We start from the raw sequence: 46,681 nt of genomic DNA on the forward strand, positions 1-46,681 counted from the left end.
TACATTGCGGATTCTGCTGTGACCATAGATCTCTCCGGAAACCCGGACATCGTAAAAGCCGCCGAAGCTGCCCTTGCTGCAGCAATCGACCATGTCAGGCCCGGGGTCAGCACAGGAGAGATAGGAGCTGCAATCGAGGACAGCATCAGGGGCTACGGCCTGAGCCCGATTATGAACCTGACAGGACACGGGCTTTCCGAATACGTGGCCCATGACGAGCCTTCAGTCCCTAACAGGCATGTGGAGGGTGGAGCCATCCTTAAAGTAGGAGACGTGCTTGCAATCGAGCCTTTCGCAACGGACGGGGAAGGCATGATCCACGACGGCCCCTGGACAGAGATATACAGCCTGATAAGGAAAAAGCCGGTCCGCATGCCTGCAGTCCGGAATGTCCTGAAACAGGTAGAAGAATACAGGGGGCTTCCTTTCGCAAAACGCTGGCTTGAATCCGACAAACTGGAATTTGTAATGCTCCAGCTTGAAAAGGCAGGAATCCTCCACGGCTATCCCGTGCTCCTGGAAAGTGCGGGCGGGCTGGTTGCCCAGGCTGAGCACACTGTAGTCGTAACCGAAGACGGCTGCGAGATCACAACAAAATGAGACGGCAAAGGCAGGAAAATAAATAAAGGTTAAAGGTTGAGAGATAAACAAAAGAAAAGAGTTGAACACCTTTGAAATTGCAGCACCTCCTTTCAGCCTGCTCCCTAGCGGCCCTCATGATACTGGTTCTTATTCCGGGGCCCTGTACAGCTGCCTTCATACCTGGCAACAATATCACACTGGAAAACAGGGGAATGGCCTGGGATTACGAAGAACACATAACGGGCCGGGAGGCGATCTTTTTCAGGGAGGTTGCGGACCGGGAAGCAGGCAACAATGACAGCTTCGTCAATGCCTGGGAACTCCTTAACATGGAGCTGCAGCTTCAGAAAAAGCTGGGAGAATCCATAGAAAGAAAACCCGATGTAAAACTCAACGGGTCTTCAAACGCAGTAAAAGTGCAGGATGTTGAGTTCTGGCTCTCGGAAGAGGCCCTGGGGAGGGTCCTTAAGATCTCGCCCCTCACAAACACCGCCAGGGTCAAGTACAGCTTCGAAAAAGAAGCCGGGCAGGACACAAGCCTCTGGTTCCTGGGAACGCCGAAATCGGAAGTTACCATTACCCTCCCCGAAGGGTTTGATTCAAACAAAACAGAAGGGCTGGAGAACAAAAGCACGATGTATGAAGATAACCGCATGGTGCTGAAAGGCCGCTTCGACTCCGGCGGAGAAATCACCCTCTGGCTTTCGGAAAATGACAGCTTTAAAGCAGCATACCTTATGGAAGCGGTAAATGAAATCGAAGCCGCAGAAAACGAGACCATTCCAGCTGAACCCGAGCAGGAAGAAACCGAAACCTCCGGGTTTTTCAAGATATTCCTCAGGCAGCTTTGCCTGAGCCCAAAAGCTTAATCTGGCTTGAAGCTCATTTTGAAAAACATGCTCATCGAACAGATTCGGCTTGAAAACGGATGCGCCCTCGGGCTCCGTTTTGAAATGCAGAAATACCCCCTGCTGCTGATAAGGGCAGAGAAAGGGTTCCTTATGTGCGGGTACCTGGACGTAAAGGCCGCAGAGGCTCTTGGGGATGCTGCGGCAAAGGTAAAAGGTGTGCAGAACTTTGAAGACGTGCTTGAAGCCAGGATTGTAGAAGCAACGCCTGCTGCCAGGGAACTAGGGGTTGAGCCCGGGATGACCGGCAGGGAAGCCCTGGAGAAAATGTTTTAAATAAAGGGATTTCTGCAAATCCGCTTATTTTTCGGGAATTTTAATCAGCCTATATTTATCAACCTATTCCGGATCATCGATGTTATACGCTTTTGAACTCTCTGGAGAACATGAAGAACTGCCTGTGGCCGAAGTCCTGGCCTGCCTCAAGATAGAGGGGCTGGACTGTCGGCCCCGAATACGGGTCGACCAGTGCCTGGTACTGGAAGTTGCAGGCAACGAAGAAGATGTGGAAAGAGCCCTGAAAGGCCGGGTAACGGAAAGGCTTGCAATGACCCACCACATCCTGAAAGTCGTAGGGACTTCCGAAAACACCCCTGAAGCTGTCATGGAGCTTGCCGAAACCTTTGAGCCTGAAGGTTTTATCCGGGAAGGACAGAGTTTTGTGGTCAGGGCAAAAAGGATTAAACATCACGTAGACTTTCCCGGCGAACTCCTTGAACGGAAAATAGGAGGCTGCATCTACAGGAAGGGCTTCCGGGCAAACCTCAAAAGCCCTGACGTGGAATTCCGGCTGATCCTGAGCGAGAAAGCCGTGCTTGGGACCCTGATCTCATCCGTGGACAGGAGCACATACGAAGCCAGGACCCCCCAGAACAAGCCCTTTTTCCATCCAGGCGTCCTCATGCCCAGGATAGCCCGCACCCTTGTAAATCTCTCGGGAATAAAAGAGGGAGAACTTTTCCTGGACCCCTTCTGCGGCACTGCCGGCATCCTTGTGGAAGCAGGGCTTATCGGAGCCCGGGTCATGGGAATTGACGCCCAGGAAAAACTTGTCCTGGGAGCCCGCATGAACCTTGAAGCCTTCGGAGTTAACTACGCCCTGATGGAAGGAGACGCCTGCAGGATCCCCTTAAAAGAGGCATCTGTAGATGCGGTCGTCACGGACCCCCCCTACGGGAGGTCGGCAGCCATCCTGGCAGAGTCCCTTGAAACTCTCTATGCCGGAGCCCTGGAAGAGACCTTCAGAGTCCTGAAGCCGGGAGGAATTGCCATCGTGGTCTCGGACAAGGCGGCGTTAGAATATGGAGAAAAGGCAGGTTTCAAGGTGCTTGATATCTATGTCCAGAGAGTGCACCGGAGCCTTACCCGGACAATCACGATATTTCAGAAAAATCAGACTGCCTGAAAAATGACTTTTGAAAAAGAGCTTCTGTAAAAAAGAATTTCTGATTAACTTCTTAAAAAGATTTTTGAAAGGAGCTCCTAAAAAATACTTTCTGGAGAGCGACTGTTTAAAATAACCAGAAGGATGAAGAATGCCCTTAAGAGGGCAGTTCTCATTTCAGGGAAATTCCTGATTCCCTGAAATTTTTCAGTCCTTGAAAATAAGTTCCTCAAGCACTTCGGCCATAACCCTTTGCCTGAGAATGTGTTTGTAGTTCTGCTCCCCGGCTCTCCGAACGGAATAGCTGTCTACGGTCCATTCAATGGCATCCGGATACTTGACTTCCATCAGGGTCAGCCCGTAAGCCGGAGCAGGTTCGATGCCTTCTTCATAGATTTCGGGATTGAGCATCTGGAGCAGCCAGTCCTCGTCCCGGACCCCATTTCCTATCATGGTAAGAGCAGTTACGATTTTCCTTACCATGTTCCAGAGGAAACTGTTGCCCACTACATCGATTTTGGTAAACTCGCCGTCCACCCGGACATCGATCCTCTCGAGGGTACGGACCGTGCCTTTATCCCCGTCAGCTTTGGAAAAGTTGGCAAAGTCGTGGGTCCCGAGCAGCAGTTTTGAAGCTTCCCGGATCTTCGAGATGTCGTAGTCTTCCCCGCTCATTACATAGCGGTAGTGCCGGGAAACCGCATCACGCCGGGCATCAAAATCTGAGGGGACTTCCGCATGGGCCCAGGCCCAGATTGTAGGGGGAAGTTCGGAGTTGATGACCCGGGGGATTGCCAGGTTCGGTTTGTCAGTGTCAAAAGCTATGACCTGTTCAAGGGCATGCACCCCTGCATCAGTCCGGCCTGCACAGGTGTAATTGGCAGATTTGGGGCTTTCTATGATCCCGAGTTTACGGAGGGCCTTGAAGAGCTCCCCTTCAACGGTCTCGACGTTGGGCTGGATCTGGGAGCCGTGAAATTCGGTACCAATATATGCAATCTTTAAAGCGACTCTCATACCAATCCCTGATTACTTGGTCTTTTTCTTATAATAGACTTCTCTTATGACTAGAAGAAATATGACAAAGATGCACCCAAAAAGGAACCAGACTCCCGGATGTGCCGAAAAGACATCATAAAGCCCGTGGGTCCCGGTAAACCCGGTAAACCCTTCGGCAGGGACCGGAGGAATCCCCTGCACCACATCCGAGGGCTCAAACCCTTCCATGGGAGCATCAGGAGTGTCGGTTATAGTATCCGTTTCCATGACAGATCGTTCAGGCATGGGTTCTTCAGATACAGCTTCTTCCATCGGGACTTCTTCCATTGAAGGCTCTTCCATTATGGTTTCTTCCATTGGAGCCTCTTCGACAGAGTACTCTTCGGGTAAGGCCTCTTCCGTTGGAATCTCTTCCGTTGGAATCTCTTCCGCTGGAACCGCTTCATCAGCCTCTTCTCCCGCATAGGTCCCGGGATCTGGATTTACTGCTTCATTCTCCTGCATCTCCTCATCATAAGCAGGTACAGAGTCCGACATTTTGGGGTCGGGATTATCACTTTCATTTCCTCCTGCCATCATGGATTCCGGATAGGGGTACTCCATAACCCCCATCCTCATAGGTGCCGTAGCGTCAAAGATTCTTTTTGCCTTCAGGTACGCAGAGAGGTATTCTATCCCTGCGGCTGCAAAGACTGCGGCTGCAATTACCCCTATGTACTGCTGCAGCAGGTTCATGATGGAGATTTTATCAACAGGGCTCCGGGAAGGGACCAGGACGATCAGCTTTTCCAATGCCTCGTAGACCTTAACCTCCCGGCCCTTGCGGCTCCATTTTATCTGCTTGACCTTAATCAGGTCAGAGTCCACCAGAGAGTCAAGGTTGTACTTGACGGTGGTAAGGGGGATTTTCAGCTCCTCTGCAATACCGGTTGCAGACATGCTCTTTTTCCCGAGAAGTTCAAGGATCTTAAGTGATGTTTCATTGGAAAGCGTCTGGGTGATCTTTCGTGAGTCTTCATTTACGGGGAGCACCAGCACCCTGTCCTGGTCCCGCAGTCCGGGACCCTCGGGGAGCTTTTCATCACCTGGAAACCCGTCTTTATCTTCAAGCCCGTTCATAGATACATCCTGAGTAAAATCGTTTGGTAATTGTGATAACTCTCTTATAGTTGTGATCTTAGTGTGACCCTGGTTGATCTTAATTGTGGTCTTAAGTCCCGACTTTTCTGCGCCGAACTCTATACTCTACTTTGAACCGATCTTTATTTATAAGTTTTAGTTTTCACTTTTTATTATACTTTCACTACTATATTTATATATAGAATCCAGCCCTTAATCTTAAATATAACATTGTATATTCTAATCTAAATTTTCCGTTGGTAGCCATCATGATAACAAAACAGCAGGTTCTTGAAATTCTTCAGAACTATGATTTAGATAATATCACTATTGCAACTGTCTGTTCTCATTCAAGCCTTCAGATCTTTGACGGGGCCAGAAAAGAAGGTTTCAAGACCCTGGGGATCTGCGTAGGCAAACCTCCAAAATTTTACGAAGCGTTTCCCAAGGCGAAACCGGATGAGTACATGATTGTCGAAAGCTATGCGGACATCATGAACAAAGTAGAAGAGCTCAGAGAGAAAAACGTCATTATCATCCCCCACGGCTCTTTTGTTGCTTACCTTGGTACGGATAATTTTGCAGAAATGGCTGTTCCGACCTTTGGGAACCGGGCCGTGCTCGAATGGGAATCGGACCGCGACAAAGAACGGGAATGGCTACTTGGGGCAAACATCCACATGCCCGGGAAAATCGATGACCCTCATGACATCAACGGGCCTGTAATGGTCAAGTACCACGGAGCAAAAGGAGGCAAAGGGTTCTTCGTTGCAAAAACCTACGAAGAATTCGACGGGCTTATAGACAGGACCCAGAAGTACACCATCCAGGAATTTATCACCGGGACCCGCTACTACCTGCACTACTTCTACTCCCCCATCCGGAACGAAGGGTACACCCTGAGCAAAGGCAGCCTTGAACTCCTGAGCATGGACCGGAGGGTAGAGTCCAACGCCGACGAGATCTTCAGGCTCGGCTCTCCCCGGGAACTCATAGAAGCAGGCATCCGCCCGACATACGTGGTTACCGGAAACGTCCCCCTCGTCGCCAGGGAATCCCTCCTGCCGCTGATCTTTTCCCTCGGGGAAAGGGTCGTGGAAGAATCCCTCGGCCTCTTCGGCGGGATGATAGGGGCTTTCTGCCTGGAAACCGTTTTCACGGACGAGCTGGAGATCAAGGTCTTTGAAATCTCAGCCCGGATTGTGGCAGGGACAAACCTTTACATTTCGGGTTCCCCTTATGCGGACCTGATTCAGGAAGGCCTGTCCACGGGAAGAAGAATTGCCCAGGAAATCAAAATTGCAGCTAAGGAAGGAAAACTGGAAGAAATTATCTCCTGAGAATTCAGTTCCTTTATCCTGAAAACTCAGGCCCCTGAATTCACTATTTATTTGAGGTTGAAAGCTTTCCGGCTTCAACCTCCAGCCCCTTTCAAAAACCCGGTAATTCCCTCTATTTCTTAAATTCCTCCGGATGATGTCCTCTATTTTTTAATTCCTCCAGGTGATATCCTCTATTTCTTTAATTCCTCTAGATTCTCACCTGTTACTTCCCTGGACTGGTCCAGGAGATGCAGGAACATTTCTTTTCCCCATTCGATTGCCTTCTCCTCAAAGCTCAAAAGAAGCCTCTGGTCAAGTTTTCCTCTTTTATCGGGGAGGAGCAGCGCCATGAACCTCTCGGTAACGGTGAGGGAGGCAAGGGTCGTGCTCCCGTTAAAAATGAATAGTTTCGAATTTTCAGGCCGCAGGAATTTATCAAGTTCTTCCGGGTGATCACTTACCACCCTTTCGAAGAAGCCGCTGGTAACGATAAGGGAAACAGCAGCCTTGTTCCGGATGACTATATCATGAATGCTTTTGAAAGAAGGCTGGAAGTAAGAGGTAAACCGCATTACCTCCCCGGATTTAAGGAGGTTGTCTACAAATTCCTCGGGAGGTTCAAAGATCCGGGAAAGCTTGGGCTCGATCAACCTGCAGGACCCGATTTTTCCGAGATTCACGCGCAGGGAAGGAGGAATCCCGGTTAAGTCCCTCTCTGTCCAGTAATCAAAGTGGTCCTCAAAAACCTCAAGGGTCCCAACCAGAGGCTGCATTTTTTCAGTTACAATCAACCCTATTTTGGAAAGTTTGTAAGTTTTTCCATCCTGCAAGACCAGCCCATTCTCTTTAAGCTTTTTGACCTGGGGAAGGACCGAAGTTGCAGGGGCGTCAAGTACCTCTGTGATTTCATCAATTCGTTTCGGACCTTCTGTTAACAAAAGCAGCAACTTCTTTCTTTTGTCAGATCTTAAAAGCAGATCTACTAAGGAGGATTTAGGGGGTTGATCCACGGATATTCACCATAAAAAACTATAAAGCCACTTGAGGATTTGTCTGGTTGGGATCTGTACAATTTCATGGGTTCAAGAGATTCCTTATCTCCCGGTTTTCAACCAGGTAAGGAGTGCTTCAGCAGACCCGTCAGCATACCGCAGGTATAAACACATAGAAAGTTTAAAGCCCATGCAAAAAGAGCATATGTGAGCATCAGAGTATACATTTTCACATCTAAATAAACATTTCGCTTATAAGAAAAAAGATTTTACTTAAATTCACGTTCTTAAAAGAGTGGGTCGGACACTGACCCCAAAATATTCTTTCCCGGCCTTTAGATGCCTAAATTCTGCTTTTACTTCCCATGAGGCCATGTAAATTATCTTAAATAGTAATCCCTCGATATTATTAAAAGATGTCAAAAGGGGAGAATGAAACCTTAAGGCCTGCTTTCGGAGGGAAAACTTCCGGAAAATGCCGTGTGCTCGGAAATGAGGAGAACCCCGGAGAAGGGCTCCTCTTCCTTGGAAACTATCTGGCGCTTGACCGCTCAAAAGGAGCCGCCGTCTACCTGGACGCCCTGAAACCCCATGCAGTGCTTATCTGCGGGAAACGGGGGTACGGGAAGTCCTATACCATGGGCTGCATACTGGAAGAACTTGCCCTGCTTCCTCCTGCCCTCAGGGAAAAACTTGCAGCTTTTGTCATTGACACCATGGGAATTTTCTGGACAACAACCCAACCCAACACACTCGAAGCCGGGAAACTCAAAAGCTGGAACCTTGCACCTGCAGGCCTAGATGTCGAAGTTTTTGTGCCTGCAGGGAGAGTTGAGGCTTACAGAAAAAGAAACATCAGGGCCAACCCATTCTCAATCTCAATCCGGGAACTTTCCGGGAGCCAGTGGTGCAGGGTCTTCGGGACCGAAGAGATATCCCCGCTGGGAGTCCTGGTGGTAAGGACTATTGAGACCCTGAGAAAGGAAAAGGAAAAATATTCCTTTGAGGACATCGTAAGCGGAGTGCTCCGGGATGAGCGCTCGGACCAGGCTTCGAAAGGGGCCGCAGAAAATTATTTCAGGGCTGTGGATGCCTGGGGAGTGTTTTCGGAAGAGGGGACCCCCCTTTCGGAACTCGTATCCGGGGGAAAGACCTCGGTCCTTGACGTAAGCACCCTTGAAAACGAAAACGTCTGTGCCGCCGTGGTATCCATCATGGCAGGCAGGCTTTATGCAGAGCGGCTTGAGGCCAGGCGGGCGTATGAGAAGAAGCTTATGGGAGAAAAACAGGAGGGAAAAGAGTTCCCTATGGTCTGGCTCTTTATAGACGAAGCCCACCTCTTCGTGCCCGCAGGGGGTGAGAGCCTTGCCTCGGAGGTGCTGATCAACAGGTGCCTCAGGCAGGGCAGGCAGCCGGGCCTGTCCCTTGTCCTGGCAACCCAGAGGCCCTCAGGCCTGCACACGGACGTGGTCTCCCAGAGTGACCTCCTGATCTGCCATCGCCTCACCGCAAGCGACGACATCCTGGCGCTTGAGGCTTCCCGCCCCCTTTACATGCAGGAAGGCATCCAGGCATATATCAAAAAAATGGGAAGCGAAAGGGGAGCTGCCCTGATAGTGGACGACCACTCCGAATCCGTCCACCTGGTCCGCATCCGCCCCAGGAGGAGCTGGCATGGGGGAGGAGACCCGGGAGCTTTTGTGCCCGGAAAAGAGGGAAAACAAAGAGAAACAGCACCAATCGAACCATAAGTATTTATTTTAAAGAGTTTAGAGGCATAAACCCCGGGGGAAATGAGTGGGATTGTCAACCAATTTTTATAGCCTGCCAGAAAATAATTTAAATATTACCTGCAATACTTCAACCCTGTGAGTACAGGCTGGGTTACAGGCTGTAAATTTCCAAGAACAGCTTTTAATTACAGCAAACCAAAAGTGGTGATGCCATGAAAGGAAGAGCCTGGAAATTCGGAGATGACGTGGACACGGATGCGGTTATTCCCGGAAGGTATTTGATTTTCAATACCCCCGGAGAACTTGCAAAGTACACCTTTGAAGGCGTCCGCCCAGATTTTGCAAAAAACGTTCATGAAAACGATATCGTGGTCGCAGGCAGCAACTTCGGCTGCGGATCCTCACGCGAACACGCGCCCCTGGCCCTGAAAGGGTCAAAGGTAGCCTGCGTGATCGCAAAGTCCTTTGCCCGGATCTTTTTCAGGAACGCAATCAACATAGGAGTCCCGGTCCTGGAATGCCCTGACACGGACAGGATCGACGACGGAGACGAGCTTGAAGTTGACCTCGCAAGCGGGGTCATTGAAAACAAAACGAAAGGTGAGACCTACCAGGCAACGCCCCTCCCTGACTTTGTCCGCGAGATCGTGGATGAGGGCGGGCTGATCGAGTATGCCAGAAAACTGGTCTCCGAGCGCTGAATAGCGGAAAACCTGTTGAAAAACGGGCTGTTCACGTTCGACATCTCTCAAACAAAAAAGGCAGTTTTGCAAGGCAAGTTGCCTGTAAATTCGAAAGGAGAACAAACATGACGCAGTATAAGATTCCGGTCCTTCCCGGTGACGGGATAGGCCCAGAAATCATCGCAGAAGGCCGAAAAGTTATAGACGCCGCAGGCGAGAAATTCGGCTTTGACGTGGAATGGATAGAGTACCCTCACGGGGCAGACCATTACCTGGAAACGGGGGAACTGATTTCGGAAGAGACCTTAAAGGAATTATCCGGCTACCCTGCCATTTACCTTGGCTCCATCGGGGACCCGAGGATTGCCCCCGGCATTCTTGAGAAAGGGATCTTATTAACTGCGCGCTTCTACTTCGACCAGTACATCAACCTGCGCCCGATAAAACTCCTGGAAGGAGTCTGGACTCCCATCAAGGACAAGACCTCAAAGGATATCGATTTCACCGTGGTCAGGGAAAACACCGAGGACTTCTACATAGGAATCGGCGGCAGGGCAAAGAAAGGAGTGAGCAAGGACCTCCTTGAAGTCAAAAGGACACTCTACTCCGCAAAGTTCGGGCTGGACATCGAGACCGACAGCGAGGAAATTGGGTACCAGATCGGCCTGATCTCCAAGGAAGGGACAAAGCGCGTGATAGAGTACGCTTTCGACCTTGCAGAAAAGAGCAAGAAACACGTCTCTTCGGTGGACAAGGCAAACGTCCTCTCCGACATCTACGGTTTCTGGAGAGAAGAGTTCAACGCAGTCGCCGCATCCCACCCGGACGTTAGCACGGACTTCAACTTCGTTGACGCCATCACCATGTGGTTTGTTAAAAACCCCGAATGGTTCGACGTGGTCGTAACCCCGAACATGTTCGGAGACATCATAACCGACCTCGGCGCCATGATCCAGGGCGGCCTCGGCCTTGCCCCGGGCGGGAACATAAACCCGAACGGCACAAGCATGTTCGAGCCAATCCACGGCTCAGCCCCGAAATACAAGGGCTTGAACAAGGTAAACCCGATTGCCACAATCTGGGCAGGGGCCATGCTCATCGAACAGCTTGGAGAAAAGGAAGCAGCAGACACCATCGTAGGCGCAATCCAGAAAAACATTCTGGATGCAAAAGTCAGGACCTACGACATGGACGGATCCAGCGGCACCTCCGACGTCGGGGACGACATCGCAAGGCTCGTAAAGGAAGCATAAGCGAAAATGCCCTTTCGGGCATACTTTTTTTAAAAATTCCTTAAATTGCAGGCCCTGGAAAGATTCTTTTTCCGGGGATTTTTCCTTTTGCAGGTTTTTCCTGCTTACCATATTTCTTTTCGATTAATCCTTCCTGCGGGTTTTTTCTACGAGTTCACTTCTTTCCCTGATCACTGGTTTTTTCGTTTTCGGACTTATTCATTCTGCCGGATTTAAACCTCAGGCATTCTTTCAGGTTCTCATCGTTGTACATTAAAAAAATCGCCACCCCCAGCAAGAAGTAAAGCGCAGAAGCGAGATACCTGAACCACAGGCTGCCAATAAGGGCAAAACTGCCTGCACCGAAATCGGAGGATAAAATCCCGTATACACACAGAAGATAGATACAGAAAACGCAGAAAGTGGAAACCAGTTCCGTGAAAGCGTACACAGCACACCTTTTAGGGCTTTTTAGAAGCCATCTTTCCCAGCCCAGTTCGGGGTATTCCTTGATGAAAGAAGATTCCAGTTCACGGATATATTCCCCGGCATTAATTATGGAAAGCCGCTCCCAGTGGTAGAGGCTCATGAAAGAAAGGATAATAAGAGGCAGGATCAGGAAGAGGGGATACAGGCTGTATTGAAAGGCAAGCCCGAGCAAAGTACCCGTGCCTGTGACTTCGAGAGCCAGGATCTTATATTGCTTATCCATCTTACCCAGTTCTTCTGCCCGCAGGGACCTGAACTCCTCAAGGATAAGGTCATGCTCAAAACTCTTTTCCTTATCTCCCCTCTCATCCTTTTCATCTGCTCCCCACCCTTTCGGAATTTCCTCTTCTGGGATGTTCCACCCCCCCTTTCGCTGGAATAATCAGGGAGTATTTTCTGTCTTTGAAGATAGATTATTTCTATCCATAAAAATCAAGACACTTATATTTTCTACACAGATTGTAATCAATATCATAGCATTTTGGCTCTGAAAACAATCCACGAGTTTTCAGAATCGGCTTTCCATCTTTGACCTCAAGGTAAAACACTGTATTGGCAAACCATAGAAGATATTCTTCGAAAAACTTATTTTGTAGGGTATTGAGTCGAAGAATATAAAGCGAAGATACTTTGTTTTTTTCCTCCCAAAACATATTATGCCTGAGATACTGGATGGCTATCTTTTCATCTGTAAAGCACAAAAAATCTGACAATGCGTCATAGACTACACAAATACTTTCACATCTTTTGTTCTTGAGGAACAGGAGTGATTTTTCGTAGAATTCGTTTAAAAGATGAGGGTTTCTTGGATCAGCGACTAAATAACCTTTATCAATTGTGCCCCCCCTCAACCGATTTGTAGAAAAAATAGAATTGATAAAACTTTTTAATGAGCCGGGGTTTTCGGAGCTTTTTAGTGACAGAGGGGTAAAGCAGTCAATAATGACTACATTATTGAGCGGAAGAGAACTGGCTACAAAATTGGGATTCTTCTGCTTAATTTTATTTATTATCTGATCACTTATATGCTCATGCGGCCTGGTGAATGTGAAATATATTACACCGGTGCGTCCATTATTAAGAATAGCGTTTGCAACGAATTTTTGTGCGATGCTCCACGGCCTCCAACATTCATCGGCTGCCAGGATTAACGGATACAGGCCCTTCTTCTTTCCTGGCTGTTTATTATGGGTTGCCCCAGGCCACCCTTTTTCAGACTCATCATTTGCTTCATTGATTGCAGCGTCAATGCAGTCTGACCCAAAAGAATCCTTGATAAAATCGTGGAATTCAAGCCCATCCCTTTTGGAGAATTGAATGAGTTCAAGATTTAGTACATTGTAAAATATTCTTACAACAACAAAAAACACAATCACCCATGTAATCAGCCCAATTATAAAGAAAATAGCTGCTACATCCAAATTAAGTATAAGCTTCAAGTGGATGAGAATAGAGGAAAACCACAAAAAAATCAAACAGGTGGATAAATCTTTTCTCCATCTCACAAATGCCTGCCTGCCCAGTACAAATGCAATTAAAAGCGTCAAAATAGAGGTGATAAGTTCCACCAGGTCTGTAAGAGCTTCATAATTAATATCCAGAGCTTGTAAAGTTTCGATGACTGATATCATTGAATTTTCACTTCTATTTTCCCTTCTGTCTTACATGCACCAGCTTCACTAGGACATGCTGAGATGGCAACTGTGCAATTTTTGAGGACGTAAAAGCTTACCGAATCACCTTCCTTTACCCTTGATGTTCTGGTCTTGAACGAAAAGTCCTTGCAATCAAGCTCGAAATCCATGAACAGGTTTATTGTGCTGGGAAGATTTGGGAAAGGAACCCCGAGAGCAGAGGCTAAAAGATCCCTGCAACCATTCTTATCTTTTCCAAATTTTTCAGCATACAATTTTCTTCTGCAACCTGGATACAGAATATTTGTGTCAGCATCAGAATTTATTGACGTGACCCGAAGAACCCCTTCCTCGTTTGAATCGAACAATTCATCCCCGCACTTCAGAACGAACCTGCGTAGCCTGTCAAGGGTTATACCCTGGTGATAACCAAGAAAAACCAAATCAGCTAACTGCCCCGCACCAATACAAGAAATTGATATGTTCTGGCCCTTTAATACTACAACTGCCCTTGCTTCTCCTTTATCTAAAGTGAACTCCAACTTTCCAACCTCAAGGCATTTATTAGCATTTTTATTAGAAGATATAACAATAAAGTTACTTATACTGACGCGCCGATTTTAAATCTGACATTTCTGGTCTTCAAAAAAATACAGACTCAATCCTAAGCACTTGAGAATGGATCGTGAGTTATATATATGAGTATATATAAAAACCATTTAAAAATAGTTTTTGTAACAGTGTTTCTAAAGACAAATCCTGATAAACACTATCATTGAATTCAAATATATTTATCAAAACAAGGATGAAACACCGTTGGTGATAGGAGAGCTTCTGGCTCGCCCGGGAGAAGCATGAGCAGAATCTGGAGGGGCACTGCCTCAGTTCAGAGACTGCAATAATCTTTAATTATATATCTCGTGAATTTAAATATAGAAAAATACAATTTTCAAGTAACCGTCAATTAGTGTGGGGGAGAAAATGCCTTTTGAAACCTGTGTAGTTGAGACTATCCAGAGAACGCCTGATATAAAGAGTATAAGATTTGAAAAGCCTCAGGGGTTTCGTTACCTTGCAGGCCAATACATATTCATAACTCTGGGCGGCGGTCCTGAAAAGATGACAAAACATTTTACGTTATCCAGCAGCCCTACTGAAGGCTTCCTTGAGATAACCAAGAGGCTGACAGGCCATCCCTTTTCAGATGCTCTGGCAGGCCTGAATTCAGGTGATAAGGTTTCCATAAGGGGACCTTATGGCGAGTTCACCTTCCAGGGTGAGTATGATAAGGTAGGAATGCTTTCGGGAGGCATAGGCATAACTCCACTGCGAAGCATGATCAAATATTCGATCGATAAGGAGCTAGGTACCAGCATAATCCTGCTTTACTCAAACAGCCGCGAGAGTGATATAGCCTTCATGGATGAGCTGGAAGGTATGCAGAGGGAAAAACCTGACATAAAAGTAATTGAAACAGTCACCCGACCCGGACAGGAATGGAAGGGAGTGACCGGGAGAATCAATGCCGAAATGGTAAAAAAATATATGCCGGATTACATAGAACGCACATTCTATACCTGCGGCCCACCGAAGATGGTAGAGGCAATGGTTTCTCTTATGAGGGAGCTGGGAGTGCCGGAGGAGCAGATAAAGCAGGAAAATTTTTACGGCTATGATTGATTCCTTAGCAATGTCCTGAACAATATCCACCAAAACAGGATTGAAATTCTTTTTTTTAAGACGCAGAAATCCTGAGATATCCGCGAGCAATATCCACTAAAACAAGGTTTGGAACTCGGGAAGTCATACAACCCTCCTTTTCAGTTGCCTTTAAATCCCATAAACCTCCTACTATTTCCCAGATCGACGTGGCACGGAAAAAGCAATTTGAAAAGCCCCTTCATGGGGATAAGGAAAGCCTGCGCTTTGCGACCCCCGAACCGATTGCCCGCTACAGGGCACAGCGCCTGAGATGCAGGGCCCTGGCGGACATCAGCTGCGGGATAGGAGGGCAGACGGTTTTTTTTGCACAGCAGTGCGAGTTTGTGTATGCAGTGGAAATCGACCCTGAGAGGATCGAGTATGCAAAGCAGAACTGCGAGATGTACGGGCTCGACAACGTGAAGTTCATATGCGGGGATGCCCTTGACCCGAAAGTCATCGAGCAGATCCCGGCAGTCGATGTGGTTTTTTCGGACCCCTTCCGCCCTCCGGAGGAAGATGAAAGGCAGGTCTCATGCCTGGAACCCGGGATCCCGAACGTGCTTTCGGCTTACGGGGAGAAGACGAAAAACTTTGCCTTCGAAGCCCCGCCCCAGATGCCTCCCGAGAGGATTCCCTTTGACTGCGAAAAAGAATACATCTCCTTGGACGGGCAGCTCAACCGCCTTACCCTCTACTTCGGCGGGCTCAAACAGTATGAACGGCTGGCTGTGGCCCTCCCCGCAGGCGAGGGGCTCATATCAAAGGCCCTCCCGCTTCCACCCGTGAGGGAAAGCGAAAAGATGAAACTCTACGCCTACGAGCCCGAGCCTTCTGTTATGGCGGCAGGGCTGCTTCCGGAACTTGCAGACTCCATGATTGAAACCGTGGGGCCCTTTGCCGGGGGCTTCGAACTCTTCAGGGTGGATAAAAAAAGGCTTCTATTTACCTCGGACGCCCTGGTCAAGCAGCCCATGATCAAGCACCACTACCTTGTCCTGAAGGTATGTCCTTTTGAACCCGGGGAAATTAACCGGTTTTTGAGAGACAGGAACGTGGGGAGCGTTGTGCTGAGGGCCGGAGTGAAACCCGAGGACTACTGGGAAGTCCGAAAAGAGGTAGAAAAAGGCCTTGAAGGGAAAAAGACAGTGCACCTCTTTGTAAAGGAAGGCAGGGCAATTCTCTGCGAAGTGATCTTTCAGGATTGAAATGTTTCAGAATTGAAATGTTTCAGAATTGAAATGTTTCAGAATTGAAATGTTTCAGAATTGAAATGTTTCAGAATTGAAATGTTTCAGAATTGAAATGTTTCAGAATTGAAATGTTTCAGAATTGAAAATAGAAAAAAGAACCGGGCCTTAGACCCGGTGTCTGTTTTATTGTCCACTTTTAGTTATATTCTTATATTTTTGACTGAATCAGCCGATTATTCAGGTCGATTCATTCAAGCCGAATTAATTCAAGCCTTCTTCCCGCATGCCTCTTTCACGAGTTCAAGCCCGCGGGCAAGGGCGTCTTCGATCCTGGTAGGATCGGTCCCGCCGCCCATGGCAAGGTCCGGCTTTCCTCCACCGCCTCCACCGACGACTTTTGACATTTCCCGGACAAGGGACCCAGCATTAATTCCGCACTCGAGGGCTTTCTTGCCGGCAGATGCCACGATCTTGACTCCCCCGGCCTCGCTTATGAGGAGGGTGACAACATCCTCGTTTTTAAGGAATTCAGTGGCGATCTTCTGAAGTTCCAGGGCATCGGCGCCAGGTACGGACTCGGCAATAACCCTGAGGCCCGAAAGTTCTGCGGCGTTTCCGAGCATCCGGTAGACCCTGGCACGGGCGAGTTCTTCCTTGAGCCGCTCGTTTTCTTTCTTGAGGTCCTTCCATTCCCCGAAGAAGCGCTCGACACTTCCGGGGAGGTGATCGGGGGGTACGCTCAGGGTCTTAGAGGAATCGACCAGAAGGGACTCCATCTTCTGCATGGCCCTGACAGCAGCGGTTCCGGCTGCAAACTCGACTCTTTCCACCCCGTCCTGGATCCTCTCGGTCTTCAGGATCTTGATAGGGCCTATTATGCCCGTACTCAGGCAGTGGGTCCCTCCGCAGGCTTCCACGTCATCGCCCACTTTTACGACCCTGATCTTCTCTCCGGGGGGCACTCCGCCCTGGTAAAGCCCGAACCCATATTCCTGCTCGGCTTCGGTCCTGGGCATCCATTCAGTGACCACGCGCTTGTTTTCCATCACGGTCCTGTTTGCCAGGAGTTCGATCTGCTTCAGTTCTTCAGGGGAGATGTGCTTGTAGTGAGAAAGGTCAAGCCTGGAATGGTCCTCAAACTTCTGGGCACCGGCCTGCCAGATGTGCTTCCCGAGGACTTTCCTTGCGGCATCGTTTACGATGTGGGTTGCGGTGTGGTGCCGGGCAAGGGTCATTCTCCGCTCTTCGTCCACATTTCCTACGATGATGTCGCCTTTACCGATCTCCGGTTCCCCTTCGGGACTTTCCAGGGTATGGACTATGACCCCGTTGTAGACCTGGACGTCCACCACTTTATACACAGTATAACCGGCAGTGATTGTCCCGAGGTCAGCAGGCTGGCCGCCGCCTTCCGCATAGAAGAAGGTGCTGTCCAGCACGACGTGCCTGTCAAAGACATCCAGGACAACCGCTTCGAACTCCAGGCGTGTAGGCTCGTCATAGAAGCGGCGCTTGGTTTTGGGGAGGTGGCTGAGCCGCTCGGCAAAGGGGATTTCTTCAGCTGCCTTTTCCTCTGCCTTGTTGTGCAACTCGCCGATGATTGAATAGAAGTTGTCCGGGAACTCTACTCCCACCCCTAGTTCGGATGCAACGTCCTTTGCCATCTCGGGCGGGATGCCGTGAGAATCGTAAAGTTCGGTTAACTGGGACAGGGGAATCTTTTCCCCGCTCTTCTTGAAATGGGATGCCGACTTCTGGATAATCCTGCGGCCCCTCTCCATGGTGCTGTTGAACTTTTCTTCTTCAGACTCCAGAATGTCCTGGATGACCGGGAAGTTTTCCCTGAACTCGGGATATTCGGGCATGTTCCTGATGTGCATGTCCACGATTTCGGAGAGCGGGAGCCTGATATCCAGGTCATTCATCATGCGCAGAGTCCTTCTAAGGACCAGGCGAGCCAGGTAGCCGCCCTTGACGTTTGAGGGGATGACGCCGTCGCCCAGCATGAAAGTCAGGCAGCGGCTGTGGTCCGTGATCGCATAGACCTTTTCTACGGGTTCCATGATGGCCGAGAGCTTGTCCACGGTCATCCCTATGTTTGATGCCACCTGTTTCCGAAGTTCCAGCAGGTTTGCCTTTTCGCTTACGTCCATGAGCCCTGCAAGCCTTGCGTTCTGGGCCAGGATGTTTGCATATTCGGAGTCGTTCAGTTCGTGTTCGATCCCCGCAAGCCCCATGAGTTCGTTTACGATGCCCGGGAAAAGCGCATCATAGATGGTGGGGGAACCCTTTGAAGCCCAGACAAAACGCTCGAGCCCGTACCCGGTATCCACGATATAGTTGTCCATTTTGGAGTAGGTCTCACCCTTGATCGGGATGTCCCCGTTCTTATCAACCCGCAGGTTCATGAACACAAGGGTTGCAAGCTCGAGCCCGTGTACGATAACTTCCACACAGGGTCCGGCATTGCCGCCGCCTGCCCAGGGCTCTTCCTTGTAGGTTACGGCGAAGGGATCGACCTTAAGCGAGTTTAAAAGCTCGTCGCAGAGTTCAAGGGTATGTTCCTTCCAGTAGATCTCGTTGTCCTTCTTGTTGAAGGCGTGGTGCGCCATCATTTCAAAGGTTGTCAGGTGGCGCCCACTCCTGCCCACAGAGTCCAGGTCGTTTAAGCGGATGCAGGGCTGGGAAATTGTGAGGGGGTTTGCCGGGGGAGGGACCTGCCCTGAGGTAACGAAAGGCTGGAAGTCTGCAATGGAAGCTATGGTCAGGTAAATATCGTCCCTCCAGCGGGCAATAACGGGATAGCGATCGATCCGGGTGTGCCCACGGGCCTCAAAGAAGGAAAGGTAATACTCGCGCATCTCTGAGATATTGAATTCCCGGGAAAAAGCAGAATTCCCGATAAAGGAATAGGGGTCGCAGGGCGCATCTCCGCATGTCTCTCGGTCAAGGTCTCGCGTCCAGAAGAACGTTCCACATTTGGAGCACTGCTTCCGAACGAACCCATTATTTTTGAAAAAGTCAAGTTGATACTCATCTTCAAGCATAATAATCTCTCCGGATGCGTGGGGGTACCGTTCTGCCCCATTATACGTGAAAATAAAAGGAAAGCAGAAAAACCCCGCTCAACCGTTTCAAGGGATTTCCAAGCGCTTTAGTGTGCTTATCCGGTCATGTCATCCGATCATTAATCAGACTATTCAATCGATTATCCTGATCAGATCATCTGAACCCGATCATTCATTGGGTACGATCGCTCACTAAATACGATCATCCGTTAATCCGATGTCAGTTTACGGGAATTTACATGGACTCCGGAATGTTAACGGGTTATGTGTAAATAATTTGTATAGTTCAAATCGCTCTTGCAGCACAAATAACTTACACAACATTGGATAAATTATATAATAATTTGCATAAAGATAGCCCCATATTTACGGGCTCTAACCTATAAAAGTCAATTCTACAGAAAAACCTTATTCTTTTTTTTAAAGATAAGAAGTTTTTTTTAGCGGATGAGCGGGACCTCTATCCGCACTTTCCCCGGAAAACGGGATTCAAGGGTATGGCATCCTTACTGCCAGAACCCATTTACCTGTACAGCACCACGGTCCTTCCACGCACCTCTATCAGGGTGGACTGGGTGGCTTCTGCCAGTTCTTCAGCTATGGTTTTCAGGTCTTTTCCGGCTTCGGCGCTTTTGAGCACCTTTACCTTTACAAGCCTGTTAGCCTTTATCTGCTTCTTCAATTCTTCGATCACAGAGTCACTTACACCGAACTTCCCTATATTGAGAATCGGGGAGAGTTTGTTTGCTTCAGCTTTCAACTGGTATAGTTTGTCTTTGTCCATTGCCCTTCCTCATATCTGAATCAAGATGAAAATAACGGCCTCTCTTCGAAGCTATTTTGGAAATTATTTTGGAAATTATTTTGGAAACAATTTACCCTGGGTCATGGGCTTTCCCCTTCTCTCATCTCAACCCCTATATCAATATTTCCCGGTCAACCACCCCCTACTTAAAGTAGAATGCTCCCCCCATCTCCCAGCTACCTGAGCCGTGTGCCATAAAATGGCTGACAACAGCCCTAAAATAACGCGGCTTCCGGCCTGCTTTCTCGTGAACAAACTCTAATTAAAAAAAATTCGAAATCTTTATCATAGTTAGGTATCCACATACTACTTAGAATATAAACTCCCGTTTTAGAGCATAATCTAGAGTATAAAAACCCCATTCCGAAAAATTCTGGCTGGCGAAGGCAAATGAACCCCGGCTTAATTGACCTGATCTTGTTTTCTGAAAAGAGAAAAGCGTTTCTCTTATTCCTGAGAGAGGGACCAAAAAGCAGCAAAGAAATCCTCGACCAGCTCCAGGTCCCCCGTACTTCCATTCTCCCCCAGATAAAGAAACTAAAAGAACAGAACCTGGTAATCCACGAAGATGGAATGTACCGCCTCACCCAGATAGGAGAAATTATTGTAGAAAAAATGAAGCCCCTTCTGGAAACCCTCGATGTGTTCGAGAAGGACGAGGAGTTCTGGATTGACAGGAAACTCTCTTCGATCCCTCCCCATTTGATAAAAAGGATTAACGAGCTGGAAGACTATAACCTCATAGAACCTGACCTGAGCCATGCCTTTGACCTGAATCCCGAATTCATAAAGTACGTCTCAGACTCAAGCCGGATCCATATGCTCCTCTCCTACTTTCACCCGCAGCTCCCGATTTTGTTCCTGGAGCTCGCCGGGAAGGGCATTGAAATTTCCCTTGTCTTAAGCGAATCCGTATACTCAAGGTTTGCAGAAGATTTCGGAAAAGAAGGGGAAGAATTCCTTAAAATGAACCACACCGGCCTCTTTGTTCTGGATAAAAAAGCAACAGAAATCCCTGCAGTCATCGTGGCCTCAGACAACATAATGATCCTCGGGTTGTTCAATGAAAACGGGAGATTCGACCGCCAGTACTTAACAAGCTTTGAGCCCGATGCCATAAAATGGGGAGAAGAGCTGTTCGAGTACTATATGGGAATGGCCAGGGAAACACAAGCATGCAGGAGAAATCAAAGGTTAAGTGAATAGGAAGGTACCAGTGAATAGGGAGGTACCGGAAAATTTCAGGAAATCTGCGGGCTGGCTGCAAACAGCTGAGAGGGGCAGCAGGGCGGACCCAGCAGGGAAAGGGTTTCGAATGGACTTTTTTCAGACTTATCCTTGAGTTTTCAAACAACATTCTGAATTTTTATGAGGCTTCCATGGCACCCATACTTATAGAGATTCACAGTTAACAGCGTGAATGAGGAAGAGTGGGGCTAAACCAAAGGAGTGAAGTTGGATGAACATCAGGGCGTGATCTTTAAATATTAGGTATACCTAAATACGAACAAAAAAGTTAGGTTGCCCTAAAAAAGAGAAAGGAACATGAAATTGCCGTTCATTTATCCCGGAGCAGAGTGCTCCTGCAGGAAAAAGGGATGCAAACAGGAAAGCCGGATGCCGAAAATAGTACTTGTGGGGAACCCCAACGTAGGCAAAAGCAGCCTCTTCAACTCCCTCTCCGGGAGTTACACAGTGGTCTCCAACTACCCGGGGACCTCCGTAGAGATCAGCAGGGGAAAAGGCAGGACAGGAGAAAAGGAATACGAGATAATCGATACCCCCGGGATGTATTCCCTGCTTCCTGTAAGCGAAGAGGAGAGGGTTTCCCAGCGCCTGCTCTTTGAGGAAACACCTTTTGTCTGCCTGCACGTGGTGGACGCCAGAAACCTCAGGCGTATGCTTTCCCTTACACTGCAGCTTCTTGAGGCGGAGCTCCCCCTTATCCTCGTGCTGAACATGATGGACGAAGCAGAGGAAAGGGGAGTTGAAATAGACAGCCGAAAACTAAGCCAGCTCCTCGGGGTCCCGGTTGTTGGCACGGTCTCGAACGAAGGTAAAGGCATAAAGGAACTTAAAGCTGCAATTGAAGAGTTCAGCCCCTCAAAAACCGTGAAAAAAATCGAGTATGGTGCAGAGATCGAGCCATATCTTGCGGAAATTGGGAACCTGCCGGAAACGGGAGGAGAATCCCGCATCTCTACAAGAGCGCTGGGGGCCCTGCTGCTCCAGGAAGACAAAACAGCCCTCGAATGGGTTTGCAGGGACGAAAAATTAACCAAAGAGGCCGGATGCCCGGAAAAAAGTTTTTCCAGGCTGCAGCAGCTCACGGAAGAGGCTTCAAGAAAGGCAGGAGCCCCCCTCCACTACCTGATAGCCCTTAAGCGCCAGGAATATGTGAATGAGATCGTGGAGCAGGTGATGACCTTTTCAGGAACCAAGAATGAGACAGGAAAGGAAAAAGAAGAGGAAGAAGAGGAAATTTACGGCCCCCTTACCGGAAAAGCAAAACACGGGGCTAAAAAACTCATGCTTGCGGAGAAGGTAGACAGCATACTCACCCACCCCGTGCTCGGGATCCCGGTGCTGCTCCTGGTCCTGTACTTCGGGCTCTACCGCTTCGTAGGGGTCTTTGCAGCCGGGACGGTAGTGGATTTCCTGGAAAATACGGTTTTCGGGGAACACATTAACCCGTGGATAACCTCCCGGTTCACAGCCCTTGTGCCTTTCCCCCTGCTGCAGGACCTCTTTGTCGGGGAATATGGGATCATTACCCAGGCCGCAACCTATGCAATAGCGCTTATCCTCCCTATCGTGGGAGCGTTTTTCCTGGTGTTTTCCATTATCGAAGACACAGGATACCTCCCCAGGCTCGGCCTGCTCGTGGACGGCATGTTCAAAAAAATAGGGCTTAGCGGAAGGGCAGTAATCCCCATGGTCCTGGGCTTTGGCTGTTCCACCATGGCAACGATGGTTACCCGGACCCTTGAGACAAAGCGGGAGCGGCTCATCGCAAACCTCCTGCTCGCCCTTGCAATCCCCTGTTCGGCCCAGCTGGGAATCATCCTTTCCGTCCTTTCGGGAAGCCCGAGGGCGCTTCTGGCCTGGGCAGGCGTGATCTGCCTTGAGTTTGTCCTCATAGGATACCTGGCTTCAAAGGTCCTGCCCGGCAGGAACCCCACTTTCATCCTCGAACTTCCCCCTCTCAGGTGGCCGAAGCTTTCGAACATAGCCGTAAAGACCTACTCAAGGATGCACTGGTACTTCCTGGAAGTCCTGCCCCTCTTCGTCCTGGCCAGCGTCCTGATCTGGATCGGAAGGCTCACGGGCCTCTTTGCCCTGGCCCTGAAAGTGATGGAATACCCGACCCTCTGGATAGGCCTGCCCCCTGATGCGGCAGTGGTCTTTCTCTTCGGGTTTTTCAGGAGAGACTTCGGGGCAGCCGGGCTCTACGGGATGTATGATTCCGGAGCCCTGACGGCAGTCCAGCTCCTGGTTGCCGCAGTCACCCTGACCCTGTTCATGCCCTGCATCGCCCAGTTCATGATGACGGTAAAAGAAAGGGGGCTGAAAACCGCCCTTGCAATCTCTGCCTTCATTTTCCCCTTCGCCTTCCTCTCAGGCTATATGGTCAGCACCCTGCTGGCTGCCCTGGGGGTGAGCATGTGATCTGCCTCCTCTGCGGACACGAATTCGAGAAAGCGGATGAAACGAAATGTACCGGCTGTGGGAAATTCAGGAACTGCAGTAAGCAGTGCTGCCCCTCCTGCGGGTACGAAGTTGTAAAAGAAGCAAAGGTAATACGACTCATAAGGAGCCTGTTCAAATAATACGACTCATAAGGAGACAATCAAATGAAAATTCAAACAAAAATTGAAAACACACCTCTTTCCCCGGAGGCTACCAGGCTTTCCTCAATGGAAACGAAAAGAAGAGGAAAAATCTCCGCCCTGGAAACGAAAAACCCGGGGATCCTGCAAAAACTGATGGCAATGGGCGTCCTCCCCGGAATGCCCGTTACCCTCCTGCGAAGGGTGCCTTCCTACATCTTTGAGGTGGACCAGACCCGCTATGCAGTAGACAGGGAAATAGCAGACCACATTTACGTCAGCTACTGAACCCTGCCGGGAAAAGAAGAAAAAAGATTTATGTTTTAGCCTAAAACATAAATTTTTTGATAAAACGTGGAGGCAGAAGTTTTTGGGCAGATTTTCTCAGTGAATGTTTTGTTTTTTAAGGTTCTTGTTTCTGGGGCCCTATCCGGGTTTTGCTTTTGTGCACTTCAACTCCATCTTCGTCTTCGATCAGGACTTCGATTTCATAGCTGGTATCTGGCTTTTTCGGGACCCTCATTATAATCGGGGTATGGGTTGAAACTTCTTCGTAATAGATTTTCTCAGCACTTTCCAGAGTGGTTCCGTTTTCTTTTATTTCGAAGCTAAAGTAGTAATTGGCGGTCGCATTGGAGGCTTTAGGAATAAATAAGAAGGCAAAATGGTCGTCATACGCCCAGACCTCTTCCAGAAACACATCCCCAATCAGGCTTCTTTCCTCGAATTCTGTATATATCTCTGATGAATAATCGGATGGATAAGTGACGATAAAACTTCCCCCACCAGTGACAAAAATACCTCCGACAATTATTATCAGAAGTAAAAGAAAAGTCAACACTAATTTCAATTTTTCCATAAACCTTTCTCCCTCACATTGACTCTATATTGCTCAGGATTAATAAATATAGGACTTACGCACTTGAGGTGTGAAATAAAGCACATGAGGCCTTATCACGATTATTGTGATTATACAGTTAAGTGTTTTCCGCTTTTGTTTTTTAGTTCAACTGCGTAAGTCCTGAAATATATAACCTCAAGTATTTCTGTTCCCAATCCATTGGTCATGGTTAAGGAATTTTCCTGCCTGAAAGCTAGCTATTTTGCACTGGAAGCCTGCCTTATATTTTGCTCTCTTTACATGAAATCGAGATCTTGATCCAGTCCACAATACATTGAAAATTTAGATAACTGTTGTGGAAATGAGAGCAACTTGTCACGAATCCTCACTTAACCGAAGACGCATGAGAAGCATTCAAAAAACGCACATGATATCTTTGAATAACAGGCACAAAGAAATGAAAGTACTTAAAAGTACTTTCATGCCAAAGAGAATAATTCAAGGAAATAATTCAAGGAAATAATTTGAGGGAATTATTCCCCCACATGCCTGACAATATGTCCCGCTTCCGGGATGATGATACTGGAGAGGGCAAGCTTCACCGCGTTCGGGGACCCCGGCAGGCAGAACACGGCTTTTCCTTTTATGACGCCTGCAGCCGCCCTGGTCAGGATTACCGCGGTCCCGATCTCTTCAAGGCTCATGTACCTGAAAAGTTCCCCGAATCCAGGGATTTCCTTCTCAAAGAGGGGGGAAAGGGACTCCAGAGTCAGGTCTTTTGGGGCAAGGCCTGTGCCTCCGGTGGTAAGCACAAGGGCCGAGGGGCCGGAAAGGGCGGCGGAAACGGCTTCGACAATTGCATTTCTTTCGTCGGGGACGAGCCTGTAAAAAGGCACGGTGTGCCCGCCTGCTTCCAGGAGGTCCTTCATGGCTTTTCCGGAGAGGTCTTCCGCCTCTTCAGGAGAGGAGGCATTTCCGTATTTTTCATGCCTTGAGCTTGAAATCGTAATTACCGCAAAGGGATAGGACTTTTTGGCGTCCTTTTTGTGGATTTCGGGTGTGGATTCTTTCATACCCCCTGCTTATGAGCCCATACATTAATACTTTATCAGCTCCATGCCCAGAGTATGCGCATACTTGCAGCGGACATCGGGACAGGCACACAGGACATCCTGCTTTTTGATTCGGGAAAAGAAATGGAAAACAGCCTGGTAATGGTCATGCCTTCTCCTACACAGGTCATTGCGGAAAAGGTGAGGAAGGCAACGAGAGAAGGAAAGGATATCGTGCTTACCGGGACCATCATGGGGGGAGGGCCTTCGGGGTGGGCTATAAGGGCTCACATGGAGGCGGGCTTTTCTGTATATGCAACGGAGAAAGCCGCCCTTACAATCCACGACAACCTTGAGAGAGTAAAATCCTTCGGGGTTCGGATAGTCTCCGAAGAGGAGGCAAAAAAACTCGCCGCCTCCGGGAGTGCTGTAGAAATCGTTATGCAGGACTTCGACCCCGGGACGGTTTCAAAAGCCCTTTCAGGCTTTGAGGTCTCAATGCCCGGAAACTTTGCAGTTGCGGTGCAGGACCACGGAAACGCCCCCGACAAAAGCAACAGGGTATTCCGCTTCGAGCTTTTCAGGGAGTTCATAGAGAAAGGAGGGGAACTTGGACGTTTCGTCTATAGGCCTGAGGAAATCCCGGCAGCCTTCACCCGCATGAAAGCCCAGGCTGACTCCCTCCTGAAAACAACCCTGAGAACAGAGGATGCCACGGAGCCCCGGGCGGTATTCATGGACACCGGGCCTGCCGCAATCTTCGGGGCGCTCACGGACCCTGCGGCCCTTCAGCCCGCGCTTGTGGTGAACATAGGAAACGGGCACACTCTCGGGGCGCTTGTGATTGAAAACAGGGTAACTGCCCTCTTTGAGCACCACAGTTCCCTCATGGACCCGGAAAAACTGCAGGACTACATAATCAGGCTTGCTGACGGAAAACTAGGGTTTGACGAGGTCTTTGAGGACGGAGGACACGGGGCGTATGTAAAGGAAGCCCCGGGCTTTGAACAAGTGCGCTCGGTAATGGTAACCGGCCCGAAAAGGGGGATGCTTGAGAAACTTTCCGGACAGGAAATCCGGCCCGAGATTTCAAAGAAACTGCATTTTGCCGCACCTTTCGGGAGCATGATGCTTTCGGGCTGTTTCGGGCTTCTTGCAGGATTTTTTGAGAAATACCCGGATACATCAATAAAACTTATAAACCACTAAGTAGTAGGGAGTAAGTCACCTAAGCCCGGGATATATAAAAATTCATAGACTGCAAAGGGTTCAGGCCCGGAAACCCCCTCCGGAGGAACTCGATAATGCGGGAGGTCCCTGCCCGCCCGGGGTTACAGATAAATGTAAATATAGGCAGGTATCTTTATATGCACATATCTCCATGCTAAACGGTTTGCCAAGCAGTTTTTTGCTAATGTCGTGCAAACACTTCCAGCCGGAAACAGTTCTATTATAAGAAATTACAATCAAAATCATCACTTTCAGGAGAATCAAGCTAATGGTACGAAAGCCAGCAAGTATGTACAGGAACGTGAAGCAGCGCTCCTTTACCAGAAGAAAGTACATGGGCGGTGTCCCCGGAAGCCAGGTCATTCACTACGACATGGGAGACAAGTCAAACACAACTTTCCCGGTCAAGATTTCCCTGCTTGCAGAGGAGAGATGCCAGATCAGGCACACTGCCCTTGAAGCAGCCCGTATTACTGCAAACAGGCACCTGATTGCGGACACCGGAAGGCAGGGCTACTACATGAAGCTCCGTGTCTACCCCCACGAAGTCCTCAGGGAAAACAAGCAGGCAACCGGCGCCGGTGCAGACCGTGTGTCCAGTGGAATGCGCGGGGCCTTCGGCAAGAACGTCGGGACCGCAGCAAGAGTGGATTCCATGCAGAAGATCTTCACCGTGGCAGTGCCAAAGGAAAACTTCGCAGCCGCAAAGAAGGCACTCTGGCATGCCGGGCAGAAACTGCCAACACCTTGCAGAATCGTTATCGACGAAGGGGCCGAACTGGTACTCTAAACCGGTTCGGAGCTGTAAAGCTCCCCTAACCGAAACGGCAACAATGAGAATTACAGAGCAGCCAGAACTGCCACAAAGAGGAATTACCGATGTATGATTACGAAGAGCTTTTGGACCGTGCAATGACCAAAATGCCGGAGACCGAAACTACTGATGCTCGATTCGTAATCCCCGAACCCAGACTGTTTTCCGAAGGAAAAACCACTATCCTGGACAACTTTGGAAACATTGCAGACATCCTTAACCGGGACCCTGACCACCTGATGAAATACCTTACCAGGGAACTTGGGACTGCAGGGAAGATAGAAGGCACACGTGCAGTCTTTCAGGGGAGGTTTACACGAGCTCAGATTGCGGACAACATCCAGGCCTACGTAGACGAGTACGTCATGTGCTCGGAATGCGAGCGTCCCGATACCCAGCTTGTCCGGGTGGACAGGGTGCTGATCCTGAAGTGTTCCGCATGCGGTGCCCACAGGCCCGTCAAAAAGAGAAAGGCAACTAACGTAGTCGTAAGAGAAGCCATTGAAGAGGGCGGAATCTACGAACTCCGGATTGATGCCGTGGGCTCCAAAGGTGATGGGATAGCAAAGATGGACAAGTACACGGTTTTCGTACCCGGAGCCGCAAAGGGCGACGTGGTCAAAGTAAAGATAAAGAAAATTAGCGGAAACCTCGCCTTCTCAGAGAGGGTCTGAGGTCCAACCTTTTTCTTTACACACTTTTTCAAGAGAAGTTGCCCGGGCCGGTTACATCTGCACTTTATACCCTCACCCGGACAGCTCCCAACCTTACTTTTTCAGCTTTCCTGCTTTTTTGGACCTGATATGTATTTCAGGATGCAACGGATACGGTTGTTCAGGCCTTTTTTCAAATTCGGACCTTTCTTGAGCTGTACATCCAAACAAAACTTACGGCCGGTTTAAATAGGAGCCGGTCAAATCAGGAACCTGTGAGGAAAAATGACTCCTGAGAAAAACAATCTACAGGAAATGCCTTCAGCCGGGAAAAAAATCGAACTCCTCTCTGTCCCCGGCCTGTCGGTGAACCTTCAGCATTCAGGGAAAGCCCTGGAACTTGCAGCCAGCGGCACCTTGAAAGCCGCATGCAGCCCCATCCTCAAAAAGATGAACGCACGGCTGCGCGAGGAAAAACCTGCCCTTGTGCAGGGAGACAGGGTCATTGCCTCGGCCTGGCTGCCCCCGATCCCGGGCCCGGCTTTCAAGCGGCTGCTCTTTGCAGAAATGCAGATCGCCCTTGGAAAATACGTTCCTGAAACCGTCTCCATCGAGCTTACCCGCCAGAACAGCGCAAGATACCCCCCGGGCACGGTTGCAGACGAACTGGACGTCAAGACTTTAAAGAGGGTCATTGACGAAGCCCTGGACCTTGGCGCCTTCATCATCACGTTTACGGAAAATGACCCCCTGCTCCGGGACGAAGTTTTCGAGCTTATAGAGTACGTGGACAAAACCCGGGCAATTGTGAACTGCTCCACGTGGGGTACGGACTTTTCAAAAGAAACCGCTCTCCGCCTGAAAGAGGCCGGGCTCCATGCCCTGATGGCAGGCATCTACTCAACAGACCCGGAAGAGCACGACACAGCAAGGAAATCCGCAGGAGCATACGAAAAGGCTGTCTCGGCCATTAAACTGGGGCTTGACGCCGGACTCATGGTCGCAATGACAACACATGCCTCTCCCTCGAACATGCAGGAACTTCCGGCCCTCTACGCCCTTGCAGCAGAACTCGGGGTGCAAGAGTTTTCGGTCTGGGAAGCCATGCCGAAAACCAGGGACGAGCCTGCAGTCACGGACGAAGACCGGAAAACTATCCTTGAGATGTACCACAGGATAAATTCGGACCCGAAAGGCCCCCGGATGTTTGCAAACACCTATTTTGAAGGGCAGATGCTGGGCGCCATGGCAGGCCGGCGCTGGATGCATGTCACAGCGGAAGGGGACGTAAAGCCCAGCCCATATCCGCCTTTCAGTTTCGGGAATGTAAAAGAAGAAACCTTAAAAGACATCTGGCAGAGGATCAGAAACTGCCCTTATTTCCAGAGGCAGAAGAGCCTGAGCCCCATGCACGACCCGGAATTCCTGAAGTTTGTGGACAGGATACCACCGGGGGCAAAACTGCCCTATCCTTTTGAAGAGGTCTGCCGGAATTAAGCGTTTGAATTGAGCGTTTCTTTTAAAATTAATTTCGACCCATCCGGCATTACGGCTTTTTCCGGCCGGCTCGAAGGTATCTCTTTTTAATGGTCATTCCCGGCCCGGGTGTCTTAAGATAAACATTTACATATTAGCAGGTATTTTTAAAGAGCAGTTCAGTTGAGACTGAAACTTACATCCGAATTCAAATATCCGAATTCAAATTCAGTAAAAAGCTGCCTTTCTGTGGCTCTTCCCCGGGAAACGGCAGCCAATGAGGGACTTTATGGATACGAAACTTGACCCCTGGAGTTCAAACGACATTACCGACTACTCCAAGTTATTCGAAGAATTCGGGATTTCCCCCTTTGAAAACGTGCTTCCGGAAATCCCCTCCCCGCACAAGTACATGCGGAGAAAAGTCATCTTCGGGCACCGGGATTACGAACAGATTGCACAGGCTATGAGGACAGGTGCCCCTTTTTCGGTCATGGACGGTTTTATGCCCTCCGGAAAGGTCCACCTCGGGCACAAGATGGTCATGGACCAGATCGTCTGGCACCAGGAACAGGGAGCCAGCGCCTTTGTGGGGATCGCAGACAGGGAAGCGTTCTCAGTCAGGGGATTTTCCTGGCAGAAGTGCAGGGAAATCGGGGTCGAGGAGTACATTTTAAGCCTTATCGCCTTCGGGTTCAAGCCCGACGGCCTTATTTACTTCCAGTCAGGGTGCGAAAGCGTCAAGGACCTGGCATTCGAACTCGGAGCAAAAGTCAACTTCTCGGAACTTGGGGCTATTTACGGCTTTTCCGGGGAGACAAACCTCTCCCACATGCTCAGCGTAGCGACCCAGGCCGCAGACATCCTCCAGCCGCAGCTTGAAGAGTACGGCGGGCCAAAACCCGTTGTGGTGCCCGTGGGCCCTGACCAGGACCCCCACCTTCGGCTTACGCGGGGACTTGCCGGCAAGATGAACATGTTCAGGGTCGAAGAACGGGAAGACACAAAAACCGGCAGGAAATATCTGAGCGTCCGGGGAAAAGCCGCCCCAGCGGAAGCCTTAAAAGCCCTGCAGAAACGCATCCCCGGCAAGGTCAAGCTCTATGAAGGGCACCTGGACGTGCTCGAGTATCCCGACCGCGCAGGGCTCGAGAAAATTGTAGGGGAAGTGGCAACCGAATACGGAGGCTACGCCTTCGTCCCCCCGGCTTCCACCTACCACCGCTTCATGAGCGGGCTGCAGGGCGGAAAGATGTCAAGCAGCATCCCGGACAGCCACATCGCCCTTACGGACGACCCGAAGGAAGGGGCAAAGAAGGTCAAGCGGGCAAAGACCGGGGGCTGTGTGACCCTCGAAGAGCAGAAAAAACTGGGCGGAAAACCAGATGAATGCTCGGTCTTCGAACTGATGCTCTTCCACCTGCTTGAAGACGACGACGAACTCCTGGAAATCCGGGAAGAATGCGTCGCAGGAACACGGATGTGCGGCTCGTGCAAGCAGCTTGCAGCCGAAAAGATGCAGGAATTCCTCAAAGACCACCAGGAAAAGAGGGAGCTTGCCCGGGAACAGCTCGGGGAATACAGGATCGTGTACAAAAAATAAATTATTCATGAAATTATCAAATTCTTAAATTTTCAGGAATATCAGGATGGGATCACAACCATGAGTACCCAGGACAACCTCACAATTAACGAGAAAAAGGTTTTGCTTGCCCTTCAGGAACTGGGAGCTGCAGCCCCCGATGAACTGGAAAAGAAATCCGGGCTGCAGGTAGATGCGGCAATGCAGGCAGCCTTCCTGCTAGAGGAAAAGGAGCTTGCATCCGTTTCCGAAACAGTGTTCGAGCGCTATGCCCTTACGAAGGAAGGGATAACGTATACAGAAACAGGGCTTCCGGAACGCCAGATTATTGACTCCCTGGAAGGCCCGACCCCCCTTGAAGAACTGAAGAGCCGCTTTTCCCCGCAGATGGTAGGGATTGCAACCGGCTGGCTCGTGAAGAAAGGGTGGGCAAAAATCGAAAACGGGGCAATGGTGCCCATAGGACACGCCCCTGCAGGCCGGGACGAAGAGACCCTTGCAGCTTTCGGAGGCCAGGCAAAGACCCTTGAGGAACTTGCCGCAGACCAGGGGACCGTAAAAGACCTCCTCAAGAGAAAACTCGTCATAAAGCACGAGGAAAAATTCAGGACCGTTTCCATTACGGACGCCGGCCGTGCCCTTGCAGCCGAAGGGCTTGTGCTTGAAGAGGAGATCGCCCAGCTTACACCCGACTTACTTAAGAGCGGGGCCTGGAAAGAAAAGAAGTTCAGGCCCTACAGGCTCGATATCACCCCAAAACCCCTCTACGGGGCCAAGATCCACCCCTACAGGCGCCTTATCGAGCAGATGCGCCAGATCTTCCTGGAAATGGGCTTTACCGAGATCAAAGGCGGCATCATCCAGAGCTCTTTCTGGAACTTTGACGCCCTCTTCCAGCCCCAGGACCACCCTGCAAGGGACATGCAGGACACCTTCCACCTGGGCAGCACCACCCCCCTGCCCCTGGAATACGCCGACAAAGTAGGGGCAATGCACGAGTGCGGAGGAGACATCGACTCCTGCGGCTGGAAAGGGAAATGGGACAGGGAACTTCCTGAAAAGAATGTGCTCCGGACCCACACAACCGCAGTCACCATAAAATACCTTGCCGACAACCCGGAGCCCCCGGTAAAAGCCTTCTGCATCGACCGGGCCTACCGCAGGGAAACAATCGACCCCACCCATACCCCCGAATTCGAGCAGCTAGAAGGCGTGGTCATGGACAAGGACATGTCCTTTGCCGACCTCCTGGGCCTGCTTTCCGAATTCTACCACAGGATGGGCTTTGAAGAAGTCCGCTTCCGCCCCGGTTACTTCCCCTACACCGAACCGAGCGTCGAGCCCGAAGTCTACGTCGACGGCCTTGGCTGGGTGGAACTAGGAGGCGCAGGCGTCTTCAGGAAAGAAGTCACGGAACCCTTCGGGATCAAGGAACCCGTCCTTGCCTGGGGGCTCGGGGTCAGCCGCCTCGCCATGCTGAAACTGGGGCTTAAAGACCTCAGGCTGCTCTACCAGTCCGACATCGACTGGCTCAGAAAGAGTGAAGTTTGCAGGATTTAAACCTTAAAGCCATTCATGGGCTGTAAAAACTGCCTGTTCCAGCCCGCAGGCACTTTCTTTTTCACATTTTTTGATTGCCCACGACCAGGTGGTTGACTACACTTTCTCCGCATAGACTATCCGTTCGACCGGCGTGGAGGCAAGCTCCCGACCTGTCGGCTTAATATACCGCCCTGCAAGTTCCTCGTAACCGACGTGCTCGACTACCTTCCAGCCGTACTCCTTGAGAAAATCCGGCCACTCTTCCGGGTCCAGCCCGAAAAGCCAGATTTTTCCCTTCACGTACTTTTTATAGATATTCTCCCAGTCGTACATGACCCGGCCATCGAGAAAGTCTTTGCGAATATATGTGAAAACCAGGCGGCTGCCGCGCTCGGCCTTAGCCAGAAAATCAAAGCTGTTCCGGACACCGGTTTCAGTCAGGTACTGCGTAACCGCCTCCAGAATGAAAAACGTCCGCTTATCCGCAGAGTAGCCGTACGATGCCAGAACGGGGCCCAATTCTTCGCGGTCGAAGTCTATTGGCACAAGCCTGACATGGGACGGGACTGCTCCGAACAACTTACACAGCCGGGTCTGCTTGGACTCAATGTTTTCAGGCTGGTCGACTTCCCAGACTGGCATGTTAGATAGAGCCGGCAGCCGGTATGACCTGGTGTCAAAGCCCGCACCCAGGTTCACGACCGCGTTAACCTGATTGGCCGACTCGATCAGCTTCTCATCTATGTATCTTTTTCTGCACAGCATACCACCCCAGAGACCGGGAGTGTCATTCCCGGTAACTCGGATCATCCAGGCCCTGAACGACTTAAACCGCATCAGCCATACGAGAGATCTCAGGCCTAACGGAAGTATTCGATAGGCCAGGTCATCTTCAATGATGCGTTGCTTCGCAGGAAAATATTGTTCAATAGCAACCAGTGCTGTTGGACTCACACCTGTTTTAGCTGCAGCTTCTGTCATGATGCTACTCCTGTTAATCTAATATGTAGCCAATAATAGGTAAACTGCTATCCTGGTAAACTGTTATCTGGGGAAACCGGGAAATATTAGCTGATGAAAGGGAAAACTGCAAGTCCGGACCCCGGAAAAAACCCGGAAAAAGACCCGGAAACCCCTGCCGGGGAAAATATCTCCCTCCTTCCCCTCCTTGCCGTCAACTTCATAGGGACCCTGGGCTTCAGCATCGTGCTCCCTTTTCTGGTTTTCCTGGTGGAAAGGTTCGGGGGCAATGCTTTTGTCTACGGGCTGGTAAGTTCCATGTACCCGGCTTTCCAGCTGATAGGAGCCCCGGTCCTGGGCAGGTGGTCCGACATCTACGGGCGGAAAAAGGTCCTGCTCTTGAGCCAGCTCGGGACTTTGCTTTCCTGGATTATCTTTCTTATAGCCCTGTTTTTGCCTGTCCTGCCCCTCATGGATGTGGATTCGGAACTCCTGGGGGCTTTTGTCCTCACCCTGCCAATGGCAGTGCTTTTCTGCGCCAGGGCCTTTGACGGGCTTACGGGCGGCAACGTGTCTGTTGCCAACGCTTATCTGGCCGACGTTACCGAAGAAAAGGACAGGAACAAAAACTTCGGGAAAATGTCCATCTCCACAAACCTGGGGTTTATAATCGGGCCTGCCCTTGCAGGGCTCTTGAGCGTGACCCGGTACGGGGACGCCGCCCCGGTGCTGGGGGCAGTCATCATTTCCATTGCAGGGACCCTCCTGATAATCTTCCGCGTCCCGGAGCCCGGGGAATGTTCCCTTGCAGGGCCTGCCGAGCCAAAAAACGTGCGAAAAGTGTTCGGCTACCAGATAAAGGAGTGCGGGACCGTAAGGGAAGTAAAAAAACCGGGCTTAAGGGAAGTTTTGAAAATCCCTCATATCCCCTACATCCTGGGCCTATACTTCCTGATTTTTCTCGGGTTCAACCTCTTTTACACGGCTTTTCCCCTGCACGCTATTGCGGTGCTGGACTGGGGCATTGCGGAGATGGGCGTCTACTTCACGGTCCTGAGCTCCCTGCTGGTAATCGTGCAGGGCCCTGTGCTTTCAAGGGTCTCGAAAAGGCATTCCGACGCTTCGCTTGTAATCTTCGGAAGCCTGATGCTGGGCACAAACTTCTTGCTGCTTATCCCGGGAGACTTTTTCCTGACCTACATTGCAGCCGTATTCTTTGCGCTGGGCGACGGGCTCATGTGGCCCTCCTTCCTCTCCATGATATCAAAACTTGCAGGGAAAAGCTACCAGGGCACGGTCCAGGGTTTTGCCAGCAGTTTCGGGGGCCTTGCCAGCATCACCGGGCTGATCCTGGGGGGGCTTTTATACGAAGTGCTGGCAGGAGGAGCCTTTCTGATTGCGGGCCTCATAATCTACACCGTATTCCTGCTCAATTTCAGGCTAAGGGGTTTTGAAAAAAGCCTGAAGGCTTAAACCCAGGGAAAGACAGGGAGCAATTTCGGACCCGTATCAGGTTCAGACAGAAATATGGTTTAAAACGAAAGAAGGTTCAGACAGAAATCAGGTTCAGACCATAAAATTAAGACCGTAAAGTTAAGACCGTAAAGTTAAGATCGAAATAAGGTTCAAAAAGAACACGAAATTTAGACAGACTTTTATGTTTTAAATTCAAAAAAGGAATTACGGAGACTTAAAATGGAGAATCTCACAAAACTACTCACGGCTGTTCTCCTTATAGTGGCAGCAGGAATAATCGGGGCAATAGTTGTTTTCAATCCCCCGGACGGACCCGGGGAAGGGGGCGCCAGGCAGACAGCATCCATCTGGGGAGAAAGTACTCTCGACGCGTTCGTAAGTGAATCCGAAGATTATGAAGACCATTTCGTATTCAGATATATCCCGAGAAACCCTAATGCAACCATTGACTGTTACATGAGCTACGCATTCGAGGAAGACGGGAACACCCTGGAAAGTGCGGATAATAAATATTACGACGGAGTTTCGGCGGAAAACCCTATTGTGTTCGAATTCCCCAGAAAGAAGGGCTCAACATACAAACTTGAGGTCACGATCAAAGACAACAGCGGGATAACCCTGCATAAAAGCGGGCTTGAGATCTATCCCCAAACCGAAGGGCACGAAATTGAGCAGTGAGGAAAAAACAAACAGTTTAACTCCTTTCGGTCGCATAAACCTGATAACAATTTTCAGTTAAGGGGATCGATAAAATGTTCGGGAATTCGTTTATTTTCCTTATTTTTGGCTTTATCTACCTTCTTTCCTTCATCCTCTGGATATGGACCCTTATCGACTGCGTGAAGAAGGAGACGGATAAAGGGAACACACGCCTGATCTGGGTCATAATTATTGTTTTTACCTACATCGTCGGGGCATTTATCTACTACCTCATCCGCCGCCCGAAAAGGATTCAGGAACTCGGGAAGTAAATACAAAAGGCAATGGAAGGACAGTACAAAAAGTAAAAAAAAGAGAGGGTTTGCCCCTCAAAGGGTTTTCAGGTACTCCAGCAGGTCGTTAAGGTCGCTGTCCGACATATCCCACCTGGGCATTGTCAGGTCAAGAGGCTCGCCCGCAGGGTCAATACCTTCCCGGATTGCCCGCTTGATGGTCTCGTCCGTGTAAGGAGGGTGTTCTTCTTCCCCTTCTTCTTCGTGTTCTTCCGAAGTCAGGGTCTCATAGCGGATGTCCGAGGGAACTGCAAAGCCCATCATCACCGGAAAACCTCCTTTCCCGTCCGTCCCGTGGCAGTTGACACAGCTACCCCCATGGACGTACAGCCACCTGGGACCATATTCGATTTTTATCAGGGACCCACTTTCATTGTACCCTGTATAATATATCAGGTCCCCGTTTGATTCGAAATCACTCTTTCTGTAGGGAGGATACCCGCCTCCCGGATACATCATGCCCCCTCCCGGATACATCATGCCCCCCTGCCCCGGATAAAATCCCTGCTGCCCGTTAGGACCGGTTATGGAGCCGAAAGAACCCCACATGGCCCCGAACATGAAAATGATGATTCCTATCCCTGCAAGTACCAGCACCAGCAGGATTACAATTATCAAGCTGTGTTTGTTCTCTGATTCCGCGATATTACCACCCCTTCAAACCCTCAGAATCTTAATTTACTTCCACTTATCTCCTTTTCAGTTACTCTCCCCAACTTACCTTCCTTTCACTTGATTTCCCAACTTACCTTCCCTTCACTTGATTTCCCAACTTACCTTCCCTTCACTTGATTTCCCAACTTGCCTTCCCTTCACTTATTCTCCCCAATTTACCTTCCTTTCACGTATTCTCCTCACTTATCTTCTCGTCACCTTTTCTCTTTTCCCGGTATTTCCCTGCCTTTTGGGCGTACTTCTTAAAAATACGGGCCCATGCGTAAACCAGCAAAAGAAATGTAAGGAGCTTTTTCAGTTTGAAAATTATACCCAGCATCCGATCACCCCATCTTCAGTGCCCTTGCGTTTATGGACACTATCACCGTGCTAAGGCTCATGAGCACCGCCCCTGCAGCCGGGCTGAGCAGGATTCCGTATCCGTAGAGGACCCCAGCTGCGAGGGGGATTGCAAAAACGTTGTACCCGGTTGCCCAGAGGAGGTTCTGGAACATCTTGGAATAGGTCTTTTTTGAGAGCATTATAATGTCCAGCACATCCCCGGGGTCATTCCTGACCAGGACGATGTCGGCGGTCTCGATAGCAACGTCCGTCCCGGCTCCTATCGCGATTCCCACATCAGCCTGCGCAAGGGCAGGGGCGTCGTTGACCCCGTCCCCGACCATCCCGGTGATGTAGTGCTTCTGCACCTCCTTTACTTTAGCTGCTTTTTCATGGGGAAGCACTTCGGCAAAGTAGTCGTCAAGCTCCAGCTCCTCTGCTACCCAGGCAGCCACATAGCGGTTGTCCCCGGTAAGCATCAGGCACTTTATGCCCATGGACTTCAGCTTTGAGACAGCTTCCCTCGACTCTTTTCGGACCATGTCGGCAAGCGCAAGGGCTCCGAGCACCTTTTTCCCTTCAAGCAGGAAGACAACGGTTTTTCCCTGCTCCTTGATTATTCCAATTTCGGCTGCCTCAAGCCGGATTCCTTCCTCTTCCAGGTAGCCAGGGCTTACGACCAGAAGCTTTTTTCCTTCCACAAGCCCCTCTACCCCTTTTCCGGGAATGGAACTGAACCCCTCAACAGGCAGGGTTTTCAGCCCCTTTTCCCTGGCGGTATCCAGGATTCCCGCTGCAATCGGATGTTCCGAACTGGCTTCCAGGGAAGCTGCAAGGCTGAGGATTTTGCCATTATCTTCTCCTGAAACCGAAACTATATCCGTGACCCCGAACCTGCCTTCCGTGAGAGTCCCGGTCTTGTCAAAGATCACGGCTTCAAGGTTCCGCGCCCGCTCAAACGCCTGCCTGTCCCGGATAAGGAGCCCGGACTTTGCGGCAAGGGACGTGGAAACCGCAACCACGAGAGGAATTGCAAGCCCGAGGGCGTGCGGGCAGGTGATGACCATTACCGTAACCGCCCTTTCCAGGGCAAAAACGAATTCCTGCCCGAAGAAAAGCCAGGCAGCCAGCGTGATTATGCCCACACTCACTGCGATTATTGTCAGGTAGAGCGCAGCCCTGTTTGCAAGGTCCTGGGTTTTTGATTTGCTTTCCTGGGCTGTCCTTACGAGTTCGATGACCTGGCTCAGGTAGGTGTCTTTCCCGGTTTTTTTGACCTCCGCCACGAAAGCCGCCTCCCCGTTAAGGGAGCCGCCAATGACTTCGTCTCCGGGTTTTTTGGTGACGGGTTTTGACTCTCCCGTAAGCATGGCTTCGTTTACGCTGCTCGTCCCCCCGGAAACCGTCCCGTCCACAGGCACCTTTTCCCCGGGCTTGACCAGCACCAGGTCCCCTATTTTCAGCCTGGCCACCTCAACGTCAACTGTCTCCCCATTTTTTTTCAGGTGGGCAACCGACGGCATGATCTTCACGAGTTCCTCAAGCGCCCTTGAAGCCCCCATCACGGAACGCATCTCAAGCCAGTGCCCCAGGAGCATCACGTCTATCAGGGTCACAAGTTCCCAGAAAAAGACCTTCCCCTGCAGCCCGAAGACCACAGCCGAACTGTAAAAATAAGCCACCGTGATTGCAATCGCAATCAGGGTCATCATACCAGGCGTTTTTTCTGCAAACTCGTCTTTCATCCCCTTGAGAAACGGGTAGCCGCCGTAGAAATAAACAACAGAAGACAGCAGGAAGAGCAGGATATTGGAACCAGGGAAACGGAATTCAAAGCCCAAAAAACCCTGGATTGCCGGAGAAAGCACCAGGACAGGGATGGTCAGGATAAAAGAAACAATGAACCTTTTCCTGAAATCTGCGAGCATATGGGCATGATGGCTACTGTGCCCCTTTCCATGAGACGGGCCGTGCCCTTCGTGCTCATCTTCATGCGCCCCCCCATGTTCTTTATGAGCAGACCCATGCCCTTCATGCTGCCCTTCTTCATGAGCTTTATGAGCAGATCCATGCCCCTCATGCTGTTCTTCTTTACGGGTTACATGAGCCGGACTGTGCTCTTCATTCTGAGTTTCCTTATGTGCTCCATGAGCGGCTTTATTTCCCTCATTTTGCACGTCGCCGGTCTATTTATGGGCCTGACCAGGGCTTTCCTGCTGCTCATTCACTTCATTAGTATGGAAATCAGGACCCTCTACTCCCTTCTCAGCCTGCATACTTTGCTGTCCCCTCTCGATTTTAATTTAAAATACCGATTATTTTTTTGCGGTGTTGATCCCCAGGATAACATATGGAGAGCAGTGCCGCATTATCGAGGTAAACAGTCCTGTAAAAGCTATCACGGCAACGACCCATTTCAATGGAGAACTTTTCACAAGGTTCATTGCCAGAGCAATGATTGCAAGTACCCCCAGCGCCGTTCGCACAAGGAGGTCAAAACCCCCTACATTTTCTTCCAGAATTAATTTTTTAAGATTCGTCGGACAAAACCCCCTTATAAACCCTATTACATACTTATAGAACCCTTCACTATATAGGATTAATTCAGCTTATCAAAAAAGCCCTCGGGATAAAACATCTCAGGAAAAATAAGGGAAAAACGTCCTGGAAAGTTTCATACTTCTCCCATAATTCTTCCGGAAAAATCACAAAGTATATAATAGGAAAAAGGAAGGTTTCTAATTATGTCCGAGATAAAAATTGACAGGTCCCTCTCATATATAGAAGGCACCCAGCGCGTATATGACGAGGCCACAACCCTGGAAAACACGAAAGACCATTTAAAGAGCATAGGTGTGACCCGGATTGCGGACATCACGAACCTGGACAGGCTCGGAATCCCGGTCTTTTCGGCAATCCGGCCCAGTGCAGCCTATGGGGCAATCTCCATCTACTCCGGAAAAGGCTCAACCGAACAGAGGGCCCGGATTTCGGCAATCATGGAAAGTTTTGAGCGCTGCCTGGCTGAAAGGGCAGGCATGAACGCAAATATCAGGAGCGACATTTCCTCCCCCACCCTTGTCGATACTGTAGACAAAGCTGGAAATAGTTACAGCATAGTCCCCCCGGAGTCCCTTCTCCTTCCCCAGCCGCTTATTCCGGGTGCTCTGATTGACTGGGTTACGGCATACGATTTGCTGAACAAAGAAGAAGTGCTTGTAAGCGCCAATGCGGTTTTCCACCCTTACGAAGCCCCTAACATGTGCCAGAAACTTTTCCTGAGCAACACCAACGGGCTGGCCTCCGGAAACGTGCTCGAAGAAGCCATTCTCCACGGGATGCTTGAAGTCATCGAAAGAGACGCTATCAGCGCTGCCCACTTTTCCCGGGACATGGGAAAAGAAATCGTGCTGACGGAAGAAGACGGGTACGTCTACGAGCTTGCCCGGAAGTTCAAAGAAGAAGGGATAGAGCTCAAACTCTGGCTGGTCCCCACGGACACCGGAATCCCGACGGTGATTGCGGCAAGCGATGACGTGAAACTGAAAGACCCGGCCCTCATGGTCATGGGGGCAGGTTCCCACCTTAAACCCGAGATTGCAGTTGCCAGGGCCATTACGGAAGCTGCCCAGTCCAGGGTCGTCCAGATCCAGGGCGCAAGGGAAGATACCGCAAGAGAAGGCTTTATCCGGGACGTAGGGTACGAAAGGATGAAGCGCCTGAACTGGTTCTGGTTCGAAGAAGGGGAGAAAGTTTCCCTCTCCGAAGTGCAGGACCTCTCCCGGGGAAGCCCTGCCGAAAACATCGATGCGATCCTGGAGAATCTCAAAGGCATTGCAGGGAGGGTGCTTGTAGTGGACCTCTCGAGGGAAGAAATTGCAGTGCCCGTTGTCAGGGTGATCATCCCCGGCTTTGAACTCTTTACCATCGACTCAGAACGCAGAGGAAGAAGGCTTGCATCAGGAAAGAAGAAAAATTCCTTCCGGGACAAAAGCGAAAAGCCGTGGAAAAGAAGATGAAAGCAAAAGCAGTGGTCTTTGCCGGCTCAAGCATCAGCCACGAGGAAGCCAGGACAATCCTTACGGCAAACTACCAGCCCCCGGTAAAAAGATTCCAGCTGGAAAAGTTTGTCCGGCAGGGGTATAAAGTCATAGGGATAATCGACGGGATCTTCTTTGACAGGGCAGCTGTCGGGCACAGGGAGATCATAGCCGCCCTGGATGCCGGGATCAAAGTGGTAGGGGGCTCGAGCATGGGAGCCCTCCGGGCCTCGGAACTGGACTCCCACGGGATGATCGGAGTCGGGAAAATTTACGGGTGGTACCGGGACGGGGTAATCGAGTCCGACGACGAGGTAGCCGTAAGCACGAACCCCGATACCTTCGAGTCCATCTCCATACCCCTTGTCAATATGAGGGAAAACCTGCAAGCAGCCCTTGCCGCAGGGCTGGTCACCGAAGAAGAGCACGGCTCCCTCCTTAAACTTGCAATCAACACCTACTACCCTGACAGGAGCTATCTCGGGCTTGTAAAAGAAGGGGTTAAAAAGGGCCTTATCCCGGAAGAAAAAGGAGTCCCCCTTCGGGACTTTTGCATTAAGAGCGGAGTTGACGTAAAAAAGGAAGACGCGGTCCTTGTACTCGAAACCGTAAAAAAATTACTTGGAGAGGCCTGAAATTCAGGCCCCTTCCAGCCCTGGTTTCAAATCTTTTTGCGTACTCAGCGCTTCAGGATGTACAGCCTGATGATGTAAAGGCTTGCGACCAGGACTAAAAAGTTATACACTGCCCTGAAAATGGGGACGTACTGGTACTCGAACCACATCTCAATTATCCGCTCGATAGAGAAGTAGAACTGGAAGGTTGCCACAAGCAGGAGCAGCATGGCAATCAGAAACACTCCTTTTTTGAAGTTATCTCCCAGGTCTGAAGTTTTTTCCTCTTTTCCCCCGGCCATCCCTGCCTTAATGTCTTCTGCCTCATTCATCTAAACCGCCTCCTGGACATGAAAAGTACTGCAGAGCACATCAGAACTGCGGAAAAGAACATGCCAAATCCTGGAGTAGCCTCTTCTTCTGCGGCGTATTCATCTTCAGGGATCGGCTCCCTCTCTTCACTGCTTTCGAAATCGCTTGTCTCGATCTTCCGGACTGCCGTATTGGAATCGTCCTTGACCTTGATTTTCGGGCTAAGCTGGATGTAGTCCTCCCCGCGCTTGACAACTGTATCGTTGTTCCAGATCAGGACTTCAACTACGTAGTTGTACTGGTCGGGCATTGTAAGGTTGACACTCCTGATGACCGTTGTCTGGGGCCTGATTTTTCCGGTCCCGGTCCAGACCTTATCGGCCAGGAGCCCGGCATCCATCTCCCGGACCTTGACAAGCATCCGGAAGTCCTGGCTGGTCTCCATGCCCTCATTTGTCAGGTAGATGTCGTTTTCAATCAGGACTTTTCCGTTTTCGACCTTCCTTACCTGAAAGTCCATTTCGGAAATCTCAAGCCCTATGTCCTCCAGGTCGGCAGGAAGGGCATCCAGGTTGTAAACCTTGATTTCCCCGCTACCCTTCTGGGTTTTTTCTTCAAACAGGACGGAACGGAGCTCGTATCCCCCGGTTTTCGGGAGGCTCAGGGCCTGGCTTACAGCTTTTGTTTCCCCTTTTTCAAATGTCCCGAGTTCCACTTTCTTCTCCACCTCAAGGAGTCCGCTCTCCCTGTTGTAAGCCTTGAGGAGAAGGGAAGTGTTTTTCTCCGTATCCCCGTGATATTTTTCAACGTAAGTCGTGACGTTAAGGTCTACAAAAGCAGCCCCTACACGGTCTGCAGAAATGTCCATATCCCTGATATTGTAGTAACTTTCTTCTTCAAAACTCCGGAGGCAGCCGCTCCCGGATGTGAAAGCCAGGAGAACGGACATAAGTATAAGGATCCTGAAAAACCGGATTCCGAGTGATTTGGTTCTGAGTGATTTGATTTCCTGTTTTCCCAAAATCTGCCCTCCTCTTTCAAAATAGGTATAAGAAGTATATACTATTTATGCCGAAATGCGTATGTCAATCTGCACCGGGAAATTTAGAGGATGAAAATTATTAATATGGATGCACCAATATTCAAATAAGGGGCTTAAAAAAGGAAAGGTGCTTAAAATACAGTGGGGGACCAGAGTACGGACAGGGAACTTTATAACAAAATCATGATTGCTACCGACGGTTCTGAAAGTGCAAAAAAAGCAGCAGATGCCGGAATTGAGTTCGCCCGCCTGAGCAGGGCAAAAGTCCACGCAGCTTATGTTATAGACACTTCTGCTTATTCATCGGTCCCGAAAGACCCGAGATGGGAAGATGTCATGTATGAACAGTTCAGGAATTTCGGGCTTGAAGCAACCTCTTATGTGGAAAACACGGGAAAAAGGGCAGGGGTAGAGGTTGAATCCGTGCTTCTCGAAGGGCATCCGGCTGAAGAAATAGTCAACTTTGCGGAAAAAAACGGGATTGAACTGATAGTTATAGGATCGCTCGGAAAAAGCAGGATCGAACGCTTCCTTATAGGCAGCGTGTCCGAAAAAGTCGTCAGGAACGCAAAAGTTTCGGTCCTGATCGTCCGCGACCAGAGTACATGAGAAACAAAACCCCGGTAGCGGGGGTTAGAGGGGAATGGAAGATCAAAAATCCGGTTGGAAGGGACCGGAGGGGGAAAAGGCATGAAAAGCGACTATTACAAAAAAATCCTTATTGCTACTGATGGCTCGGAAAATGCCAGACAGGCAATAAGAGCGGGGATGGAAATTGCAAGGTTAAGCCAGGCAAAGGTCTATGCTCTCTATGTCATGGATACAACCGTGCATTCTCTGGTTAGGGGAGATGACAGATGGAAAAAAACAATGGACGAACAGTTTAAAACCCAGGGACTTGAAGCAACCGTTGCAGTGGAAGAAGCTGCAAAAGAAGCAGGAATTGAGGTTGAATTCGTAACCTTTGAAGGGCGCCCGGCTGAAAAAATTCTCAGTTTTGCAGAAGAACAGGACATGGATATGATTGTTGTAGGATCGCTCGGAAAAACCGATATTGAGCGATTCCTGCTCGGGAGTGTGTCCGAAAAAGTCGTGAGGAACACAAAGGTCCCGGTCCTGGTCGTACCCGGGAAGAGCTCCTGAAAAACCAGAAACCGGAAAAAACCGAAGCCCGGAGAAAATCGAAATCCGGAAAAAAACCAAAACCAGGAAAAAAATCGAAACCCGGAAAAAACCGGAATCAAGAAAGTTACAGGGGGTAGAATATGAAACGAAAGCCCTACAGGAAAATCTTAATTGCAACCGACGGCTCGGAAAACGCAAGAAGTGCAGCCTGTTCGGGGCTTGAAATCGCAAAAAAGACCGGCGCAGAGGTCTATGCCGTATACGTTGCAGCCACTGGCTGCTGTTCTCCTCTGATGCCCGAAAGCTACGACTGGGAACTTGGAAAAGAGGGAAGTGAGGCGGTCGCGGAGATAGAGGAGATGGGAAAAGAAGCAGGAGTTCCGGTAAAAGCCGTCCTTCTACAGGGACACCCTGCCCTGGAAATCCTGAATTTTGCAGAAAAAAATGACGTTGATATGATAGTAATGGGAACGCAGGGAAAAGCCGGAGTCGACCGCTTCCTGCTGGGCGGAGTTACGGAAAAGGTCGTGAGGCATGCAAAAACAGAGGTGCTTGTCGTGCGCGCGCCCTGCTCCTGAAAAAGTAAATTTTCTGGAAAGAATCAATTGAAAGAATCAATTGAAAGAATCAATTGAAAGATCCATTAAGGAATCCATTAATCAGATGGGGGAAAGCAATGCTGAATGCAAAGATGGAAAAAGCACTGAACGAACAGGTCAACAAAGAAATATACTCCGCATACCTGTACCTGGCAATGTCAGCGTACTGTTCATACCGGGGACTTGCCGGTTTTGCCAGGTGGTTCAAAGTCCAGTATGGAGAAGAAACTGAACATGCAGGCAAGATCTACAAATATCTTGTTGAACAGGGAGCCCGGGTGGAACTTGAGGCTATTGAAAAACCTCCCACCGAGTTTGGGACGCCCCTGGAAATGTTTGAAAAAACCCTTGCCCACGAACAGTTCATAACCCGCTCAATCCGGGAACTCCTCGAACAGGCTGTAGCGGAAAAAGACTATGCCACGAGCATCTTCCTGCAGTGGTTTGTGGCAGAACAGGTAGAAGAAGAAGCAAACGACAACGCTATCATTGCAAAACTCAAACTTGCAGGAGAAGACGGGGCAGCCCTTCTCGTTGTTGACAGCGAGCTTGGAAAGAGGGGGCATTAATCAAAGCCTGCTGCACGGTGGAATGCTTGAAGTAAAAACATTTTATTCTTTTTTGTAAGATTCTAATAAAGTTGATATTATTCCAAAATACCCGTAATGATATCTACAGGCATTTCTTTTCCTGCACTTCCATGCTGTTGGACCTGCCCGAATCCTGTGTATAAAAAAAAGCGAAGATACCATTCTTTTATAGATTTCTTTTTATTCCTTTTGAGGAGGCGCCGCCAGGCAATCTAGCGGGCATACTTTATAGTGTTTAGATTGAAAAGAGGTTTCCGGGACCAAGAGAAGAATTCCTCGCACTAGGAGGGGTATTTCCCTATAGCATTCAGGGCCTTAAAGAAGCATAAAGCTCCGACAGATATATTTTTCTTGGCTTGCAGGCCAGATACAGCCGAATTCGATGCGAGAAATAAACGTAAGTCTAAAAAATCGTTAACTTTTTGATCAAATAAAACACTTTATGTTTTTAATATCTGTTTACAACTCAATAATTAAAGGACTATGAATATGGAGAAAACTTGCTTTATTATAATGCCAATCGGCACTCAAAAATATGGGAATATAGAAGTTTCAGCTCAAGAGCTCAAAGATAAGTACACAGATCTAATATCAGAAGCAATAAAGATTGCAAACCCTTCACTAAAAATCATAAGGGCCGATGAAATTCCAGATCAAGGTACAATAACAGATCAAATTATCGAATTATTAACTAACTGTCGATACGTAGTAGCTGACATCACTCATCCTAACCCAAATGTTTATTATGAACTTGGGGTAAGACATGCTTCTCGGCCCGGTACAATTTTAATTAAAGAGAAAAGTAATGCTCAAGCTCCTTTTGACATATCACAGTTACGTCATATAGAATATGAAAATACTCCAACCGGCTTGAAAAAGTTGTCAAGCGATTTAAAGAAGAAATTCGAATGGTATGAGAAAAATCCAGAGAAATATGATAATACCCTGCCTTCGGCAGGTTAACGTAATTAGAGATAGATATTTTCATATTTCTCTCCCATGAGCCTCAGTATCTTCCAGTGAATATCCTCCATATTCAATATTTCTGACTCTATTTCTTCTTCATTATGA

At 49.6% G+C, this 46,681-nt stretch carries 48 protein-coding genes (1 of these 48 cut by a window edge); 30 read left to right on the forward strand and 18 right to left on the reverse strand.

Features of this window, described 5'->3' with window-relative positions:
• The 4 genes from map to FTO70_RS03330 all read left to right on the forward strand — a co-directional run.
• On the forward strand, positions 1–600 hold the 3' portion of the coding sequence (gene map / locus FTO70_RS03315; protein WP_255334266.1) for a type II methionyl aminopeptidase. The gene continues 291 nt to the left of window position 1, outside the view; only the last 600 of its 891 coding nucleotides appear in the window; the start codon falls outside the window, past its left edge; it ends in the stop codon at positions 598–600.
• 71 nt (positions 601–671) lie between these two features.
• Positions 672–1,451, forward strand: coding sequence for a hypothetical protein (locus FTO70_RS03320; protein ID WP_255334267.1), 780 nt, complete (start codon positions 672–674; stop codon positions 1,449–1,451).
• Positions 1,452–1,478: 27 nt separating this feature from the next.
• Positions 1,479–1,766, forward strand: a complete 288-nt coding sequence (locus FTO70_RS03325; RefSeq protein ID WP_255334268.1) for a YunC family protein — start codon at positions 1,479–1,481, stop codon at positions 1,764–1,766.
• A gap of 79 nt (positions 1,767–1,845) precedes the next feature.
• The gene (locus FTO70_RS03330) at positions 1,846–2,895 is read left to right on the forward strand and encodes a TRM11 family methyltransferase (protein WP_255334269.1); all 1,050 of its coding nucleotides are present in this window, start codon (positions 1,846–1,848) and stop codon (positions 2,893–2,895) included.
• 186 nt (positions 2,896–3,081) lie between these two features.
• On the opposite strand, the gene truA is transcribed toward FTO70_RS03330, so the two are convergent.
• Positions 3,082–3,891 (reverse strand): tRNA pseudouridine(38-40) synthase TruA, encoded by an 810-nt coding sequence (gene truA / locus FTO70_RS03335; RefSeq protein ID WP_255334270.1) that lies wholly within the window; start codon positions 3,889–3,891, stop codon positions 3,082–3,084.
• A gap of 12 nt (positions 3,892–3,903) precedes the next feature.
• The gene (locus FTO70_RS03340) at positions 3,904–4,992 is read right to left on the reverse strand and encodes a helix-turn-helix domain-containing protein (RefSeq protein WP_255334271.1); all 1,089 of its coding nucleotides are present in this window, start codon (positions 4,990–4,992) and stop codon (positions 3,904–3,906) included.
• Positions 4,993–5,261: 269 nt separating this feature from the next.
• Here FTO70_RS03340 and FTO70_RS03345 point away from each other — a divergent pair, with 269 nt between their 5' ends.
• Positions 5,262–6,332 carry a formate--phosphoribosylaminoimidazolecarboxamide ligase gene (locus FTO70_RS03345; RefSeq protein ID WP_255334272.1) on the forward strand — a complete coding sequence of 357 codons (1,071 nt, stop codon included), beginning with the start codon at positions 5,262–5,264 and terminating at the stop codon, positions 6,330–6,332.
• Positions 6,333–6,505: 173 nt separating this feature from the next.
• On the opposite strand, the gene FTO70_RS03350 is transcribed toward FTO70_RS03345, so the two are convergent.
• The gene (locus FTO70_RS03350; RefSeq protein ID WP_369694318.1) at positions 6,506–7,252 is read right to left on the reverse strand and encodes a helix-turn-helix transcriptional regulator; all 747 of its coding nucleotides are present in this window, start codon (positions 7,250–7,252) and stop codon (positions 6,506–6,508) included.
• Between the two features lie 470 nt (positions 7,253–7,722).
• Here FTO70_RS03350 and FTO70_RS03355 point away from each other — a divergent pair, with 470 nt between their 5' ends.
• The 3 genes from FTO70_RS03355 (at position 7,723) to FTO70_RS03365 (ending at position 10,975) form a co-directional block, all read left to right on the forward strand.
• Positions 7,723–9,057: an ATP-binding protein gene (locus tag FTO70_RS03355; RefSeq protein WP_255334274.1), complete on the forward strand. Its 1,335-nt coding sequence runs from the start codon at positions 7,723–7,725 to the stop codon at positions 9,055–9,057.
• A 194-nt stretch (positions 9,058–9,251) separates the two neighbouring features.
• Positions 9,252–9,740, forward strand: coding sequence for a 3-isopropylmalate dehydratase small subunit (locus tag FTO70_RS03360; protein WP_255334275.1), 489 nt, complete (start codon positions 9,252–9,254; stop codon positions 9,738–9,740).
• 107 nt (positions 9,741–9,847) lie between these two features.
• On the forward strand, positions 9,848–10,975 hold the full coding sequence (locus tag FTO70_RS03365) for an isocitrate/isopropylmalate dehydrogenase family protein (protein WP_255334276.1): 1,128 nt from the start codon (positions 9,848–9,850) through the stop codon (positions 10,973–10,975).
• Positions 10,976–11,129: 154 nt separating this feature from the next.
• Here FTO70_RS03365 and FTO70_RS03370 read toward each other — a convergent pair whose 3' ends face one another.
• The 3 genes from FTO70_RS03370 to FTO70_RS03380 form a co-directional block, all read right to left on the reverse strand.
• On the reverse strand, positions 11,130–11,666 hold the full coding sequence (locus tag FTO70_RS03370; RefSeq protein ID WP_255334277.1) for a hypothetical protein: 537 nt from the start codon (positions 11,664–11,666) through the stop codon (positions 11,130–11,132).
• Between the two features lie 196 nt (positions 11,667–11,862).
• Complete coding sequence (locus FTO70_RS03375; protein WP_255334278.1) at positions 11,863–13,074, reverse strand: hypothetical protein; 1,212 nt, start codon at positions 13,072–13,074, stop codon at positions 11,863–11,865.
• Positions 13,071–13,619, reverse strand: coding sequence for a DUF1989 domain-containing protein (locus FTO70_RS03380; RefSeq protein WP_255334279.1), 549 nt, complete (start codon positions 13,617–13,619; stop codon positions 13,071–13,073). The genes FTO70_RS03375 and FTO70_RS03380 overlap by 4 nt, the downstream gene beginning before the upstream one ends.
• 439 nt (positions 13,620–14,058) lie before the next feature.
• On the opposite strand from FTO70_RS03380, the gene FTO70_RS03385 reads away from it, so the two are divergent.
• Both FTO70_RS03385 and FTO70_RS03390 read left to right on the forward strand, forming a co-directional pair.
• Positions 14,059–14,757, forward strand: coding sequence for a ferredoxin--NADP reductase (locus FTO70_RS03385; RefSeq protein WP_255334280.1), 699 nt, complete (start codon positions 14,059–14,061; stop codon positions 14,755–14,757).
• A 188-nt stretch (positions 14,758–14,945) separates the two neighbouring features.
• Positions 14,946–15,986 (forward strand): trimethylguanosine synthase, encoded by a 1,041-nt coding sequence (locus FTO70_RS03390; protein WP_255334281.1) that lies wholly within the window; start codon positions 14,946–14,948, stop codon positions 15,984–15,986.
• 251 nt (positions 15,987–16,237) lie between these two features.
• Here FTO70_RS03390 and alaS read toward each other — a convergent pair whose 3' ends face one another.
• Positions 16,238–19,018 carry an alanine--tRNA ligase gene (alaS, locus tag FTO70_RS03395; protein WP_255334282.1) on the reverse strand — a complete coding sequence of 927 codons (2,781 nt, stop codon included), beginning with the start codon at positions 19,016–19,018 and terminating at the stop codon, positions 16,238–16,240.
• A 544-nt stretch (positions 19,019–19,562) separates the two neighbouring features.
• A complete protein-coding gene (locus FTO70_RS03400; RefSeq protein ID WP_255334283.1) occupies positions 19,563–19,823 on the reverse strand; it encodes a YhbY family RNA-binding protein in 261 nt (86 codons plus the stop codon).
• A 411-nt stretch (positions 19,824–20,234) separates the two neighbouring features.
• Here FTO70_RS03400 and FTO70_RS03405 point away from each other — a divergent pair, with 411 nt between their 5' ends.
• The 4 genes from FTO70_RS03405 (at position 20,235) to FTO70_RS03420 (ending at position 23,962) form a co-directional block, all read left to right on the forward strand.
• Positions 20,235–21,050 carry a winged helix-turn-helix domain-containing protein gene (locus tag FTO70_RS03405; protein ID WP_255334284.1) on the forward strand — a complete coding sequence of 272 codons (816 nt, stop codon included), beginning with the start codon at positions 20,235–20,237 and terminating at the stop codon, positions 21,048–21,050.
• Between the two features lie 411 nt (positions 21,051–21,461).
• Positions 21,462–23,513, forward strand: a complete 2,052-nt coding sequence (feoB, locus tag FTO70_RS03410) for a ferrous iron transport protein B (protein ID WP_255334285.1) — start codon at positions 21,462–21,464, stop codon at positions 23,511–23,513.
• Complete coding sequence (locus tag FTO70_RS03415) at positions 23,510–23,674, forward strand: hypothetical protein (RefSeq protein ID WP_255334286.1); 165 nt, start codon at positions 23,510–23,512, stop codon at positions 23,672–23,674. Before feoB ends, FTO70_RS03415 begins: the two co-directional genes overlap by 4 nt.
• Positions 23,675–23,698: 24 nt before the next feature.
• Positions 23,699–23,962, forward strand: coding sequence for a FeoA family protein (locus FTO70_RS03420; protein ID WP_255334287.1), 264 nt, complete (start codon positions 23,699–23,701; stop codon positions 23,960–23,962).
• Positions 23,963–24,077: 115 nt separating this feature from the next.
• Here the strand turns inward: FTO70_RS03420 and FTO70_RS03425 are convergent, their stop codons facing one another.
• Together FTO70_RS03425 and FTO70_RS03430 are read right to left on the reverse strand one after the other, a co-directional pair.
• Positions 24,078–24,533: a hypothetical protein gene (locus FTO70_RS03425; RefSeq protein ID WP_255334288.1), complete on the reverse strand. Its 456-nt coding sequence runs from the start codon at positions 24,531–24,533 to the stop codon at positions 24,078–24,080.
• Positions 24,534–25,048: 515 nt separating this feature from the next.
• Positions 25,049–25,588 (reverse strand): molybdenum cofactor biosynthesis protein B, encoded by a 540-nt coding sequence (locus FTO70_RS03430; RefSeq protein WP_255334289.1) that lies wholly within the window; start codon positions 25,586–25,588, stop codon positions 25,049–25,051.
• A gap of 54 nt (positions 25,589–25,642) precedes the next feature.
• On the opposite strand from FTO70_RS03430, the gene FTO70_RS03435 reads away from it, so the two are divergent.
• The 6 genes from FTO70_RS03435 (at position 25,643) to FTO70_RS03460 (ending at position 32,882) form a co-directional block, all read left to right on the forward strand.
• Positions 25,643–26,776: a DUF1786 domain-containing protein gene (locus FTO70_RS03435; protein WP_255334290.1), complete on the forward strand. Its 1,134-nt coding sequence runs from the start codon at positions 25,643–25,645 to the stop codon at positions 26,774–26,776.
• A gap of 289 nt (positions 26,777–27,065) precedes the next feature.
• Positions 27,066–27,587 carry a 50S ribosomal protein L16 gene (locus FTO70_RS03440; RefSeq protein WP_255334291.1) on the forward strand — a complete coding sequence of 174 codons (522 nt, stop codon included), beginning with the start codon at positions 27,066–27,068 and terminating at the stop codon, positions 27,585–27,587.
• Positions 27,588–27,676: 89 nt separating this feature from the next.
• A complete protein-coding gene (locus FTO70_RS03445; protein ID WP_255334292.1) occupies positions 27,677–28,285 on the forward strand; it encodes a translation initiation factor IF-2 subunit beta in 609 nt (202 codons plus the stop codon).
• Positions 28,286–28,549: 264 nt separating this feature from the next.
• Complete coding sequence (locus FTO70_RS03450) at positions 28,550–29,761, forward strand: radical SAM/SPASM domain-containing protein (protein WP_255334293.1); 1,212 nt, start codon at positions 28,550–28,552, stop codon at positions 29,759–29,761.
• A gap of 268 nt (positions 29,762–30,029) precedes the next feature.
• The gene (locus FTO70_RS03455; protein WP_255334294.1) at positions 30,030–31,343 is read left to right on the forward strand and encodes a tryptophan--tRNA ligase; all 1,314 of its coding nucleotides are present in this window, start codon (positions 30,030–30,032) and stop codon (positions 31,341–31,343) included.
• A 60-nt stretch (positions 31,344–31,403) separates the two neighbouring features.
• Positions 31,404–32,882, forward strand: a complete 1,479-nt coding sequence (locus FTO70_RS03460) for a phenylalanine--tRNA ligase subunit alpha (protein WP_255334295.1) — start codon at positions 31,404–31,406, stop codon at positions 32,880–32,882.
• A 96-nt stretch (positions 32,883–32,978) separates the two neighbouring features.
• On the opposite strand, the gene FTO70_RS03465 is transcribed toward FTO70_RS03460, so the two are convergent.
• A complete protein-coding gene (locus FTO70_RS03465) occupies positions 32,979–33,845 on the reverse strand; it encodes a class I SAM-dependent methyltransferase (RefSeq protein WP_255334296.1) in 867 nt (288 codons plus the stop codon).
• Positions 33,846–33,938: 93 nt separating this feature from the next.
• On the opposite strand from FTO70_RS03465, the gene FTO70_RS03470 reads away from it, so the two are divergent.
• The 3 genes from FTO70_RS03470 to FTO70_RS03480 all read left to right on the forward strand — a co-directional run bounded on the left by FTO70_RS03470 (position 33,939) and on the right by FTO70_RS03480 (position 36,271).
• Positions 33,939–35,297, forward strand: a complete 1,359-nt coding sequence (locus FTO70_RS03470; protein ID WP_255334297.1) for an MFS transporter — start codon at positions 33,939–33,941, stop codon at positions 35,295–35,297.
• Positions 35,298–35,519: 222 nt separating this feature from the next.
• Positions 35,520–35,978, forward strand: a complete 459-nt coding sequence (locus FTO70_RS03475) for a hypothetical protein (protein ID WP_255334298.1) — start codon at positions 35,520–35,522, stop codon at positions 35,976–35,978.
• A 74-nt stretch (positions 35,979–36,052) separates the two neighbouring features.
• A complete protein-coding gene (locus FTO70_RS03480; RefSeq protein WP_255334299.1) occupies positions 36,053–36,271 on the forward strand; it encodes a PLDc N-terminal domain-containing protein in 219 nt (72 codons plus the stop codon).
• A gap of 57 nt (positions 36,272–36,328) precedes the next feature.
• Here the strand turns inward: FTO70_RS03480 and FTO70_RS03485 are convergent, their stop codons facing one another.
• The 5 genes from FTO70_RS03485 to FTO70_RS03505 all read right to left on the reverse strand — a co-directional run bounded on the left by FTO70_RS03485 (position 36,329) and on the right by FTO70_RS03505 (position 39,888).
• Positions 36,329–36,910 (reverse strand): cytochrome c, encoded by a 582-nt coding sequence (locus FTO70_RS03485; protein WP_304364376.1) that lies wholly within the window; start codon positions 36,908–36,910, stop codon positions 36,329–36,331.
• 223 nt (positions 36,911–37,133) lie between these two features.
• The gene (locus FTO70_RS03490) at positions 37,134–37,286 is read right to left on the reverse strand and encodes a hypothetical protein (RefSeq protein ID WP_255334300.1); all 153 of its coding nucleotides are present in this window, start codon (positions 37,284–37,286) and stop codon (positions 37,134–37,136) included.
• A 4-nt stretch (positions 37,287–37,290) separates the two neighbouring features.
• A complete protein-coding gene (locus tag FTO70_RS03495) occupies positions 37,291–39,216 on the reverse strand; it encodes a heavy metal translocating P-type ATPase (RefSeq protein ID WP_255334301.1) in 1,926 nt (641 codons plus the stop codon).
• A complete protein-coding gene (locus FTO70_RS03500) occupies positions 39,171–39,368 on the reverse strand; it encodes a hypothetical protein (RefSeq protein WP_255334302.1) in 198 nt (65 codons plus the stop codon). The genes FTO70_RS03495 and FTO70_RS03500 overlap by 46 nt, the downstream gene beginning before the upstream one ends.
• 235 nt (positions 39,369–39,603) lie before the next feature.
• On the reverse strand, positions 39,604–39,888 hold the full coding sequence (locus tag FTO70_RS03505; protein ID WP_369694324.1) for a DUF2892 domain-containing protein: 285 nt from the start codon (positions 39,886–39,888) through the stop codon (positions 39,604–39,606).
• 144 nt (positions 39,889–40,032) lie between these two features.
• On the opposite strand from FTO70_RS03505, the gene FTO70_RS03510 reads away from it, so the two are divergent.
• Both FTO70_RS03510 and FTO70_RS03515 read left to right on the forward strand, forming a co-directional pair.
• Positions 40,033–41,307 carry a YcaO-related McrA-glycine thioamidation protein gene (locus FTO70_RS03510; RefSeq protein WP_255334303.1) on the forward strand — a complete coding sequence of 425 codons (1,275 nt, stop codon included), beginning with the start codon at positions 40,033–40,035 and terminating at the stop codon, positions 41,305–41,307.
• Positions 41,304–41,963 carry a TfuA-related McrA-glycine thioamidation protein gene (locus FTO70_RS03515; protein WP_255334304.1) on the forward strand — a complete coding sequence of 220 codons (660 nt, stop codon included), beginning with the start codon at positions 41,304–41,306 and terminating at the stop codon, positions 41,961–41,963. Before FTO70_RS03510 ends, FTO70_RS03515 begins: the two co-directional genes overlap by 4 nt.
• Positions 41,964–42,007: 44 nt before the next feature.
• Here FTO70_RS03515 and FTO70_RS03520 read toward each other — a convergent pair whose 3' ends face one another.
• Together FTO70_RS03520 and FTO70_RS03525 are read right to left on the reverse strand one after the other, a co-directional pair.
• Positions 42,008–42,274 (reverse strand): hypothetical protein, encoded by a 267-nt coding sequence (locus tag FTO70_RS03520; protein ID WP_255334305.1) that lies wholly within the window; start codon positions 42,272–42,274, stop codon positions 42,008–42,010.
• Positions 42,271–43,275, reverse strand: a complete 1,005-nt coding sequence (locus FTO70_RS03525) for a hypothetical protein (protein WP_255334306.1) — start codon at positions 43,273–43,275, stop codon at positions 42,271–42,273. The genes FTO70_RS03520 and FTO70_RS03525 overlap by 4 nt, the downstream gene beginning before the upstream one ends.
• 162 nt (positions 43,276–43,437) lie before the next feature.
• On the opposite strand from FTO70_RS03525, the gene FTO70_RS03530 reads away from it, so the two are divergent.
• The 5 genes from FTO70_RS03530 (at position 43,438) to FTO70_RS03550 (ending at position 46,573) form a co-directional block, all read left to right on the forward strand.
• A complete protein-coding gene (locus tag FTO70_RS03530; protein WP_369694321.1) occupies positions 43,438–43,905 on the forward strand; it encodes a universal stress protein in 468 nt (155 codons plus the stop codon).
• Between the two features lie 81 nt (positions 43,906–43,986).
• Positions 43,987–44,439, forward strand: coding sequence for a universal stress protein (locus tag FTO70_RS03535; protein WP_255334307.1), 453 nt, complete (start codon positions 43,987–43,989; stop codon positions 44,437–44,439).
• Between the two features lie 122 nt (positions 44,440–44,561).
• A complete protein-coding gene (locus FTO70_RS03540) occupies positions 44,562–44,999 on the forward strand; it encodes a universal stress protein (RefSeq protein WP_255334308.1) in 438 nt (145 codons plus the stop codon).
• Positions 45,000–45,097: 98 nt separating this feature from the next.
• Positions 45,098–45,589 carry a ferritin gene (locus FTO70_RS03545; protein ID WP_255334309.1) on the forward strand — a complete coding sequence of 164 codons (492 nt, stop codon included), beginning with the start codon at positions 45,098–45,100 and terminating at the stop codon, positions 45,587–45,589.
• Between the two features lie 534 nt (positions 45,590–46,123).
• Positions 46,124–46,573, forward strand: a complete 450-nt coding sequence (locus FTO70_RS03550; RefSeq protein WP_255334310.1) for a hypothetical protein — start codon at positions 46,124–46,126, stop codon at positions 46,571–46,573.
• The last annotated feature ends 108 nt before the right edge of the window (positions 46,574–46,681 follow it).

The organism is Methanosarcina sp. KYL-1, from assembly GCF_024372725.1.
In the GTDB taxonomy this organism is placed as follows: Archaea; Halobacteriota; Methanosarcinia; order Methanosarcinales; family Methanosarcinaceae; genus Methanosarcina.

Excerpts from the sequence above, each read along its gene's own strand:
- FTO70_RS03370 (WP_255334277.1), bottom strand. The coding sequence starts at position 11,666 with ATGGATAAGCAATATAAGATCCTGGCTCTCGAAGTCACAGGCACGGGT.
- FTO70_RS03430 (WP_255334289.1), bottom strand. The coding sequence starts at position 25,588 with ATGAAAGAATCCACACCCGAAATCCACAAAAAGGACGCCAAAAAGTCC.
- FTO70_RS03540 (WP_255334308.1), top strand. The coding sequence starts at position 44,562 with ATGAAACGAAAGCCCTACAGGAAAATCTTAATTGCAACCGACGGCTCG.
- FTO70_RS03330 (WP_255334269.1), top strand. The coding sequence starts at position 1,846 with ATGTTATACGCTTTTGAACTCTCTGGAGAACATGAAGAACTGCCTGTG.
- FTO70_RS03405 (WP_255334284.1), top strand. The coding sequence starts at position 20,235 with ATGAACCCCGGCTTAATTGACCTGATCTTGTTTTCTGAAAAGAGAAAA.
- FTO70_RS03400 (WP_255334283.1), bottom strand. The coding sequence starts at position 19,823 with ATGGACAAAGACAAACTATACCAGTTGAAAGCTGAAGCAAACAAACTC.
- FTO70_RS03490 (WP_255334300.1), bottom strand. The coding sequence starts at position 37,286 with ATGCTGGGTATAATTTTCAAACTGAAAAAGCTCCTTACATTTCTTTTG.
- FTO70_RS03510 (WP_255334303.1), top strand. The coding sequence starts at position 40,033 with ATGTCCGAGATAAAAATTGACAGGTCCCTCTCATATATAGAAGGCACC.
- alaS (WP_255334282.1), bottom strand. The coding sequence starts at position 19,018 with ATGCTTGAAGATGAGTATCAACTTGACTTTTTCAAAAATAATGGGTTC.
- FTO70_RS03345 (WP_255334272.1), top strand. The coding sequence starts at position 5,262 with ATGATAACAAAACAGCAGGTTCTTGAAATTCTTCAGAACTATGATTTA.
- FTO70_RS03480 (WP_255334299.1), top strand. The coding sequence starts at position 36,053 with ATGTTCGGGAATTCGTTTATTTTCCTTATTTTTGGCTTTATCTACCTT.
- FTO70_RS03360 (WP_255334275.1), top strand. The coding sequence starts at position 9,252 with ATGAAAGGAAGAGCCTGGAAATTCGGAGATGACGTGGACACGGATGCG.
- FTO70_RS03325 (WP_255334268.1), top strand. The coding sequence starts at position 1,479 with ATGCTCATCGAACAGATTCGGCTTGAAAACGGATGCGCCCTCGGGCTC.
- FTO70_RS03500 (WP_255334302.1), bottom strand. The coding sequence starts at position 39,368 with ATGAGGGGCATGGATCTGCTCATAAAGCTCATGAAGAAGGGCAGCATG.
- FTO70_RS03340 (WP_255334271.1), bottom strand. The coding sequence starts at position 4,992 with ATGAACGGGCTTGAAGATAAAGACGGGTTTCCAGGTGATGAAAAGCTC.
- FTO70_RS03385 (WP_255334280.1), top strand. The coding sequence starts at position 14,059 with ATGCCTTTTGAAACCTGTGTAGTTGAGACTATCCAGAGAACGCCTGAT.
- feoB (WP_255334285.1), top strand. The coding sequence starts at position 21,462 with ATGCCGAAAATAGTACTTGTGGGGAACCCCAACGTAGGCAAAAGCAGC.
- FTO70_RS03550 (WP_255334310.1), top strand. The coding sequence starts at position 46,124 with ATGCCAATCGGCACTCAAAAATATGGGAATATAGAAGTTTCAGCTCAA.
- FTO70_RS03470 (WP_255334297.1), top strand. The coding sequence starts at position 33,939 with ATGAAAGGGAAAACTGCAAGTCCGGACCCCGGAAAAAACCCGGAAAAA.
- FTO70_RS03450 (WP_255334293.1), top strand. The coding sequence starts at position 28,550 with ATGACTCCTGAGAAAAACAATCTACAGGAAATGCCTTCAGCCGGGAAA.
- FTO70_RS03365 (WP_255334276.1), top strand. The coding sequence starts at position 9,848 with ATGACGCAGTATAAGATTCCGGTCCTTCCCGGTGACGGGATAGGCCCA.
- FTO70_RS03515 (WP_255334304.1), top strand. The coding sequence starts at position 41,304 with ATGAAAGCAAAAGCAGTGGTCTTTGCCGGCTCAAGCATCAGCCACGAG.
- FTO70_RS03375 (WP_255334278.1), bottom strand. The coding sequence starts at position 13,074 with ATGATATCAGTCATCGAAACTTTACAAGCTCTGGATATTAATTATGAA.
- FTO70_RS03465 (WP_255334296.1), bottom strand. The coding sequence starts at position 33,845 with ATGACAGAAGCTGCAGCTAAAACAGGTGTGAGTCCAACAGCACTGGTT.
- FTO70_RS03460 (WP_255334295.1), top strand. The coding sequence starts at position 31,404 with ATGAGTACCCAGGACAACCTCACAATTAACGAGAAAAAGGTTTTGCTT.
- FTO70_RS03445 (WP_255334292.1), top strand. The coding sequence starts at position 27,677 with ATGTATGATTACGAAGAGCTTTTGGACCGTGCAATGACCAAAATGCCG.
- FTO70_RS03420 (WP_255334287.1), top strand. The coding sequence starts at position 23,699 with ATGAAAATTCAAACAAAAATTGAAAACACACCTCTTTCCCCGGAGGCT.
- FTO70_RS03495 (WP_255334301.1), bottom strand. The coding sequence starts at position 39,216 with ATGCTCGCAGATTTCAGGAAAAGGTTCATTGTTTCTTTTATCCTGACC.
- FTO70_RS03535 (WP_255334307.1), top strand. The coding sequence starts at position 43,987 with ATGAAAAGCGACTATTACAAAAAAATCCTTATTGCTACTGATGGCTCG.
- FTO70_RS03520 (WP_255334305.1), bottom strand. The coding sequence starts at position 42,274 with ATGAATGAGGCAGAAGACATTAAGGCAGGGATGGCCGGGGGAAAAGAG.
- FTO70_RS03475 (WP_255334298.1), top strand. The coding sequence starts at position 35,520 with ATGGAGAATCTCACAAAACTACTCACGGCTGTTCTCCTTATAGTGGCA.
- FTO70_RS03545 (WP_255334309.1), top strand. The coding sequence starts at position 45,098 with ATGCTGAATGCAAAGATGGAAAAAGCACTGAACGAACAGGTCAACAAA.
- FTO70_RS03455 (WP_255334294.1), top strand. The coding sequence starts at position 30,030 with ATGGATACGAAACTTGACCCCTGGAGTTCAAACGACATTACCGACTAC.
- FTO70_RS03435 (WP_255334290.1), top strand. The coding sequence starts at position 25,643 with ATGCGCATACTTGCAGCGGACATCGGGACAGGCACACAGGACATCCTG.
- FTO70_RS03425 (WP_255334288.1), bottom strand. The coding sequence starts at position 24,533 with ATGGAAAAATTGAAATTAGTGTTGACTTTTCTTTTACTTCTGATAATA.
- FTO70_RS03355 (WP_255334274.1), top strand. The coding sequence starts at position 7,723 with ATGTCAAAAGGGGAGAATGAAACCTTAAGGCCTGCTTTCGGAGGGAAA.
- truA (WP_255334270.1), bottom strand. The coding sequence starts at position 3,891 with ATGAGAGTCGCTTTAAAGATTGCATATATTGGTACCGAATTTCACGGC.
- FTO70_RS03440 (WP_255334291.1), top strand. The coding sequence starts at position 27,066 with ATGGTACGAAAGCCAGCAAGTATGTACAGGAACGTGAAGCAGCGCTCC.